33 protein-coding genes, 1 tRNA gene and 2 pseudogenes (2 of these 36 running past the window's edge) are annotated in these 57671 nt (G+C 70.3%); 22 read left to right on the top strand and 14 right to left on the bottom strand.

Translation table 11 applies throughout. The annotated features are described in order from the left end of the window. Positions 1 to 1110, top strand: partial view of an AfsR/SARP family transcriptional regulator gene (locus tag AC3EUV_RS08305; protein ID WP_435602542.1) — the 3' portion only. The gene continues 762 nt to the left of window position 1, outside the view; only the last 1110 of its 1872 coding nucleotides appear in the window; its start codon lies beyond the left edge, outside the window; it ends in the stop codon at positions 1108 to 1110. Positions 1111 to 1181: 71 nt separating this feature from the next. Further along, complete coding sequence (locus AC3EUV_RS08300; RefSeq protein ID WP_432140273.1) at positions 1182 to 1856, top strand: DUF4097 family beta strand repeat-containing protein; 675 nt, start codon at positions 1182 to 1184, stop codon at positions 1854 to 1856. Between the two features lie 93 nt (positions 1857 to 1949). On the opposite strand, the gene sbnB is transcribed toward AC3EUV_RS08300, so the two are convergent. Then, positions 1950 to 2948, bottom strand: coding sequence for a 2,3-diaminopropionate biosynthesis protein SbnB (gene sbnB / locus AC3EUV_RS08295; RefSeq protein ID WP_435602541.1), 999 nt, complete (start codon positions 2946 to 2948; stop codon positions 1950 to 1952). Between the two features lie 169 nt (positions 2949 to 3117). Here sbnB and sbnA point away from each other — a divergent pair, with 169 nt between their 5' ends. From sbnA to AC3EUV_RS08220, 15 genes and pseudogenes are all read left to right on the top strand, one after another. Then, positions 3118 to 4140: a 2,3-diaminopropionate biosynthesis protein SbnA gene (gene sbnA / locus AC3EUV_RS08290; RefSeq protein ID WP_432140275.1), complete on the top strand. Its 1023-nt coding sequence runs from the start codon at positions 3118 to 3120 to the stop codon at positions 4138 to 4140. Between the two features lie 34 nt (positions 4141 to 4174). Next, on the top strand, positions 4175 to 5083 hold the full coding sequence (locus AC3EUV_RS08285; RefSeq protein WP_432140276.1) for a 4'-phosphopantetheinyl transferase family protein: 909 nt from the start codon (positions 4175 to 4177) through the stop codon (positions 5081 to 5083). Next, positions 4993 to 5943 (top strand): ornithine carbamoyltransferase, encoded by a 951-nt coding sequence (locus tag AC3EUV_RS08280; RefSeq protein WP_432140462.1) that lies wholly within the window; start codon positions 4993 to 4995, stop codon positions 5941 to 5943. The genes AC3EUV_RS08285 and AC3EUV_RS08280 overlap by 91 nt, the downstream gene beginning before the upstream one ends. Before the next feature lie 65 nt (positions 5944 to 6008). Continuing rightward, entirely contained in the window at positions 6009 to 7271 is a 1263-nt protein-coding gene (locus AC3EUV_RS08275; RefSeq protein WP_435602540.1) for an MFS transporter, read from the top strand. 84 nt (positions 7272 to 7355) lie between these two features. Then, positions 7356 to 8306: a TauD/TfdA family dioxygenase gene (locus tag AC3EUV_RS08270; protein ID WP_435602539.1), complete on the top strand. Its 951-nt coding sequence runs from the start codon at positions 7356 to 7358 to the stop codon at positions 8304 to 8306. A 48-nt stretch (positions 8307 to 8354) separates the two neighbouring features. Then, complete coding sequence (locus tag AC3EUV_RS08265; RefSeq protein WP_432140279.1) at positions 8355 to 8570, top strand: MbtH family protein; 216 nt, start codon at positions 8355 to 8357, stop codon at positions 8568 to 8570. Positions 8571 to 8627: 57 nt separating this feature from the next. Further along, positions 8628 to 13661 carry an amino acid adenylation domain-containing protein gene (locus tag AC3EUV_RS08260; protein WP_435602538.1) on the top strand — a complete coding sequence of 1678 codons (5034 nt, stop codon included), beginning with the start codon at positions 8628 to 8630 and terminating at the stop codon, positions 13659 to 13661. Beyond that, entirely contained in the window at positions 13658 to 24340 is a 10683-nt protein-coding gene (locus AC3EUV_RS08255; RefSeq protein ID WP_435602537.1) for a non-ribosomal peptide synthetase, read from the top strand. Before AC3EUV_RS08260 ends, AC3EUV_RS08255 begins: the two co-directional genes overlap by 4 nt. 149 nt (positions 24341 to 24489) lie before the next feature. Beyond that, on the top strand, positions 24490 to 24669 hold the full coding sequence (locus AC3EUV_RS08250) for a hypothetical protein (protein WP_435602536.1): 180 nt from the start codon (positions 24490 to 24492) through the stop codon (positions 24667 to 24669). Next, positions 24666 to 25430 carry a thioesterase II family protein gene (locus tag AC3EUV_RS08245; protein WP_435602535.1) on the top strand — a complete coding sequence of 255 codons (765 nt, stop codon included), beginning with the start codon at positions 24666 to 24668 and terminating at the stop codon, positions 25428 to 25430. The genes AC3EUV_RS08250 and AC3EUV_RS08245 overlap by 4 nt, the downstream gene beginning before the upstream one ends. A 29-nt stretch (positions 25431 to 25459) precedes the next feature. Then, the gene (locus AC3EUV_RS08240; protein WP_432140284.1) at positions 25460 to 25684 is read left to right on the top strand and encodes an MbtH family protein; all 225 of its coding nucleotides are present in this window, start codon (positions 25460 to 25462) and stop codon (positions 25682 to 25684) included. Then, positions 25677 to 34832 carry an amino acid adenylation domain-containing protein gene (locus AC3EUV_RS08235; RefSeq protein WP_435602534.1) on the top strand — a complete coding sequence of 3052 codons (9156 nt, stop codon included), beginning with the start codon at positions 25677 to 25679 and terminating at the stop codon, positions 34830 to 34832. The genes AC3EUV_RS08240 and AC3EUV_RS08235 overlap by 8 nt, the downstream gene beginning before the upstream one ends. A gap of 76 nt (positions 34833 to 34908) precedes the next feature. Further along, positions 34909 to 35682, top strand: coding sequence for an ABC transporter ATP-binding protein (locus AC3EUV_RS08230; RefSeq protein WP_435602533.1), 774 nt, complete (start codon positions 34909 to 34911; stop codon positions 35680 to 35682). Next, on the top strand, positions 35682 to 37658 hold the full coding sequence (locus tag AC3EUV_RS08225) for an FtsX-like permease family protein (RefSeq protein WP_432140287.1): 1977 nt from the start codon (positions 35682 to 35684) through the stop codon (positions 37656 to 37658). The genes AC3EUV_RS08230 and AC3EUV_RS08225 overlap by 1 nt, the downstream gene beginning before the upstream one ends. A 41-nt stretch (positions 37659 to 37699) precedes the next feature. Further along, positions 37700 to 38650, top strand: a pseudogene (locus AC3EUV_RS08220) (hydroxyacid dehydrogenase); the annotation flags it as partial. Positions 38651 to 38905: 255 nt separating this feature from the next. On the opposite strand, the gene AC3EUV_RS08215 reads toward AC3EUV_RS08220, so the two are convergent. Then, entirely contained in the window at positions 38906 to 39928 is a 1023-nt protein-coding gene (locus tag AC3EUV_RS08215; RefSeq protein ID WP_432140288.1) for a LuxR C-terminal-related transcriptional regulator, read from the bottom strand. Between the two features lie 285 nt (positions 39929 to 40213). Here AC3EUV_RS08215 and AC3EUV_RS08210 point away from each other — a divergent pair, with 285 nt between their 5' ends. Next, entirely contained in the window at positions 40214 to 40411 is a 198-nt protein-coding gene (locus tag AC3EUV_RS08210; protein ID WP_432140289.1) for a hypothetical protein, read from the top strand. A gap of 777 nt (positions 40412 to 41188) precedes the next feature. On the opposite strand, the gene AC3EUV_RS08205 is transcribed toward AC3EUV_RS08210, so the two are convergent. Further along, a complete protein-coding gene (locus tag AC3EUV_RS08205) occupies positions 41189 to 41563 on the bottom strand; it encodes an ATP-binding protein (RefSeq protein WP_435602532.1) in 375 nt (124 codons plus the stop codon). 412 nt (positions 41564 to 41975) lie between these two features. On the opposite strand from AC3EUV_RS08205, the gene AC3EUV_RS08200 reads away from it, so the two are divergent. Further along, the gene (locus tag AC3EUV_RS08200; protein ID WP_435602530.1) at positions 41976 to 43385 is read left to right on the top strand and encodes an NsdA family TPR-like regulatory protein; all 1410 of its coding nucleotides are present in this window, start codon (positions 41976 to 41978) and stop codon (positions 43383 to 43385) included. A gap of 26 nt (positions 43386 to 43411) precedes the next feature. After that, entirely contained in the window at positions 43412 to 43984 is a 573-nt protein-coding gene (locus AC3EUV_RS08195; protein WP_435602529.1) for a GNAT family N-acetyltransferase, read from the top strand. 128 nt (positions 43985 to 44112) lie between these two features. On the opposite strand, the gene AC3EUV_RS08190 is transcribed toward AC3EUV_RS08195, so the two are convergent. From AC3EUV_RS08190 to AC3EUV_RS08160, 7 genes and pseudogenes are all read right to left on the bottom strand, one after another. Then, the gene (locus AC3EUV_RS08190) at positions 44113 to 45024 is read right to left on the bottom strand and encodes a hypothetical protein (RefSeq protein ID WP_435602528.1); all 912 of its coding nucleotides are present in this window, start codon (positions 45022 to 45024) and stop codon (positions 44113 to 44115) included. After that, complete coding sequence (locus AC3EUV_RS08185) at positions 45021 to 46328, bottom strand: WXG100 family type VII secretion target (protein ID WP_435602527.1); 1308 nt, start codon at positions 46326 to 46328, stop codon at positions 45021 to 45023. Before AC3EUV_RS08185 ends, AC3EUV_RS08190 begins: the two co-directional genes overlap by 4 nt. Next, a complete protein-coding gene (locus AC3EUV_RS08180) occupies positions 46328 to 46645 on the bottom strand; it encodes a WXG100 family type VII secretion target (protein ID WP_361323311.1) in 318 nt (105 codons plus the stop codon). The genes AC3EUV_RS08185 and AC3EUV_RS08180 overlap by 1 nt, the downstream gene beginning before the upstream one ends. A gap of 272 nt (positions 46646 to 46917) precedes the next feature. Continuing rightward, positions 46918 to 48633: a relaxase/mobilization nuclease domain-containing protein gene (locus AC3EUV_RS08175; RefSeq protein ID WP_435602526.1), complete on the bottom strand. Its 1716-nt coding sequence runs from the start codon at positions 48631 to 48633 to the stop codon at positions 46918 to 46920. Next, positions 48630 to 48803 carry a plasmid mobilization relaxosome protein MobC gene (mobC, locus tag AC3EUV_RS08170; protein ID WP_435602589.1) on the bottom strand — a complete coding sequence of 58 codons (174 nt, stop codon included), beginning with the start codon at positions 48801 to 48803 and terminating at the stop codon, positions 48630 to 48632. The genes AC3EUV_RS08175 and mobC overlap by 4 nt, the downstream gene beginning before the upstream one ends. Before the next feature lie 6 nt (positions 48804 to 48809). Then, a pseudogene (locus tag AC3EUV_RS08165) lies at positions 48810 to 49274 on the bottom strand (DUF3631 domain-containing protein); the annotation flags it as partial. Between the two features lie 232 nt (positions 49275 to 49506). Further along, the gene (locus tag AC3EUV_RS08160; protein WP_168480677.1) at positions 49507 to 49737 is read right to left on the bottom strand and encodes a hypothetical protein; all 231 of its coding nucleotides are present in this window, start codon (positions 49735 to 49737) and stop codon (positions 49507 to 49509) included. A 94-nt stretch (positions 49738 to 49831) separates the two neighbouring features. Between AC3EUV_RS08160 and AC3EUV_RS08155 the strand changes: the two genes are divergently transcribed. Together AC3EUV_RS08155 and AC3EUV_RS08150 are read left to right on the top strand one after the other, a co-directional pair. Further along, complete coding sequence (locus AC3EUV_RS08155) at positions 49832 to 50533, top strand: helix-turn-helix domain-containing protein (RefSeq protein ID WP_435602525.1); 702 nt, start codon at positions 49832 to 49834, stop codon at positions 50531 to 50533. Next, positions 50530 to 52188: a tyrosine-type recombinase/integrase gene (locus tag AC3EUV_RS08150; protein ID WP_435602524.1), complete on the top strand. Its 1659-nt coding sequence runs from the start codon at positions 50530 to 50532 to the stop codon at positions 52186 to 52188. Before AC3EUV_RS08155 ends, AC3EUV_RS08150 begins: the two co-directional genes overlap by 4 nt. A gap of 128 nt (positions 52189 to 52316) precedes the next feature. Here AC3EUV_RS08150 and AC3EUV_RS08145 read toward each other — a convergent pair. The 4 genes from AC3EUV_RS08145 to tmk form a co-directional block, all read right to left on the bottom strand. Next, positions 52317 to 52390 (bottom strand) — tRNA-Thr (locus tag AC3EUV_RS08145). A gap of 103 nt (positions 52391 to 52493) precedes the next feature. Then, positions 52494 to 54083, bottom strand: coding sequence for an alpha/beta hydrolase (locus AC3EUV_RS08140; RefSeq protein ID WP_432140290.1), 1590 nt, complete (start codon positions 54081 to 54083; stop codon positions 52494 to 52496). A 357-nt stretch (positions 54084 to 54440) separates the two neighbouring features. Beyond that, on the bottom strand, positions 54441 to 55685 hold the full coding sequence (locus AC3EUV_RS08135; protein WP_432140291.1) for a DNA polymerase III subunit delta': 1245 nt from the start codon (positions 55683 to 55685) through the stop codon (positions 54441 to 54443). Between the two features lie 248 nt (positions 55686 to 55933). Then, positions 55934 to 57671 carry the 3' portion of a dTMP kinase gene (gene tmk / locus AC3EUV_RS08130; RefSeq protein ID WP_435602523.1) on the bottom strand. 1643 nt of this gene lie beyond the right edge of the window, so only the last 1738 of its 3381 coding nucleotides appear in the window; the start codon falls outside the window, past its right edge — the gene reads right to left on this strand; the stop codon is at positions 55934 to 55936.

Raw genomic sequence — 57671 nt, 5'->3', positions numbered from 1 at the left:
CTGGGTTCCGCGCCGGCCCCTTCCCCGGCCCCCGACATGCTGCCGCCGGCCAGCCATGACGTCTGTGGGAGACAGCGGGAGCTGGGTACTCTGCTTGAAGAGCTCCCACCGGGCGGGCCCGGCCTGCCCCGGCGGTTCCTGCTCACCGGAATGGCCGGCGTCGGCAAATCCGCGCTGGCGGTACGGGCCGCGCACATCGCCCGACCGCAATTCCCCGATGGACAGCTCTACGCCGACCTCACCGGCGTGGACGGCTCCCCGAAGGCCCCGCACGACGTCCTGCCGCTGTTCCTGCGGGCACTGGACGACACGGACCTCCGGTCCGGTGAGCCGGACGACCTCGTACGGCGCTACCGGACACTCACCTCGGGAAAGCGGTTGCTGGTGGTGCTGGACAACGCGTGCTCCGATCTGCAGATCGACTCCCTGCTGCCCACAGGGGAGCAGTCGGCTGTGCTCATCACCAGTCGCGCCCACCTCGCCTCTGCCGTGGGCGTCCGGACGACCCTCCTGCGGCCGATGCCGGAGGACGAGTCGCTTGCGCTGCTCGCCGCGGTCGCCGGCCCTGAGCGGATCGCGGCCGAGGAGGAAGCGGCGCGGAAGATCGTGACCTATTGCGCCGGACTGCCGCTGGCGCTGCGGATCGCCGGGGCGAGGCTCGCTGCACGGCCGCACTGGTCGGTGAAGATGCTGTCCCGCAGGCTGGCCCACAGGGAAAACCGTCTGCGTGAGCTGTCCATAGGGGAGCTCTCCGTGGCCGGGAGTCTGCGGCAGTCGCTGGAGCGGCTCTCGCCGCACGGCTGGGCCGCCCTGTATGCGCTGCCCCTGCTCGGTGCGGAGTGCTTCCGGGCGGAGGAGCTCGCAGCGTTGCTCGGGTTGTGCGCAGCGGACGCCGAGGAGGCGCTCGAAGCGCTCGTCGACGCACGGCTGCTGGATCTGCCTGCCGCGGACGACCATGGCAACCCGCTCTACCGCTGCAACGAGCTCGTCCGGCTGTTCGCCGCGTCGCTGCAGCCATCGGAAGGCTGCGCTTCGGCGTCCGACCTGGCTCCGGTCCGGATCCCCGCCCGTTCCGCCCACCCCGTGCTCAGTCGCAGCATCCCGGCGTGAGCACGACCCGGTGCAGCCTCCCGACGTCCATGAGTCCCATGCCATCCGTTGTCAATGAACCAGGAGAAGAGATGACTGCCCCCTTCCGCACCAGCTTGCCCGCCAGGACCGCTCTCTGTGTCGTCACCGCTGTCGTGGGGGGTGTGCTGCTCACGGGTTGCAACAAGGCCGATGACGACGCCTCTTCCTCCTCCTACACGGTCGACGGACAGATCACCTCCCTCAAGGTAAAGAGTGCGGGCGGTGCCATCGACCTCGTCGGTGGCACTGGCAGCGGGATCAAGGTGACCGAGAAAATTCGCTACAACAACGACAAGCCCAAGACCCGGCACACCTCCGCGGGCGGTGTGCTGACGCTGACAGCGCCCAACGACTGCGGGGGCGGGGGCATCGGTGGCAGCACCTGTGAGGTCAGCTACCGCGTGGAGGTCCCGAAGGCGTTGGCGGCCAACCTGCAGAGTGACGGCGGCAATGTCACTGTTGACGGGGGAGCGGCCGGACAGCTCACCGTGCAATCGGACGGGGGCAGTGTCACGGCCGGCAAGTTCCCGGCCGCGCCGGACAGCGTGGACGTCAACTCCTCGGGCGGCAATGTCACTTTACGCATGCCTGCCGGCGCCTATGCGGTCGATACCTCGACCGATGGCGGCAGCCAGAAGGTGGGTGTGAAGACGGACCCCGGCTCCGGCCACAAGATCACCGCGCGGTCGGACGGCGGCGGGGTGTCCGTCCTCTCCGCCGGCTGACCGGCCCGGGCACCAGGGGGACCGGGCCGCGCCGTGCAGCGGCTCGAGTCCCCCTGGTGTCACGTCCGCGGCACAGCTGTGCCGCGGCGTGCGTCAGGCCTCCAGGAAGTCGTCCACCCGCACGCCCAGTCCGTTGCGCTCCGCCCGCTCCCGTACGTATTCCGCGAGGGCGATGTCGAGGACGCCCAGGCCGAACGGGGAGTAGACCACGTGTTGCCCCGGCTTGCGCTCGATGTGCGTGGTGCCGCGCAGCAAGGCGCCGATCTGCGCGGCGACGAAGTCCCGGTTCCCGGTGTGTTGTTGAGCCAGGTCCAGTGAGGTGCGTTCACGGCAGACGTGGTCGGTGTCGTCCACGACGTTGACCGCAGTCAGGATCGTCTCCACCGACAGGTCGCGCAGCGAAACGTGCAGCACGGTCGTGCCCGGAGGGCAGGCCGACAGGTCCAGGTGCGGCTCGGCGGCTGTGGTGGCCAGCGAGAGGAGCGGGTGCCCGGAAAGGGCCGCATCGAGGTTCTTCACTGCCGTTGCCCGCACTCCGGGCACGGCCTCGGTGCAGGTACGTGCGAACGCCTCGGCACGTGCCGGGTCCATGTCGTAGAGCGCGGCGTCCCGGAGTCCGGGAAGTGCAGCCTTCAAGAAGCGCAGGATCTCGAGATTGATCACACCGCAGCCGATGAGCGTCACACCGGTGGGCGGTGCCTGCCCGCTGAGGACGCGGGCGGCCAGCGCAGCGCTGGCCGCGGTGCGCTTGGCCGAGATGACCGAGCCCTCCAGAAAGGCCGACGGACGGCCGTTCTCAAGGGAATTGAGGACGACGGTCGCGCTCGCCCGCTCGAGGCCTGCTGCCACGTTGCCGGGGAAGGAGGCGATCCATTTCATGCCCGCCACAGGTGACGCGCCGCCCCGGTAGGCGGGGAGGCCGATGATGCGGTCGCGACCGTGCTCCTCCTCGGGGAAGCGCAGAAAGGTCGAATGCGGCAGCGCCGTCCTGCCCTCGTCGTGCAGCCGGTACGCCTCGGCGACGAGGTCGATGACCTCCCGTTCCCGGCCTGTCAGGGTCTCCACCACGTCGGATCGCCGAAGGATCAGCATCCTGGTTCGTTCCTCTCCGTAGAGCGGCATCAAGACGACTGGACAGTCGGCAGTCCAGTCCTGCAGCAACCCTGCCTACGACGCCTATAAGGCGTCTCTAATAGAAAGCCCGTAGAGGTGCCCCCAACGCTGAAGGCCGCATCGTCGATCTCGAGCGAAGGGCATCCGCATGAGCCGTCCCGCACTCAAAGGGATTCTGGACGCCATCGGGCACACCCCGCTGGTCGAACTGAGCAAACTTGCACCCGAGTTCGGATTTCGGATCTTCGCCAAGATGGAGAAGTTCAACCCGGGTGGCAGCATCAAGGACAGGTCCGCGCTCAGCATGCTGCTGGAGCAGATCCGCAGCGGCCTGCTCGTGCCCGGCCGTTCGGTGGTCGTCGAGTCGAGCTCCGGGAACCTGGCCATCGGAATTGCCCAGATCTGCCGGTACTTCGGGATCGACTTCATCTGTGTCGTCGATGCGAAGACCACCCGGCAGAACCTGGCCATGCTCTCCGCGTACGGTGCCAGGGTCGAGGTCGTACGGACGCCCCACCCGGAAACGGGGGAGTACCTCGGCGCCCGGCTCGACCGGGTCCGTGAGTTGGTTGCGACGGTTCCCGGTGCGTACTGGCCCAATCAGTACAGCAATCCGCTGAACCCCCGCGCACACAGGGAGACGATGCGGGAGATCGCCGAGGCTCTGGACGGGCGGGTCGACTACCTCTTCTCTCCGGTGAGCACCTTCGGCACCCTGCGGGGCTGCGCCGAATACATCGCGCAGCACTCGCTGGATACCACTGTCGTCGCGGTGGACGCCGTCGGCAGCGCCATCTTCGGGCAGCCACACGCCCGCCGTCTCATTCCCGGCCACGGAGCCTCCGTGCCTCCGGCACTGCTGGACCCGGCCTGTGCCGATGAGGTCGTCCACGTCGACGACCTGGACTGTGTCGTCGCCTGCCGGCGGCTGGTACTCCGCGAGGGGATCCTTGCCGGCGGCTCCTCCGGGGCAGCCGTCGCGGCGCTGTCGAAGATCGCCGGACGGATCCCGGACGGATCTCACTGCGCCGTGGTCTTCCCCGACGGAGGTGACCGGTATGTCGACACGATCTACTCCGATGACTGGGTCGGCAGGCACTTCGGGGAGGTCTCGCACCTGTGGAAGGGCGCCCCGTCAGGTGTTCCGTCCCCCGACGCTGCCGCAGCCTGAGCCGCGGACCAGCAGCAAGGGAGTGGTGGCAGCCATGAGCGCCGATGACCTCGTGGATGTCTTCGACCGCGGTGCGGCCCACGTGTGGTGGGGCACCGCCGCCGACCCGCTCGCCCTGAGCGCCACGGCCGTCCTGTCCGCGGCCGAAGGTGAACGGGCCCGCGCCATGACCGCAGAGGCGGGCCTGCGCTACACGGCTGCGCAGGTCGCAGTCCGCCGCATTCTCGCCCGCTACCTCGGCACGGACCCCGCGCTCGTCCTGCTCGGCAGACTGCGCTGTCCGGAGTGCGCCGGCAATGATCACGGCGCACCGTGCGTGGTCTGGCCGCCCACCGAGCTGAGATACAGCCTGTCCCGGTCGGGGCCGCACTGGATGCTCGGTGTCACGGGCGGCCGGCGCCGCATAGGGATCGACATCGAGGAGACGTCGCCCGTGGACCTCAACACTGTCGCCCCCACGGTGCTCTCCGTGCGGGAGCTCAGCCGGCTGCGCGCGCAGCCGGAGCCCGAGGCACAGCTGGGAGTCTTCCTCCGCTACTGGACCCGCAAGGAAGCGGTGATCAAGGCCAGCGGGGTCGGTCTGATGACCGATCTGCGCACCGTCGACGTGCACGACGCACCGCTCGGCGCCTCCCTCGTCGTGCGCCATGCCGCGGCGACAGGACCGGACTCGTGGGTCGTCGACGACATCGCCATCGGGCCCGGCCGGTACGCGGCCGTCGCCCGTGAGACAGCCGCCACGGGTCCGCTGCGGCTGATCGGGAACACACATCCGGCCCTCGGCCTCCCGGTGCAGGAGCCGGTGCCGGCAGGACGGACGGAAATGCTGGAGACAAGGAGCACGCCGTGGCCATCCGCCACCTCATCTCTCTCGACGACCTCACCGACGCCGATCTGTATTCCATCGTGGCCAGAGGCGCCGGATTCTCCTCGGGCAAACTGACGCCCGCTCGGACGCTGGAAGGGACGGTCGCCGGGATCTACTTCCGCAAGACCTCCACCCGAACCCGTACCGCCTTCTCCTCCAGTGCCCTGCGGCTCGGTGCGCAGATCATCGCGTACAACGGCAGCGATCTGCAGATCAACACCGGGGAGACCAGCGAGGACACCGGTCGGGTCTTCTCGCGGATGCTGGACACGCTGGTGGCCCGGACCTCCGGTGACCCGGCGGAGCTGCGGGCCTGGGCCACCCAGGACCGCATGTCGGTGGTGAACGCGATGAGCGCGGACGAGCACCCCACGCAAGGACTGACCGATCTCACCACGCTGCTGGGGCACTTCGGCCGGATCGCCGGGCTGCGCGTGCTCTACATCGGCGAGGGCAACAACACGGCCGCCGCGCTCGCCCTGGGTCTGACCCGGTTCCCGGGAACCGTGCTGGAACTGCGCACACCGGAGGGTTACGGACTCGGCGAGGACGTGCGGAAGCGGGCCGTGGCCCTGGCCGCCGCATACGGTTCGCTGATCACCGAGCGGCATGACATGACGGACCTGCCCGCCGACGTCGACGCCGTCTACACCTCGCGCTGGCAGACCACCGGCACCAGCAAGGCCGACCCCGGCTGGCGCCGGGTCTTCGCACCGTTCCAGATCACCGAGGCGCTGTGGGAGACCAGCCGCAGGGCCGTCTTCCTGCACGATCTGCCCGCCCACCGTGGCGAGGAGGTCACGGCGGAGGTGCTGGACGGCCCGCGCAGCATCGCCTTCGATCAGGCCGAGAACAAGATGCACAGCGCGATGGCGGTGCTGGAGTGGTGCCGGGTCGGCATCGTCGCGGACGCCGCCGCCGGCGGTTTCGAGTGAGACTGCTCGACCGACCGTCGGGCAGGCATCGTCGCGGACGCCGCCGCCGGCGGCGGCGGTTTCGAGTGAGGCTGCTCGACCGACGTACACCGGACACCGGGCAAGCCGGCCCCAGCCCTTTACGACTCAACCGCGACTTCCTCCTGCTGTGGACCGGCGCCGGTATGTCGCTCCTCGGCCTGCGCGCGAGCACGGCCGCCTACCCGCTGCTCATGCTCTGGTACGGGGACAGCCCCACGGGGGCGGGAATGGTCGGATTCGCTGCACTGCTGCCCCAGTTGGTGGTGCAGCTGCATGCGGGCGCTCTGGTCGACCGGTGGGACCGACGGCGGCTACTGATCTGCTGCGACATCACCGGACTGCTGGCGATGGGCACCGTCGTGGTGATGCTGGCCGCGGGCCGACTGTGGCTGCCGGGACTGATGGTGGCGGCATTCGTCGACGGCGCGGTGGGGTTGTTCCAGCGGCTCGCCGAGCGGGCGGCCGTCGCTCATGTCGTGCCGCCCTCCCAGCTTTCCCAGGCCCTGGGACAGAACGAGGCACGCGGGCAGGCGGCCGGGCTGCTCGGACAGCCGGCGGGCAGCGGACTGTTCACACTCGGGCCATGGGTGCCCTTCGGTTTCGCCGCCGTGTCCCATCTCCTCGCCCTTGGCACCGTGCTGTTCATCCGCAAAGACCTTCAGGGGGAGCGGTCCGCGCCGGCGCGGAAGCTCCGCTCCGAGGTGGTCGAAGGGCTCCGGTGGGTGCGGCGGCAGCGGTTCATGCGGGCTGCCGTCGGGCTGATCGCGGGCAGCAATCTGCTCTTCCAGATACTCGTCCTGACCCTTGCGCTCACCGTCAAGGAACACGATGGATCGGCGCTGACCGTCGGGCTCATCGGCCTGGTGGCCGGGCTCGGCGGCGTGGCGGGGGCGCTGGCCGGGGCACGCGCTGCCGGCCGGCTGAGGCCGTTCAGCGTGCTGGCCGGCTCGTTGGGCGTCTGGACGGTGCTCATGGTGCCGGTCCCCTTCACCAGTGATCCCTGGGCGCTCGGCGTGCTGCTGGCCGGGATGAGCTTCGCCGGGGCGCTGATGAACGTGGTGGCAGGGGTCTACCAGGTGCGGGTCACCCCGGACGCCCTGCAGGGCCGGGTCACCAGTGTCTTTGCGCTTCTGGGCTCCGGCATGGGCTCGGCGGGTGCCCTCGTCGGCGGACTGCTGCTGAGTGCCGTCGGGACGTACCCCACGGCGCTCGGTATCGCCGCGGCGATGGCGCTGCTGGCGCTGGCTGCCGCCGTCGCCCCGGCGCTTCGCGACGACGCCGCCGAAGCCCCCGCAACCCGGCTATAGATCTATTTAGCGAATAAATATAGGACTTCTGGCCAGAGTTTCACGAGCCAGGTCAACAGCCTTGTCAGAAAGGAGAGATGACCGATGAACGACGACGCGGGCGACGCCCTCTGGGCCCCCGCCGAGATCACGCCGGCGGCCACCGGGACCGAGGCGAGCACCCGGGGACTGGTGGAGTACCTAGGGTCCGTGCCGGATCTCGGTGCCCTGCTCACCGCCGAGAAGGCCCTGGTCTTCCGGGGCTTCCGGGTCGACCCGGCCGGGCTGAACGAGGTGATGGACCTGCTGCTGCCCCGTCGGCTCGCCTATGTGCACGGTAATTCTCCGCGCACCAAGGTCGGGGCCAATATCTACACCTCCACCGAGTACCCGGCCGAATACGCCATTTCGATGCACAATGAGATGAGCTACGCCCATCAGTGGCCGGCCCGGCTGCTGTTCTTCTGCGAGACCGCACCACAGAGCGGCGGCGCCACCCCCGTCATCGACGGCGTCCGCTGGCTCGCCTGCCTCGACGCCGAGGTACGTGAGGCCTTCCGGAGCGGTGTGCGGTACACGCAGAACCTGCACGGCGGTCTGGGTCTCGGCAAGAGCTGGCAGTCGACCTTCGAGACCGAGGACCGGGAACGGGTCGAGGCCTTCCTGAGCGACTCGGGCGCCACCTGGCAGTGGCTGCAGGACGGCGGGCTGCGCATCTCCCAAGTGCGCCCGGCCGTCATCCGGCATCCGGTCACCGGCGACGAGGTCTGGTTCAACCAGTCCGACCAGTGGCACCCTGCCGCCCTCGGCGACGACACCTCCGCGGCACTGGCCGCGATCATGCCGCCCGAGGAACTGCCCCAGTCCGTCAGCTTCGCCGACGGCTCGCCCATCCCGGACGCCTACGCCGTCCAGGTGCGCGACCGGGGTCTGGCAAACGCCGTGGACGTCGACTGGTGCGCCGGTGACCTGCTGCTCATCGACAACGTACTGGTCGGCCACGGCCGCCGGCCCTTCACCGGCCCGCGGCGCGTGCTCGTAGCGATGTCGGACTGATCGGCCGCACCCGCCCACCACGCCCTTCACCCATCCCAGGAGAACTTCATGCCCGCTGCTGAGAACAGCGCCCCCGCCTACCGCGTCGTGCTCAACCACGAGGAGCAGTACTCGATCTGGTGGGCCGACCGTGATCTGCCCGTCGGCTGGAGCGCCGAGGGCACCGAGGGCACTCGCGAGGAGTGCCTGGCCCACATCGGCGAGGTGTGGACGGACATGCGCCCGCTGAGCCTGCGACGCCGCATGGACGCCGCCACTACCTGATTCCGCGGACGAGCACGCAACGATCGCCGCCGACCGTCAACGAGGAGCACCAGCCACATGATTCCCGAGTCGCGCACGGGCGCCTCCACCCACGAGCCCCACCTGGCCCACGAACTCGTCGCGCGCCGCGCGGCGATGACTCCGGAGGCTGTAGCCGTCGTAGAAGGCCGTCAGGAGATCACCTACGCCGAGCTCGACACCCGTGCCAACCGCCTCGCCCACCACCTGCAGGACCTGGGCGTAGGCCCCGGTTCGGTGGTCGGTGTCTGCCTGCCCCGCACTGCCGACCTGATCAGCACGCTGCTCGCGGTATGGCGTGCGGGAGCGGGATATCTGCCTCTCGACCCCGCCCAGCCCCCGCAGCGCTCCGCGTGGATGCTCCACGCGGCAGGGGCCGGAGTGGTGGTCACCCACGCGGAGTCGGCCGCAGTGGCCGACGGCTCCGGAGCCGAGCCGCTGGAACTCGATGCCGTCGCCGGTGCATTGGCCCTGCGCCCCGGCCATCTGCCCGAGTGCAGCGCCGGCCCGCAGGACACCGCCTACGTCATCTACACCTCCGGTTCCACCGGCACCCCCAAGGGTGTGGTGATCAGCCACGAGGGCATCGGCAACCGCATCGCCTGGGCCACCGATGCCCATCGTCTGTCCGCCGACGACCGCGTACTGCACAAGACCGCGGTCACCTTCGACGCCCATGTCTGGGAGGTCTTCGCGCCGCTCGTCAGCGGCGGAGCCGTCGTCCTCGCCCCGGCAGGAGCCGAACGCGACGCCGCGCTCATGCTGCGCACCGTCGCCGAACAGCGGGTGACCGTCCTTCAGGTAGTGCCCTCCGTGCTGCAGGCGCTGGCCGAGGAGGACGGCTGGCAGGACTGCACCCGGCTGCGGCTGCTCTTCTCCGCCGGCGAGCCGCTCCAGGCCGAACTGGCCCAGCGCGTGCTGCGCCGCCTCTCCGAGGGAGCCGCTCCCGGCCGCCCGGAACCGGAGATCTGGAACACCTATGGCCCGACCGAGTGCTCCATCGACGTCACCGCCTACCGTTTCGACCCCGCGCAGACCTCCGGCCCGGTGCCGATCGGCCGGCCGATCCCCGGCCTGCGGGTGCTCGTCGCCGACGAGTCCGGCAAGCCGGCCGCCGTCGGCGCCCCCGGCGAGCTCTACGCCGGTGGCCTGGGCGTGGCACGCGGCTACCTCGGCAGCCCGGAGCAGACCGCCGAGCGCTTCGTGCCCGACCCGTACGCCAAGGACGGCTCCCGGCTCTACCGCACAGGGGACAAGGTGCGCTGGCGCGGGGACGGTGTGCTGGAGTACCTGGGCCGCATCGACCACCAGGTGAAGATCAACGGAGTCCGCATCGAGCCGGGCGAGGTGGAGAGCGCGCTGTCCGCGCATCCGGGCATCAGCGGCGCGGTCGTCACCGCATTCACCGGCGCCGACGGCGCCAAGCGGCTGGCGGGGTACGTCACCGCCGGCTCCGATGCCGTCCTCGCCGGGCTGCGCACCTTTCTGCGCGAGCGCCTGCCCGACACCCACGTCCCCGCCGTCTTCCTGCGCCTCGATGCCTTCCCGCTGACCGTCAACGGCAAGGTCGACCGCTCGGCGCTGCCCGCGCCCGAGGCCACCGGCAGCGACTACCGCCCCGCCCACCGGTCCCCACGCACCGCAGCCGAGCGACTGGTCACCCATGCCTGGCAGGAGCTGCTGCAGGCGGAGGACATCGGCCTCGACGACGACTTCTTCCACCTCGGTGGCACCTCGCTGCAGTTGACCCGTCTGGCCCATAAGCTGCGCACCTCCTCCGGGCAGCAGATCCCGCTGCGCGGCCTGTTCACCGCGACCACGGTCGAGGCCCAGGCCCGGCTGCTCGCACCCGAGGAGACCTCCGCAAGTGCCGCCGTCGCCCCCGTTATGCGGGTTCCCCGTGACGGCGGACCGCTGCCGCTCTCTTTCGGCCAGCGCCGCCTGTGGTTCCTGGACCGGATGAACCCGCAGAGCGCCGAGTGGGTGGCCGGCATGTTCCTCAAGGTGCCGGACGGCACCCGGACCATCCATGTCCAGCGCGCGCTCAACACCCTTGTGGAGCGGCACGAGGCGCTACGCACCCGCTTTGCCGTCATCGATGGGGAGTCCGCGCAGTTCATCGCCGATCCGCACCGCGTGGACATGCGCCACCTGCACGCGAGCCGGGAGGAGTTCACGGCGCTTCTCAGGGAGGAGTTCGAGAGGGGATTCGACCTCACGAACGGGCCGCTGCTGCGTGCGGTGTTCGTCCGCATCCACGGCGGCGACCAGATCGTCGTCGTCGCGATGCACCACGTCACCACCGACGGCTGGTCCTCGGCCATCCTTGAGCGCGAGTTCCACCAGCTGCTCAACGCCTACCGTCATGGCCATACGGACGCCGGCCTGCCCGAGGTGACGCTGGGCTATGCCGATTATGCGGTCTGGCAGCGCGAGCAGCTGACCGAAGAGGTGCTGGCCGCCGAACTGGACCACTGGCGCCGCGCCCTGGCGGGCAGCACTCCCCTGGAGCTGCCCACGGACCGGCCGCGTACGGCCGTGCGCGACGGCCGCGGCTCGGTTGTCCATTTCTCGGTGCCTGCGCCGGTCGTGAGCGCCCTCACCGACCTCGGGAAGCGGCACGGGGCCACGCCCTTCGCGACCATGCTGACGGCCTTCGCGACGCTACTCGCCAGGCATGGAAGCCAGTGGGACGTTCCGGTGGGCACTCCGGTGGCCGGGCGCGACCGAGCCGAGACCGAGAACGTCGTCGGCTTCTTCCTCAACAGCCTTGTGCTGCGCTGCGCGCTGGACGGGAAACGGTCCTTCAGCCAGGCGCTGGAGCGCGTCAAGGAAACCACTCGCGAGGCCTTCGCACACCAGACGCTGCCCTTCGAGCGCCTCGTGGAGGAGATGGCCCCGGAGCGCGACCTGTCCCGTACGCCGCTCTACCAGGTGGCGTTCGACCTGCACGACGAGTCGTTCAACGGAGCGGTCGAACAGCCGGAGGACGTCAAGACGCTCCAGGAGATGTGGGGGCTGGCCCACACGGATCTGACCCTCTACATGCGCCGGCACGACGACGGCACGATGTTCGGCAGCCTGGAGTATGCGACCGCGCTGTTCGACGCCGACACCGCCGTGGCGCTCACGCACCGCTTCCAGCGTCTGCTGGAAGCCGTCGCCACCGACCCGGACGTCCTCCTGGAGGACGTGGAGTTGCTTTCCGCCGAGGAGCGGGACCAGCTGCTGGGCGACGCGACCGCCCCCGCAGAGCCGGTGATCGTCGCCGTGCACACGATGTTCGAGCGCCAGGCGCAGGCCACTCCGGACGCGGTGGCCGTCGCCGAGGACGGCTCGCAGGTGACGTATGCCGCGTTGGACGCGCGGGCCAACCAGATTGCGCAGCACCTGCGTTCGCTGGGGGTCGGGCCGGAGACCCGGGTCGGGGTGTTGCTGGACCGGGGCGCGGAGCTGATCGCCACGCTGCTGGCCGTCTGGAAGGCGGGTGGCGCGTACATCCCCATGGACCCGGCCTGGCCGGCGGACAGGGTGGCCGGCATGGCCGCCGACGCCGGGGCCCCGGTCGTGGTGACGACGTCGGCCCACGCAGGGCGTTTCATGACCGGTTACGACGGCAAGCTGGTCGTCACCGACACCGCTGACGCCGCGGCAATCTCGTCCCGCCCCGCGACGGCCCCCGATGTGCCCGCCGACCTGGACCGGCTGGCGTACGTCATCTACACCTCGGGCTCCACCGGCCGCCCCAAGGGCGTGGCCGTGCCGCACCGGGGCCTGGCCAACCACTTGAACTGGGCCGTGTCCGAGCTGGTGTCGCGCGGTACCGGAGGCAGCGCCGTCTTCTCGTCCGTCGCCTTCGACCTGGCGGTGCCGAACGTCTGGGCTCCGCTGCTGGCCGGGCAGCGCGTGGTGGTCCTGCCGCAGGAGGCGGACCTCTCCGAGCTGGGCGCGTGGCTGACCGCAGCCGGTCCGTACAGCTTCCTGAAGCTCACCCCCGGCCACCTGGACATCCTCACCCAGCAGCTCACACCCGAGCAGGCGGCCGCGCTCGCCGGGGTGATCGTGGTGGCGGGCGAGGCGCTGCCCGGTCCGCTCGCCCGGCAGTGGGCGGGCTGGCTGGGTGAAGGCCGCATGCTCAACGAGTACGGACCGACGGAGGCGTCGGTGGGCACCTGCACCTACCCGGTGACGGCTACCGAGCCGGCCGCGGTGGTGCCCATCGGGCGCCCGCTGCCCGGCATGGCGATGTACCTGCTCGACGAGGGCCTGCGGCCGGTGCCGCCCGGTGCCATCGGCGAACTGTATGTCGGCGGCACCGGGGTGGCCCGTGGCTACGCGGGCCGTCCGGAGCTCACGGCGGAGCACTTCGTGCCCAACCCGTTCGGCACTGCGCCCGGTGCCCGCCTGTACCGCACCGGGGACCTGGTGCGCCGGCTGCCCGCAGGGGACGTGGAGTTCCTCGGCCGCACGGACCAGCAGGTGAAGATCCGCGGCTATCGCGTCGAGCCGGGCGAGGCCCAGGCCGTGCTCGCCGCGCACCCAGGTGTCCGGGAGGCCGTGGTGATCGCCCGGACGGACGGTCCCGGCGCCGTGCGCCTGGCCGGCTACGTCGTCCCCGCCGCAGCACCGGTCCCCGCCCACGTCCTGGCCGCGCACTGCGCGGAGCTGCTGCCGGACTACCTCGTGCCCGCGAGCTTCACGACCCTGGACGCCGTACCGCTGAACGCCAACGGCAAGCTCGACCGGGCCGCGCTGCCTCTTCCGGAGTCCATCGCCGAGAAGGAGGCCGATGAGCCCGAGGGTCCCCTGCAGGAGAACATCTCCGCGCTCTGGACCGAGCTGCTCGGCGCCCGTGTCGGGGTCCACGACAACTTCTTCGAGTCCGGCGGCAACTCGATCCTCGCGATCCGGGTGATCGCGGCGATCCAGGCCGAGTACGCGATCGCGCTGCCCGTGCGTGAGGTCTTCGCCCACCCGACCATCGCCGGCCTGGCCCACGCCGTCGAGTGCCGTATCCGAGCCGAAATCGACCAGATGTCGGACGCCGAGCTGATGGAGGAGCAGACCGCATGAGTATCCAGGAGAGCGCCCAGGCCACGGAGGCCGCGGGGAAGGGCGCCGACGCGCTCCGGGCCGAGCTGCTGCGCCGCCGTCTCGCCGGCCGGCGCGACCCGCGGAACGACGGCCGCTCCGACGGTATCCCGTGCGCCGACCGCACCGCGCCCCTGCCGCTGTCCGCCGGACAGCAGCAGATGTGGTTCCTCAGCCGGCTGGAGCCGGACAGCTGCGAGTACCTGGTCCCGATGGTGCTGCGGCTGCGCGGCGCCCTCGACACGGCCGCGATCGAGGCGGCCTGGCGGCGGGTGCTCGGCCGGCACGAGATCCTGCGTACCCGGTACGGGCTGAACGGGCACGAGCCCGTGCAGATCGTGGACGCCCCCGGTGACAACGAACCGGCGGTCCTCCTGGACGACTTGACCGGCGATCCGCCGGCGCACCGCGAGCGGGTCGCCGCCGAGCTGGTCCAGAACGAGGTCACCACGCCCTTCGACCTCGCTGCCGAATGGCCGGTCCGGGCCCGGCTGATCCGGCTCGCGGCGGACGACCACGTGCTGGCCGTCGTCTTCCACCACATCGCCTGCGACGCCTGGTCCACCCGGATCTTCGCCGCCGAACTCAGCCAGGCCTACACCGCGTTCGTGCAGGGCGTGCCCGACGGGCTGGCCCCGCTTGCCCTGCAGTACGCCGACTTCGCCACCTGGCAGCAGCAGCGGCTGGCCGGTCCCGCCGTGGAACGGCAGCTTGCCCACTGGCGCGACACGCTCGCCGGTGCGCTGCTCACCGAGCTTCCCACCGACCGGCCGCGCCCCGCCCTCCGCGACTCCGCCGGCTCCGACGTCCCCGTCCGCTTCCCGGAGGGCCTGTCGGGCCGGGTCCGCCGGCTGGCCGCCGCCCACGGCACCACTCCGTTCGCCGTGCTGCTGACCGCCTTCCAAGTGCTGGTCTCCCGGTATACCGGACAGCCCGACGTGTCGGTCGGCACGGTCGTCTCCGGCCGCCACCGTCCCGAACTCCAGCAGCTCATCGGATATGGCATCAACACCCTCGTGCTGCGCGGCGCATGGGACGGTGATCCCGGCTTCGCCGAGCTGCTGGACCGCACCAGAGACACCGTGCTGGACGCATTCGACCACCAGGAGGTGCCCTTCGCGCGCCTGGTGGACGAGCTGCAGCCCGAGCGCGACATGTCCCGCACGCCGCTGCACCAGGTTGCCTTCACCATGCACGAGCAGCGTCTGGGCGCGTTCGCCCTGCCGGGCCTGACCGTCGAGCCGTACGCACGCAGGGACGAGGTCGCCAAATGCGACCTCACGCTGCAGATCGAGGAGGCCGCCGACGGCTCCTTCGGCGGCGCGCTCAACTACGCCACCGCCCTCTTCGACCATGCGACCGCCCATCGCATGGTCCGTCATCTGCTGCGTCTGCTCGAAGGCGCCACAAAGACGCCGGACCGGCCTGTGTCCCGGCTTCCTCTGCTGGACGACGCCGAGTACGCGGTGGTCACCGGCGCCCTCGACGGGCACCGGCCAGCCGCCCCGGCGGACCGCTGCGTCCACCAGGTCTTCGAGGAGCAGGCGACAGCCACCCCTGACGCCGTCGCCGTCACGGCGGGCAGCACCTCGCTCACCTACCGGGAGGTCAACGAACGGGCCAACCGGCTCGCCCACCACCTGCGCGAGCTCGGCGCGGGGCCGGAGAACCTCGTCGGCCTCTGCCTGGAGCGGGGCATCGAGTTGTTGCCCGCCCTGCTGGGCATCCTCAAGTCCGGCGCCGGATACCTCCCGCTGGACCCGGCCAACCCCGCCGACCGGCTCGGCTACATCATCGCTGACGCCGGGGCCGGGATCGTCGTGGCCTCCACCGCGACGGCCACCGCGCTCGACGGCGCCCACGACGGCGAGCTGGTGCTGCTGGACGGCGAGCAGGACGCCGCCCGGATCGCCGCCCGCCCGGCGTCGGACCCGGCCCCCCTCGCCGGCCCCGACGCCGTCATCTACGTCATCTACACCTCGGGCTCGACCGGCCGCCCCAAGGGCGTCGTCCTCTCGCACCGCAACGTGCTGCGCCTGATGACCACCGCCGACGAGCACTATGGCTTCGGTCCCGACGACGTGTGGACGATGTTCCACTCCTACGCCTTCGACGTATCCGTCTTCGAGATGTGGGGCGCCCTGCTGTACGGCGGTCGGCTCGTGGTCGTCGCACACGAGGTCACCCGTTCCCCGTCGGACTTCATCGATCTGCTGGTCGAGCAGCGGGTAACCGTCCTCTCCCAGACGCCCACCGCCTTCCGCTCCCTGGTGGCGGCTGCGGGCTCCGGAGACCCACGGATCGACGAACTCGCGCTGCGCGCCATCGTCTTCGCCGGCGAGAAGCTGGAGGTGGCCGAGCTGCGCCCCTGGCTGGACCGTGTCGGGCAGCACGGTCCGGACCTGGTCAACATGTACGGGATCACCGAGACCACTGTGCACACCACTTACTACCGCATCGAGGAGGAGGACTTTGCGCCGCTCTCGGGCGATCGGGTGGGCTATCCGCTCAGCGACCTTTCGGTGTATCTCCTGGACGGCGCGGGAAACCCGGTTCCCCTCGGGGTGCCTGGCGAGATCCACGTGGGGGGCCCCGGAGTCGCCCGCGGCTATCTGAACCGGCCCGGCCTGACCGCCGAGCGCTTCGTACCCAACCCCTTCGCCCAGGACGGCTCCCGTCTCTACCGCAGCGGTGACGCCGCGCGGCGCCGGGCGGACGGAAGCCTGGAGTTCATCGGCCGCATCGACAACCAGGTCAAGATCCGCGGCTATCGGATCGAACTCGGCGAGATCGCCCATGCTCTGATCCAGCACTCCGCCCTCGCCGACGCGGTCGTACGGGTCCGTGAGGACGCGCCCGGCGACCGGAAGCTCGTCGGCTACCTCGTCGCGTCCCCGGGCGAAACGGCCCCGCCGGCCGCCGAGTTGCGCTCGCTATTGCGCCGGACGCTGCCGGAATACATGCTGCCGGCCGCCTTCGTCACGCTCGACCGCATCCCGCTCACCGTCAACGGCAAGCTCGACCACCGGGCCCTGCCTGCTCCCGACCTCACGACGCTGCGCGGGAATGGCGCCTGCATCGCCCCCCGCACACCGGCGGAGGGGCGGATGGTGGCCGTGTGGAGCGAGGTGCTCGGTACCGAGCAGGTCAGTGTCGAGGACTCCTTCTTCGACCTCGGCGGCGACTCCATCCGTGCCATCGCCCTGGTGGGCGAGCTGCGTGCCGCTGGATACGACGTGGCAGTCCGTGACGTCTTCGACTTCCGCACGGTCGCCCAGCTCACCGAGGTGGCCACCGGCCGTCCGCCACTCGCCTCCGGCCGGCGCACGGTCGAGCCCTTTGCCCTGCTCGACGAGGAGGACCGGGCTGCGCTGCCGGCCGGTGTCACCGACGCCTACCCCCTGTCCCAGATGCAGCTGGGCATGGTCGTCGAGATGCTCTCCGACACCAGCCGCAACCTCTACCACAACGTTTCCACCTTCCGGCTCCACGACGACAAACCCTTCGCCCCCGAGGCATTCCTGGAGGCTGGCCGGCTCGTCACTTCCCGCCACGAAGTCCTGCGCACGTCCCTGGAGCTGACCGGCTACTCACGGCCCCTGCAACTGGTGCACGCCATGGCCGAGATGCCGATGGGCTGGCAGGACCTCTCCGGGCTGGATGCGGCCGCCGTGGATGCCGCGCTGCGCGAGTACACCGCCGGCGAGCGCGCCGACGTCTTCGACCTGTCCGTGCCCGGACTCATGCGCTTCTTCGCGCACCTGACGGACGACCGCGAGGGCTGGTGGATCTCGGTCACCGAGTGCCACCCCGTCCTGGAGGGCTGGGGCCACCACTCGCTGCTGATGGAACTGGTGCAGTGCTACCGAGCACTGCGGGACGGCCGTGAGCCCGAACTCTTCGACCTCCCCGACGTGCGCTTCGCCGACTTCGTCGCCGGCGAACTCGAGGCGCTGGAATCGGAGGAGGACCGTTCCTACTGGCAGGGCATCGTCGAGGAGCACGCACCGCTCCGGCTGCCCGATGGCTGGGGGGACAGCCCGTCGCTGCCCAGGGAGACCGTGCAGGCGGCGATCGTCTGGACCGACCTGGAGGAGGGACTACGGGCGCTGGCCGCCCGGACGAAGACCTCACTGAAGAGCGTGATGGTTGCCGCCCACCTGACCGTCATGAGCCGGCTCACCGGGGAAGCAGCGTTCCACACCGGTCTGGTCTGTGACGCCCGTCCCGAAATCCTCGGCGCGGACCGGGTACTGGGCATGTACCTCAACACCCTGCCCTTCGCCCACGACCGCTCGGCCCGCACCTGGCGCGAGCTGGTGCAGCAGGTCTTCGACCGCGAGGTCGGCCTGTGGCCGCACCGCCGCTACCCGATGGCCGCAATCCAGCGTGAGTGGGGCGGCTCGCGACGGCTGATCGACGTCTACTTCAACTACCAGGACTTCCGGCAGGTCGATGCCGGACTCGTGGACCACGAAGGCGGCATCGACGACAGCCCGTCGGAGTTCCCGCTCACCGTCTCCTCCCGCGTCGGCCACATCATCGTGACCGCCGACTCCCACCACGTGAACCGGGCCAACGCCGAGCGGATGGTGGCGATGTACCGAGTGGTGCTGGAGTCGATGGCCGCCGACCCCGACGGCGACGCCACGGCCGACCTGCTGTCCGACGGCGAGCGAGCCCTGCTCCTCCACTCGTGGAACGACACGGCCGTGTTGCGCGACCCCGCCCCGGTCCACGCCCTGTTCGAGGCACACGCAGCCGCCACCCCGAACGCGGTCGCCCTCGTACACGGCGACCGCCTGCTGAGCTACGGATGGTTGAGCGAGCGCTCTGACGCGTACGCGGCGCAGCTGCACGCCAGGGGCACGGGCCCAGGGTCCGTGATCGGTCTGCTGCTGGACCGGACGCCGGAGCTCGTCGCCGCGATGCTGGGCGTGTGGAAGGCGGGCGGCTCGTATGTGCCCCTGGATCCGTCCTTCCCCGGCATGCGCATGCGCCATGTTCTCGCCGACGCACAGACGGCTCTGGTCGTCACCGACTCCGTGCACGCGGCCGCGCTGGACGGGGTGTTCGAAGGACCGCTGCTCCTGACAGATGGGCCATGGCGGCACGCCGACGGCACGGGGAAGGCCCCCGCACCCGCCGACGATCTCGCCTACACCCTCTACACCAGCGGTTCCACCGGCCGTCCCAAGGGCGTCGGTGTGGGTCACCGGGCGCTCACCAACCTGCTGTTGTCCATGAAGGAAGAGCTCGGCTCCACCGGATCCGACGTGTGGCTCTCCCTCACCTCGGTCTCCTTCGACATTTCCGGCCTGGAACTGTTCCTGCCCCTGGTCACCGGTGGCCGGCTGGTGCTGGCCGACAGCATGGAGACCAAGGACGGTGCCGCGCTCGCCGGGGTCGTTGCGGCGCACGGCGTCACCCACGTCCAGGCGACACCCTCCGGCTGGAACCTGCTTCTGCGGTCGGGCTTCGAGGGCGGTGCCCGTCTCACCGCTCTGGCCGGCGGCGAAGCGCTGCCTGCCGAGCTGGCCCGCGAACTGCGTTCCGCCGTCGGCCGGCTGGTCAATGTCTACGGTCCCACCGAGACGACGATCTGGTCGATGCTGTGGGAGGTTCCGCAGGGCGCCACGGCCGTCTCGATCGGCAGGCCGATCGCCAACACGACCACCTATGTGCTGGACGACCGGATGCGCCTGGTGCCCGTCGGCGCCCCCGGCGAGCTCTACATCGGCGGTGCGGGCCTGGCCCGCGGTTACCGTGGGATGCCGGGACGGACGGCGGCGCAATTCGTTCCCGACCCGTTCGGCAACACCCCGGGAGCCCGTCTCTACCGCACCGGCGACATCGTGCGCGTCCGCCCCGACGGCAGCTACCTCTACAACGGGCGGGCAGACGACCAGGTCAAGATTCGCGGCGTGCGGATCGAGCCCGGTGAGATCGAGGCCGCGCTGGCCCGGCTGAAGCAGGTCGCGCAGGCCGCCGTGGCCGTCCGCGAGGACGCTCCCGGCGACAAGCGGCTCGTGGCGTACATCGTGCCGGTCGACAGCCCGGCTCCCGAACCCCGCGCGCTCCGTCGCGAACTTGCCGGTGTCCTTCCCGACGCCATGCTGCCGTCCGCGTTCGTCACCCTCGACGCGCTGCCCTTGAACACCGCGGGCAAGGTCGACCGCAACTCCCTGCCCGCCCCCGCCCAGGAAGCACTGGCCACGAGCGGCTACCTCGCCCCCCGCACCCCGGTGGAAGAGGGCATGGCCGCCGTATGGGCGGAGGTGCTGGGCGTGGACAGGGTCGGGGTCGAGGACTCCTTCTTCGACCTCGCCGGCGACTCTCTGCGTGCCATCAACCTGGTCGGAACGCTGCGCGCCGCAGGCTACGACGTCGCCGTTCGCGACGTCTTCGAGCACCGCACGGTGGCCGGGCTCGCGGGGACGGCCGCTGCCCGGCCGGCACTGAGCGGAAGCATCGCCGCTGTCGAGCCCTTCGCCCTCGTCACGGAGGAGGACCGGGCCCTACTGCCGGCCGGGCTCTCCGACGCCTACCCCGCCTCGCAGCTCCAGCTCGGCATGTTGGTGGAGATGCTCGCCGACACCGAGGGCAGCAACTACCACCAAGCCGTCTCCATTCGGGTCCGGGACGACCATCCGTTCTCCGAGGAGGCATTGCGGAAAGCCGTCGACGTGGTCACGGCCCGCCACGATGTGCTGCGCACTTCGTTCGACCTGACCGGCTGCTCCGTACCGATGCAGCTGGTGCACAAGGAGGTCGAGGTGCCGGTCCGGGTCGTCGACCTGCGCGGGCTCACCGAGACAGCGCAGGCCGCCGAGCTGAACGGATTCCTGGCCGCCGAGCGGGCCGACCGCTTCGCCCCCGCCACCGCCCCTCTGCTGCGGGTCGCGGCTCACCTGGAGAGCGACGCCGCATGGCGGGTGACCTTCAGCCAGCCGCACGCGATCACCCAGGGCTGGGGACAGTTCGCGCTGGTCACCGAGCTGGTCGACTGCTACCGGCGGCTGCGTGAGGGCACGCCGTCGGAGCCCTACCAGGCACCGCCGGTCCGGTACGCCGACTTCGTGGCCGGAGAGCTCCAATCGCTCGGAGCGGGCGAAGACGGTGCCTACTGGCGGTCCGTCACCCAGCGGTACGCGCCGCTGTCCCTGCCTGCGGGATGGGGCGAGGAGGGCGAGCAGCGCACCCATGTGGTGTCGGTCAAGCTCACCGACCTGGAAGGGCCGCTACGTGCCTTCGCATCCCGCAGCCGCGTTTCACTCAAGAGCGTGCTGCTGGCCGCCCACCTGAAGGTGATGAGCCAGCTCACCCAGGAAGAGTCCTTCCACACCGGGCTGGTCTGCGACGCGCGCCCTGAAGTGTTGGGCGCGGACCGGGTGCTGGGCATGTACCTCAACACGCTGCCGTTCCCGCACGACCGGACAGCCCGTAGCTGGGACGAGCTGGTGCAGCGGGTGTTCAGCCGGGAGACCGAGCTGTGGCCGCACCGCCGCTATCCGATGGCGGCCATCCAGCGCGACTCCGGAAGCGGCCGCCGCCAGATCGATGTACTGTTCAACTACCATGATCTGCGGGTCTTCGACAGCGAGCGGATCGACGCGGCATCGAGCATCGGCGAGACCACCACCGAGTTCGCGCTGAGCGTGGCCACCGGCGGGGAGGGCCTCAACCTCCGGGCGGACTCCCGGGTGTTGAGCCGGAAGCACACCGAGCGGCTGGCCGGAATGTACCGTGCCGTGCTCGCCGCCATGGCTCGCGACCACCAGGGCGACCCGCGGCCGGCCTACCTCCCGGCGCGTGACCAGGAGCTCCTGGACACCTGGGGGGAGACTCTTCGCGAACCGGAGACCATCGCCGTCGAGGCGGCGTTCGAGCGCAACGCCGCGGGCGGTCCGGACCGTCCGGCGATCGTCGCCGACGGCATGGAGCTGAGCTACGCGCAGGTCAACGAGGCCGCCAACCGGCTCGCGCACTACCTGCGCGCGCTGGATGTCGGACCGGATGCGGTGGTCGGCATCTGTGCCGACCGATCGCCGGCCACTGTCGTGGCCGTGCTGGCCGTGCTCAAGGCGGGCGGCGCCTATCTTCCGCTCGATCCGGGAAATCCGGCCGACCGCCTGGCGTACATGGTGCAGGACGCGGGCGTCACGGTGCTGCTGACCGAACAGGCCCGGTGGGAATCCCTGCGGGAGGCGGAGCCGGGCATACGTGCGGAGTTGGTGCAGCTCGACCGGCCCGAGCTGTGGGCCGACCGGCCGGCCACTGACCCCGTGCCGGTCGCGGCACCGGAGAACCTTGCCTACGTCATCTACACCTCTGGCTCCACCGGCCGTCCGAAGGGCGTGCTGGTCAATCGGCGGGGCATGGGCAACCACCTGCTCGCCAAGATCGAGGACCTGGGGATCACCGAGTCCGATGCGGTGGTGCAGAACGCCTCCTTGGCCTTCGACATCTCCGTCTGGCAGATGCTCTCCGCCCTCGCCGTCGGCGGCCGGGTCCGGGTGGTCTCCGCCGAAGACGCGGTCGAGCCGGCAGCGCTCTTCGGGCGTACCGCCCAGGAGGGACTGACCGTCCTGGAGGTCGTCCCCTCGCTGCTCCGAGCGTCCCTGGACGCCTGGGACGCGGGCACATTGCCCCGCGAACTGCCCGCTCTCCGCCATCTGGTGGTGACTGGCGAGGCGTTGCCGCCGGACCTGTGCCGGCGCTGGTTCGCCCGCTTCCCGCACATCCCGATGGTCAACGCCTACGGGCCGACCGAGTGCTCGGACGATGTCACGCACGCCGTGATCCGCGCCGGCGACCCGATCGGCGAAGCACGGGTGTCGATCGGCCGTACGGTCCGCAACACCCGCCTGCACATCCTCGACGAGAACATGGCGCCCGTCCCGGTGGGCGTCCCCGGCGAGCTGTACGTGGGCGGCTCAGGCGTCTCCCGCGGATACGGCGGGCGGCCCGCGCTGACCGCCGAGCGGTTCCTTCCGGACCCCTTCGGCCCGGCGGGTGCACGGCTGTACCGCACCGGCGACGTCACCACCTGGAACGAGGACGGCAGTATCGAGTTCCTCGGCCGCGTCGACCACCAGGTCAAGCTGCGCGGCGTCCGCATCGAGCTCGGCGAGATCGAGGCGGCCCTGACCGCACTGAACGAGGTCGCGGACGCGTCGGTGGCCGTCAAGCGGGGCCCGACGGGCCGGGAGAGCCTGGTCGGCTATGTGGTTCCGGCCGACGGCGGGGAACCGGGTGCGGCTGCGCTGCGCACCCTGCTGGCCCGCTCGCTACCCGAGAGCATGATTCCGTCCGTGTACGTGCCGCTGGAGGCCCTGCCCCTGACTGCCAACGGCAAGGTCGACCGCAAGGCGCTGCCCGACCCGGACAGCTGGGACGGTCCGGACCGGCCGTACACCGCACCCGCGACACCCACCGAGACAGCGATCGCCGGCATCTGGACACAGGTCCTCGGGATCGGCCGAGTGGGCCGCGACGACGGCTTCTTCCGGCTCGGCGGGGACTCGATCCTGGTGATTCAGGTGATCGCGGCCGCCCGCAGGGCGGGGCTGCCGCTGTCTCTCTTCCTGCTCTACCAGCACGAGACGCTCGCCGAGGTGGCCGCAGCGGTCGACACCAAGCTCGCCTCCGCAGCGAGCGCACCGTCCGGTGTGGCTGCCGGGGCGGTCGACGTCCGCGCGATGCTCGACGCGCTCGCCGAATGCGGCGTGCCCGGCGCGAGCCTGGCGGTGACGGAGGGCGGTGAACTGGTCGCTCTGGAGGGGATCGGCACCCTCGCCGCCGGCTCCACGGAGAGCGTCACCCAGCGGACCGTCTTCCAGGCCGGCTCCTGGGGCAAGCACGTCACTGCCGTCGCGGTCCTACGGCTGGTGGACGAGGGGCTGATCGACCTGGATGCGGACGCCGGCTCTTATCTGCGGTCCTGGCGGGTGCCCGAGTCCGCCGACGGTCCGGTCACGGTACGGCAACTGCTCAGCCACCTCGCCGGGTTCGCCGAGACGCCACGCCAGGGCGTCCGGCGGGGCGAGCCCGTGCCGCACCTGCTCGGCCTGCTGCGGGAGACCGCGGTGCGCGAGAGTGCGCCGGGTCAGCGGTTCCACAAGTCCAACGCCCACTTCTCGGTGCTCGAGCAGGTCCTGACGGATCTGACCGGCGAGTCCTTCGAGGCCCTGATGCGGCGTCTGGTGTTCGACCCGCTGGGCATGGACGGCAGCAGCTTCGACCAGTCCTTCCCGGAGACCTGCGACCGCCCGGTGGCGCTCGGCCACGACGCAGAGGGCCGCACGGCCGAGGGCGGCTGGCTGATCCACCCGGAGCTGGCCGCCGCCGGGCTGTGGAGCACGGCCGCCGATATGGCACGGCTGGAACTGGAGATCCGCCGTAGTGCCCTGGGACGCCCGCTGGCACTGCTGTCCCAGCAGAGCGCCCAGCAGCTGCTCACGCCGCACAGCGCCAGCTTCTACGGCCTGGGCACGATCGTGGACGCCAGCGGCCAGGACGTGGAATACGGCCACGGCGGCTCGCCGGGCGGATACCAGGCGGTCTCCATGTCGTCGCTGCACCGCGGCAGCGGGGTGGTGGTGCTCACCAACGGTGAGTTCAGCGCTCAGGTGCTGAAGGCGGTCGGTATCGACCGCTGAGCCTCTGCCGCACCGTATGGACGAAATATAGCCCCCGGCCGGAGAGTGATCCGGCCGGGGGTTTTCCTTTCCGTTTCCCCGACGGGTCGGGCCGGACCCATGAATTCCCTTAATATTCCGCGTTGCTTCGCCCGAGAAAGGCAGGTCCGATGACCGCAGAGAATCCCGACGCCGGGCGCACCAGCTGGACCATCAAGGGCAATGTCCATGCCTCCACGGATTATCCAGCGGAGAAGGAGATATTCCTGCGCAACGAGAATTCCTACCGGGCCGCCACCATGCGCTGGGACGCCCCTTCCGCCGCCCCGACAGCGGCGGCCGCCGCATGAACACCACCGCTTCGTCCCGCCCGTCCTGGTTCCGGACGTTCGTGCCCCGCCCTGCAGCAGAGAGCCGCCTTTTCTGCTTCCCCCATGCCGGTGGGGCCGCCAGTGCCTTCCGCGGCTGGGCGACCGGGCTGCCGGCCTCGGTGGAGGTCACCGCCATCCAGTACCCGGGGCGGCAGGACCGCTACGACGAGAACCCCGCGCCCGACATGGCCACTCTCGTCAAGGAGATCAGCGAGGCGATCGGCCCGCTCGTCGACCGCCCGGTGGCCTTCTTCGGCCACAGCATGGGCGGTACGGTCGCCTACGAGGTCGCCCGCGCCCTGCCCCGTGAGCTGCGCCCTGCTCTTGTGCGGCTCTTCGTCTCGGCCCGCAGGACACCGGACAAGTGCCGGCCGCTGGCACCCGAGTGGCAGAGCGACGACGGACTGCTCCGCTACATCCGCGGACTCGGCGGTACCGGTGCCGCCCTGCTCGCCGAACCGGAACTTCTACCGGTCGCCCTCCCCGTGCTGCGCGGCGACTTCCAGCTCATCGACACCTACTCCCACGTGCCAGGCGCACCGCTGATGTGCCCCGTCACTGCCCTCGTCGGCGCGGACGACATCCACAACACGCCTGCCGACGCCGAGGGTTGGTCGCGGTACACGACCTCCGGCTTCGAGGTCTGCGTCCTGCCCGGCGGCCACTTCTACACCGAGACCGCGACCGAGGAGCTGCTCGAGTTGCTGGCCGACCGACTCGTCCCCGCCCACCGACCATAAGTCCTGTCGCTTTTCCTAGGAGCCCACCCATGGCGAACAACCCCTTCGACGACCAGGAGGGCACCTTCCTCGTCCTGGTCAACGGCGAGGAGCAGTACTCCCTCTGGCCCGCGTTCGCCGAGGTGCCTCAGGGCTGGACCGTGGCGCTGGAGGAGAGCGTGCGTCCCGAGTGCGTGGAGTTCATCAACAGCAGTTGGACGGACATGCGGCCCCGCAGCCTGCGTGAGGCGACGGAGGCGCAGAGCAATGTCTGAGAGCACCCGGCTTCCTCTGTCGGCGGCCCAGGCAGGCATCTGGTTCGCCCACGACCTGGACCCCACGGGCCGCCGCTACAACATCGGCGAGTACAAGGAGATCCTCGGCCGCGTCGACCCGGAGCGGATGGCCGCCGCCTGGTATCAGCTCGCGCGTGAGACCGACGTGCTGCGCATCAGCCGAATCGATCGCGACGAGGACGGCCTGTGGCAGTTCCTTGACGCCGAACCCGGCACCCGTGCACTGGAGTTCGTCGATGTCTCGGGCGCGAGCGACCCCGCGGCCGAGGCTCGCGCCTGGATGGCCTCGGACCTGCGGGCCCCGATGGACCTGACCGCAGGGGGACTGAGCCACTCCGCCCTGCTCAAACTGGCCGACGACCACTTCTTCTACTACCAGCGCTACCACCACATCGTCATCGACGGCTTCAGCCTCGCCCTGCTGGACTCCCGGATCTCCGAGCTGTACGAGCAGTCGGCCGCCGGGTTCTCCGCAGGGCCGAGCCCCTTCGGGACCCTGTCCGAGGTGATCACCGAGGACGCGGACTACCGGACGTCACAGGCGGCCGCGGCCGACCGGGCGTACTGGGCGGAGCATCTGGCCGGACTGCCCGAAACCCCCCGGCTGGCCGAACTCCCCCGTCCGGGACGGCCCGATCCGGACGGCGAGGCGTTCATCCGGCGCAGCGTCATGCTGCCCGCGGCCGACGCCGACCGGCTGCGGACGGCCGCACGCGGGGCCCGCACCCGCTGGTCCATGGTGCTCATCGCGCTGATCGCGGCCTATCTGCACCGCGCGACCGGACGTGACGAGCTGGTGCTCGGCCTGCCGGTGACCGGCCGCCCCACGGCCTCGTCCCGCCGTACCCCCAGCATGTCCTCCAACATCCTGCCGCTGCGCATCCGCGTACGTCCGGGAACCGGGCTCGGCGACCTCATCGCCTCGGTCGTCCGGGAGGTGCGGGGGGCGCTCAAGCACCAGCTACCGCGCTACGAGGACCTCTGCCGCGACCTGGGAGCCGACGGCACCGCACGGCGGATCGCCGCACCGATGGTCAACATCATGGCCTTCGACCCCGGACTGCGGTTCTGCGGCCACTTCACTCTGCAGCACAACCTCAGCAACGGGCCCGTGGACGACCTGTCCATCGGCGTCTACGACCTCGGCGAGGAACAAGGCCTGCGCATCACCTTCGACGCCGCACCCGAGCAGTGCGACCTCGACGCCGTCGCCGCGCACCAGGACCGGTTCCTGCGATTCGTCGCCGGGGCGCTGGACGACCTGGAGCAGCCCGTCGGCCGTCTGGAACTGCTATCGGCCGAGGAGCGACGACAGCTCGTAGGCGACCGCAACGCGCCCGGCGCCGGCGCCGATGACCGCACCCTTGCCGCCCGCTTCGAGGAGCAGGCATCCCTGCGCCCCGATGCGGTCGCCCTGACCGACGGCACCGTGCCAATGACCTATGCCGGGCTGGAGGCACGTGCCAACCGCCTCGCCCGGCTCCTGGCCGCCCGCGGCGCCGGACCCGAGCGCTGTGTGGCTGTGGCTCTGGAACGGTCGAACGACCTGATCGTCGCCTTGCTCGCGACCGTCAAGGCGGGTGCCGCGTACGTCCCCCTGGACCCGCGCTATCCGGCGGACCGGCTCGCCTACATGCTGGCGGACGCGCGGCCCGAGCTCGTCGTCACCACCAGCGCGACCGCTGCCGCGGTCCCGGCCACCGATGTCCCCGTCCTCGTCCTCGACGCCCCGGAGACCGTCGCCGCGCTCGCGGACGCCGCACCGGACGCCCTGACCGACTCTGACCGCATCGCACCGCTGTCTCCGGACCACCCCGCGTACGTCATCTACACCTCCGGTTCCACCGGCCGCCCCAAGGGCGTCACCGTCCCGCATCGCAATGTGGTGCGCCTGTTCACCGCTACGGAGCCCTGGTTCGGCTTCGGGCCCGACGATGTGTGGACGCTCTTCCACTCCTACGCGTTCGATTTCTCGGTATGGGAGCTGTGGGGGCCGCTGGTGCACGGCGGCCGCCTGGTCGTGGTGCCGCACACGGTCAGCCGTTCGCCGGAGGACTTCCTCGCCCTGCTGGCGCGGGAGAAGGTCACCGTCCTCAACCAGACGCCGTCGGCCTTCTACCAGTTGCTGCGGGCGGACGAACAGGCTCCGGCCGGCCGGCTCGCGCTGCGCTGCGTCGTCTTCGGCGGCGAGGCACTCGACCTAGCCCGGCTGACGCACTGGTACGAGCGGCACCCGGACGCCGCGCTGGTGAACATGTACGGCATCACCGAGACCACCGTGCACGTCAGCCATATCGCCCTGGCCCCCTCCGTGCTCGCCGGCCAGACCCGCAGCCTGGTCGGCTCTCCCCTCCCCGACCTGAGGATCTACGTCCTCGACACGAGCCTGCAGCCCGTCCCGGTGGGTGAGCAGGGCGAGATGTACGTCGCCGGAGCCGGGCTCGCCCGCGGATACCTGGGCCGTCCCGACCTGTCGGCGGACCGCTTCGTGGCGGACCCCTTCGGTGAACCGGGCAGCCGTATGTACCGGACCGGCGACCTTGCACGGTGGCTGCCCGAAGGCGGCCTGGAATACCTGGGACGCGCCGATCACCAGGTGAAGATCCGCGGCTTCCGCATCGAACTCGGCGAGATCGAGGCCTCGTTGCTGGCCCAGTCCGGCGTGGCGGACGGCGCAGTCGTGGTCCGCGAGGACCGCCCGGGCGACAAGCGCCTGATCGCCTACGTCGTTCCGGCGCCCGGCGCCGCCCCGGACGCAGAAACGCTGCGCGCCGGCCTTGCTGCGGGGCTGCCCGGCCACATGGTGCCGTCGGGCTTCGTCACCCTCGACGCGCTGCCGCTGACCGCGAACGGAAAGCTGGACACCAAGGCGCTGCCGGCGCCGGAGTTCACGGGCTCCGCCGCCACCGGGCGCGCTGCCCGCAACGAGCGCGAGGTCACGCTGTGCCGCCTGTTCACCGAGGTCCTGGGTGCCGGGCGGGTCGGGGTGGAGGACTCCTTCTTCGACCTGGGCGGCGACAGCATCATGTCCATCCAGCTCGTCTCGGCGGCACGCCGGGCGGGTCTGGGCCTCAGCCCGCGCGACGTCTTCCGGCTCAGGACTCCGGCTGCGCTGGCCGAGGCCGCGACCGCCGTCGGGTCGGGCGGACAACGTTCGGCGGAGCCCGCGGACGCGGGCACCGGCACCCTGCCGCTGACACCCGTCATGCGTTGGGCCCTGGAGTGCGGCGGTCCGCTCGACGGTTACAACCAGTCGATGGTGCTGCGGGTACCGGGCGCGCTGACCGGGCAGCACCTGACGGCTGCGCTTCAGACGCTGCTCGATCACCACGACGCCTTGCGCGCCCGGCTTGTCAACGGCGCCCTGCACATCGGTCCGGCAGGTTCGGCAGATGCCGCCTCGCTCGTCCGCCGCGTCGATGCGACCGGTCTGGACGAGGCGGAACTCGACGTGCTCGTAGGAGAGGAGGGCCAGGCGGCGCTCGGCCGGCTGGCGCCGCGTGACGGGGTCGTCCTACAAGCCGTGTGGTGCGACCGTGGGCCGGAGCTGTCCGGCCGGCTGCTGCTCGTCATTCATCATCTGGTGATCGACGGTGTCTCCTGGCGCGTGCTGGCGCCCGACCTGGCCGAGGCATGGAAGGCCATGGCCGGGGGCCGTACGCCCCGTCTTGAGCCCGTGGGCACCTCGCTGCGCACATGGGCCCGGCACCTGCCCGAGACGGCGGCGGAACGCATCGGCGAACTCCCCTACTGGCAGGGAGTCCTGAACGAGGCGGAGCCGTTGCTCGGCTCACGTCCCCTCGACCCGGCCCGTGATGTTGTCGGGACAGCCGGACAGCTGACCCTGCGGTTGCCGGCCGAAGTGACCAAGGCGCTGCTGACCACGGTGCCCACGGCCTTCCATGCCGAGGTCAACGACGTACTGCTGACCGCCTTCGCGCTCGCGTACGGGCACTGGCGGGACGGTCCGGTCCTCGTCGACCTGGAGGGCCACGGCCGCGAGGAGGAGGCTGTGCCGGGCAGCGACCTGTCCCGTACGGTCGGCTGGTTCACCAGCATCCACCCGGTCCGACTGGACCCGGGCCACCGCGACGTCTCCGACGGAGCGGCGGTGGGCAGCGCCCTCAAGCGCGTCAAGGAACAGCTGCGGGCCGTGCCCGGCAAAGGCATCGGCTACGGGCTACTGCGCCACCTCGACGCGGAGGCAGCCGCGCGACTCGCCGGACTCACGGACCCGCAGATCGGCTTCAATTATCTGGGTCGCTTCGCAGCGCCGTCCGGTCAGGACGCCGACTGGACGGCCATCCCTCAGGTCGAGGGCGGCATCCCCGGCGGTGGCCCCCGCATGCCGCTCGGGCACCCGCTGGAGCTCAACGCCCTGACCCAGGACGGCCCGGAAGGTCCCGAGCTCGTGGCGAGCTGGACGTGGGCGACCGGCCTACTCGATGCGGTAGACGTCGAAGGTCTCGCCGCCGCCTGGTTCACCGCGCTGCGCACGATCGCCACCCACGGATCCCAGCCTGATGCGGGTGGCCGCACGCCCACGGACGTCGCCCTGGCCGGGCTCACCCAGCAGGAGATCGAGCTGCTGGAGGGGCACAGGCCCGATCTCGCAGACATCCTGCCGCTCTCCCCCCTCCAGCAGGGCCTGCTCTTCCACGGCCTCTACGACGGGCGGACAGCGGACGTCTACACCGCTCAGGTCCAGCTCGATCTGGAAGGCCCACTGGACACGACCGTTCTGCGCTCCGCCGCCCAGACCCTGCTGGACCGGCACCCGGGTCTGCGCGCCGAGTTCCACCACACCGGACTGTCCCACCCCGTACAGGTGATTCCCGGCCACGCCGTGCTCCCCTGGACGGAAACCGATCTGGCCGGCCTGGAGGGTGACGCCCTGGAGGAGCGGGCCGAGGCGCTCGCCGCTGCCGAACGCGCCCGCGGCTTCGCGCTCGACCGTGCGCCGCTGCTGCGCTGCACTTTGCTACGCCTGGCGGCCGACCGCCACCGACTGGTGCTCACCAACCACCATCTGCTGCTGGACGGCTGGTCCACGCCGATCGTGATCCGGGAACTGCTGACGCTGTATGCGGCGGCGGCTGATGCCGGCGCACTGCCCCGCGTCCGCCCCTACCGGGACTTCCTGGAGCACTTGGCCGACGCCGACCGGGAGGCGGCGCGCAGCGCATGGGCCGAGGCACTGGCAGGGCTGGAGGAGCCCACCAGGGTCCGGGAGGGCGCGCCCGGCCGTACCCCGCTGGTGCCCGGGAAGCTGGAGTTCAGCCTGCCCGCGCCGACATCGGCGGCACTGGCGGAATGGGCCAGGTCGACCGGGCTGACCATGAACACCGTGCTCCAGGGCGCCTGGGCACTGGTGCTGGCCCGGCTGACCGGCAGGGACGACGTGATCTTCGGAGCCACGGTCTCCGGCCGTCCCCCGGAGCTCGCGGGTATCGAGGAGATGGTGGGGCTGTTCATCAACACCCTGCCCGTGCGCGTGCGGCTGAACGCCGCCGAAACGCCCGCCGCGTTGTTCGCCCGGATACAGAGCGAGCAGTCGGCCCTGCTCGGCCACCAGCACCTGGGCCTCGCCGAACTCCATCAACTGGCCGGTGTCGGCGAGCTGTTCGACACTGCGATGGTCTTCGAAAACTACCCGCTCGATCTGGACGCCCTGGGCCGCTCCACGGCCGGCACGGGCGTCCGTCTGGCCGGGCTGCGAGGGCACGACGCCGTCCACTACACCCTCGGCCTGGTAGCGCAGCCCGGTGACGGGCTGGACTTCCGGCTCGACTATCAACCCGACCTGCTCGACCGGGAACAGGCACGCGCTGTCGCCGACCGGCTGCTGACCGTCCTGACGGCGGTCGTGGACCGGCCCGGCGCACCGGTCGGCCGGCTCGACCTTCTCCCGTCCGCCGAACGCGAGCAACTGCTCACCCGTTGGAACGCCAGTGGTGTGCCGTCGGCGTCCCCGGAGTCGACGCTTGCGGGACTCTTCGAGACCCAGGTCGCGAGCACCCCGCACGCACCGGCTCTGGTGCACGGCAGCACGACGCTGACGTACGAGGAGCTCAACGCCCGCGCCAACCGACTGGCCCGGCTGCTGGCCGAGCACGGCGCCGCTCCCGAGCGGTTCGTGGCCGTCGCGCTGGAGCGCTCGGTGGACCTCGTAGTGGCCCAGCTGGCCGTCGTCAAGACCGGTGCCGCCTTCGTGCCGCTTGACCCCGGCTACCCGGCCGACCGGCTCGCCTACATGCTGGCCGACGCGAACCCTGTGCTGGTCGTCACCAACAGCGCGGTCGCAGCGGGGCCGCTGCCGGACACGGTCGCGCCCCGGGTGCTGGTGGACCGTACCGACACCTCCGGCTTCGCGGGGACGGACCTCACGAACGCCGAGTGTGCCGCGCCCCGGCGAGCCGCTCACCCGGCCTATCTCATCTACACCTCCGGCTCGACCGGGCGTCCCAAGGGCGTCGTGGTCACCCACACCGGGATCGCCAGCATGGTCGCCGGGCAGGTCGAAGGGCTGGCCGTGGTGCCCGGCAGCCGGGTGTTGCTCTTCGCCTCGCCGAGCTTCGATGCCGCGGTGTGGGAGCTGTGCATGGCACTGCTGACCGGCTCCTGCGCGATCCTGGCGGACGCCGATCTGCTGCTGCCCGGCCCGTCGCTGGCCGCACTGATCGCCGAGCACCGCATCACACACCTGACCCTGCCGCCGTCAGCGCTGCCCGTGATGCCCGAGGGCAGCCTGCCGGCCGGCAGCACCCTGGTGGTGGCAGGCGAGGCCACTGCTCCGGACCTTGTCGAAACCTGGTCTCGAGGGCGCCGGATGGTCAACGCCTACGGTCCGACGGAGTCCACAGTGTGCGCGAGCATGAGCGCCCCGTTGTCGGGCGCGGTGGTGGCCCCCATCGGCCGGCCGATCGCCAACACCTGCCTGTACGTCCTGGACTCCCATCTGCAGCCGGTGCCGGCCGGCGTGGCGGGAGAGCTGTACCTGGCCGGTGCCGGCCTGGCCCGTGGCTACCTGAACCGGCCCGACCTGTCGGCGGACCGCTTCGTCGCCAACCCCTTCGGCGAGCCCGGCTCCCGGATGTACCGCACGGGCGACCTGGCACGCTGGCGGCCCGACGGCAATCTCCAGTACCTGGGCCGTACCGACCACCAGGTGAAGGTCCGCGGCTTCCGCATCGAGTCCGGGGAGGTCGAAGCGGCCCTGGCCGCGCACCCGGAGGTGGTCCAGGCGGTGGTCATGGTCAGGGAGGACCGGCCCGGGCCCAAACGGCTGGTGGCCTATGTCGTGGGTACCGCGGACGGGGCTGCGCTGCGGCCCTTCCTCGCGGAATCACTGCCGGACCACATGGTTCCGTCGGCGTTCGTCACTCTCGCTGCACTCCCCCTGACGGCCAACGGCAAGGTGGACCGCAAGGCACTGCCCGCGCCCGGCTTCGGCGGTAGGGAAGCGGGCCGGGCGGCAGCGACAGCCCACGAGCAGGTCCTGTGCGGCCTGTTTGCAGAGGTGCTCGGAGTGGAGCGGGCGGGTGCCGACGACTCCTTCTTCGACCTCGGCGGCGACAGCATCATGGCGATCCAACTGGTCGCCCGGGCACGCGATGCGGGCCTGACCTTCACCGTCCGGGAGGTCTTCCGGCATCGTACGGTGGCGGCTCTTGCAGCGGTCGCCGCGGTGACGGAGGGCGGCGCCGCGACCGCCCTCGACGGCCCCTTCCCGGGCCTACAGGAGGAGACGCAGCTGCTGCTGGACGCAGAGCCGGAGCTGACGGACGTCCTTCCGCTGACCCCACTACAGGAAGGCTTCCTCTTCCATGCGTTGCTGACCGGGGACGAAGTGGACGTCTACACCACGCAGATCGCGCTCGATCTGGAAGGGGAGCTGGACCCCGACGCCCTGCGTGCTGCCGCCGAGCGGCTGCTGGCCCGTCACCCCGCCCTGCGGGTCGCGTTCCGGCACGATGTGGCGGAGCGTCCGGTGCAGGTGGTGCACCGCACGGTGGAGCTGCCCTGGCTGCACGTGGACCTCGCCGCGGAAGCGGGACCGGACCTGCCGGCCACGGTGGCCCGGCTCGCCGACGAGCAGCGGCTGCGCGGGTTCGACCTGACGAGCCCCCCGCTGCTGCGACTGCTGCTGGTCTCACTGCCGGGCGGCCGGTATCGGATCGTCCTGACCGGGCATCACATCCTGTGGGACGGCTGGTCGGTTCCGGTCCTCCTGAAGGAGCTGTTCGCGCTCTACGCACGGGGCGGTGATGCCTCGCTGCCGGCGCCACCCCCACTGCGCTCGTATCTGGCCTGGCTCGCCGAGCAGGACCGGGAGGAGTCGCTGCGCGTATGGGCGTCGGCGCTCGCGGGCCTGGTGGCACCCACCTTGGTGGCACCGCAGGCTGCACAAGGCGACCCGGTTGCCCAGAAATCCGTGCGCACCGAGCTGTCGGCGGAGTTCACCGCACGCCTGGAGGACCGACTGCGGCAGCACGGAATCACGCTCAACACCGCCGTCCAAGCCGCCTGGGGCGTGCTGCTGTCCCGGCTGACCGGCAGGGACGACGTGGTCTTCGGCGCCACGGTCTCCGGCCGGCCGGCGGAACTCCCCGGCATCGAGCGGATGATCGGCATGTTCATCAACACGCTGCCGGTACGCGTCCGGATGTGCGGTGACGAGACGCTGCTGGCACTGCTGCAGCGGCTCCAGGAAGAGCAGTCACGGCTGATGGCTCATCACCATGTCGGCCTGAGTGACGTCCAGCAACTGGCTGGCGGAGGCGCACTCTTCGACACCACGACGGTAGTGAAGAACACGCCGCTGGACGCCGGGACCCTGCTCGGCCCGCTCGACGGACTGCGGCTGACCGGAGGCGACAGCGAGGACGCCAACCACTATCCGCTGGGCATGCAGGCCGTTCCCGGTCTGGACGCATCCACCCTGGGCCTGCACCTGGGCTACCGGCCGGATGCGTACGAACAGTTCGAGGCACAGCGGCTGTTGGACCAGATGGTCCGGATACTGGAGGCTCTGACCGACGATCCGGAGATCCCGGTCGATCAGCTCGATCTGCTCTCGGCGGACGAGGGCCAGCAGGAGCTGCTGGCTGAGTGGGGAGGGTACTGAGTCATGTCGTGCATGGGTCGGCCCCCTTCCGCTCCGCGCTCCGCACCACACCACACGATTCGATAGGCGTTGACCCATGCAAAACGATCAAGTAGTCCGGCTCGACCAGGTCACCAGGTCCTACGCGTCCGGCTCCACGGCGGCGGTGCGCGCGCTCGACGGCGTCTCCATCGACTTCGGTCGCACCACCTTCACCGCGATCATGGGGCCCTCCGGCTCGGGCAAGAGCACCCTGCTGCAGTGTGCGGCCGGACTCGACCGCCCGGACGGCGGGAAGGTGTTCGTGGACGGTGTCGAGCTGGGCCCGCTGAGCGAGAAGGCACTGACCGAACTGCGCCGCAACCGCATCGGCTTCATCTTCCAGTCCTTCAACCTGCTCGGTGCGCTGACGGCCGAGCAGAACGTGGGGCTGCCGCTGAGACTGGCCGGCAACCGGCCGGACTCCGCCGCGGTCCGGACCGCGCTCGCCCAGGTCGGACTGGGCGAGCGCGGCGGGCACCTGCCCTCGCAGATGTCCGGCGGTCAGCAGCAGCGGGTGGCCATCGCCCGTGCCCTGATCACTCGGCCACAGGTGCTCTTCGCCGACGAACCGACCGGCGCTCTGGACAGCAGCAGCAGCCGGAACGTCCTGGAGTTATTACGCACCCTGGCCGACGAGCAGGGCCAGACCACGATCATGGTCACCCACGACCCGGTGGCCGCCTCCTACGCGGACCGGGTGGTCTTCCTCGCCGACGGGCGCCTCATGGACGAACTGGCCCGGCCCGGTGCCCAGCTGATCGCCGAACGCATGACCCGGCTGGAGGCCGACACCTCGCGGGCGGCGTCACACATGGGCGGTGCCGCGTAATGGGCGCACTCGTCACTCTCCTGCCCGTAGCCGTCGCCACTCTACGCAAACGGTGGCTCGGCTTCATCGGCTCCTTCATCGCCCTCGCCCTGGGCGTCGCCCTGATTTCCGCCTCGGGCCTGCTGGTCGGCACGACCATGGACATCGACAACGCCGACCCGACGGCACCCTCACTGAAGAAGCTGCTGTCCTTCATGGCAGGCATGTCAGGCTTTGTCTCGGTCTTCGTCGTCGCCTCCACCTTCGCCTTCGCGGTGGCCGGCCGACGCCGCGAGACGGCCGTGCTACGGGCCGTCGGCGCCACTCCCCGGCAGGTCAGGCTGCTGGTTCTGGGCGAGGCGCTGGTCGTCTCCGTCGTCGCCGCCGTCTGCGGCGCACTGCTGGGGCTGGCCATCGCCCCCTTCATCGCACGGTGGCTGGTCTCGCGCGGTGTGGCTCCGCAGGGCTTCGGTATCCATCCGGCGGCGGACCCGCTGCTGATCGCCGCCGGCATCGGCGTGGCGGTGGCTCTGCTGGGTGCCTACGCCGCGGCCCGCCGGGCCGGGCGGGTACGCCCCGTCGAAGCGCTGAGCGATGCCGTGGTGGACCAGAAGGTCATGACGCTGGGCCGCTGGCTGTGGGCCCTCGGCTATCTCGCCGTATTCGCCACGATCCTGGCCCTCTTCGCCACCATGCCGGAGGCACTGCAGCGCGACCCTCAGATCCGTGACCCGCACAACATGCCCGTCTGGTCGCTGCTCATCGACATCCTCGCAATCCTTGCCGTCGCGCTCTTCGCCCCCCTGCTCGTTCCCCCGTTGGTACGGCTGCTGACCCTTCCCGTACCACTGGCCTCCGGCGCGGTGGGTCTGCTGGCCCGTCAGAACGCCCTGACCGCGGTGCGCCGGACGGTCTCCACCGCCACCCCCTTGTTCCTGGTGGTCGGGCTGACCGGAAGCGTGGTCGGCTCCACCGCTGCTTTCGGCGACGCCAGGGAGGCCCAGACCCGAGCCGCGCTGCGTGCCCAGTACGTGGTGGAGCCCGGGGGCTCCACCGGTCTCTCGCCCAAGACCCTCCGCCACGTACGGGAGCTGCCCGGTGTCAGCGCCACCGCCCTCGCGTCCACCATGGTGTCCGATCTGGGCGGTGGTACCGCATCCGGCAACGCCCAGGACGCGGCCACGACGTCCGCGGCCGTCGTCGACGGCGATCTGACGAAGACCTGGAAGGTACCGACCGAGGCCGGTTCGCTCGCGGAGCTCAAGGGCCGGGCCGTCGCCGTCTCCGCCGATCTGGCCAAGGCCAACGGCTGGCAGACCGGCGACAGGCTGTCCGCCGGACTGGCGGACGGAACGACGGTCACCCTGCGCCTGGTGGCGGTCTTCCAACCCCCGCTCACCTTGTCCGAAGTCCTGCTGCCCTACAACACGGTGGCCGCCCACCTCACCGACCGTGCCCCCGCCACGGTCTATGTCACCACCCAGCCCGGCGCGCCAGCCCCCGTACTCCCGGCCGCCGACCGGGCGACCGTCACCCCGACCGCCGAGTGGGGGGCCTCGGGCAACGACCCCCGGGCCCGCTACGACTGGATCTCCGTGATCGCCATCCTCGGGCCGGCCGTGCTCTACGCCCTGATCGCCATCGTCAACACCATGATGATGTCCACGGGCGACCGGCTGCGGGACTTCGCCACCCTGCGGCTGACCGGAGGAAACGACCGTCAAGTGCTCTCCATGGTCGGCGTCGAGGCCCTGCTGACCGCGGCCACCGCGACCGCACTGGCCCTGCTGGTCACCGCCGGGACCCAGTTCACCACGATGACGCTCATCAACCACCGGTTGCTGGACGGCGGGGCCGCCCTGCCCTTCCGGCTCCCCTGGTCCGCCCTCGCCGGAAGCGCCGCCATCGGACTCATCCTTGCGCTGGCCGCCAGCCTGCTACCGGCCCGGCTCGCCCTGCGAGCCCGCGCTCTGGACCTGGCCGGCACCAGGCAGTAGTGCCGGCCCAGCTGTTCGTTCCCTTCGAGAAAAGGACGACCATGACCACCGAATCGGCGCGCCCCGTTGTGCTGCTGACCGAAGCACTCTCTCCGTCCACCGCCGAAGCCCTGGGCGCAGATGTCGAGGTCCGCCGCTGTGACGGCACCGACCGGCCCGCGCTCCTGGCCGCGCTCGCCGAGGCCGACGCGGTGCTGATCCGGAGCGCTACCACCATGGACGCCGAGGCCATAGCGGCAGGGAAGCGGCTCAAGGTGATCGCCCGGGCCGGCATCGGGCTGGACAACGTCGATGTGGACGCGGCCACCGCTGCCTCGGTTCTCGTCGTCAACGCCCCGGCCTCCAATGCCGTCAGCGCCGCCGAGCACGCCACGGCGCTGCTCCTGGCAGTGGCCCGGAACGTCCCTGCGGCGGACACCTCGCTGCGCTCGGGCCAGTGGCAGCGGGCCCGCTTCACCGGGGTGGAACTGTCCGGCAAGGTCCTGGGGGTGGTGGGCCTGGGCCGGATAGGGGCACTTGTCGCGCGCCGGATGGCTGCTTTCGACATGCGGGTGGTCGCCTACGACCCGTATGTCGGGGCCACGGACGCGGTCCGCGCCGGCGCCGAGCCGGTCTCCCTGGACCGGCTGTTGGAGTGCGCCGACTTCATCACCGTGCATCTGCCGAGGACGCCCGAGACCCTGGGTCTGATCGGTGCCGGGGAGTTCGCCCGGATGAAGGCCGGGGTGCGGATCGTCAACGCGGCCCGGGGCGGCATCGTCGACGAGGACGCGCTGTACGCCGCCCTGAAAGAGGGCCAGGTGGCCGGTGCGGGACTCGACGTGTTCGCGGCCGAACCCTGCACCGATTCACCGTTGTTCGGGCTCGACGGTGTCGTCGTCACCCCACACCTCGGCGCCAGTACCCACGAGGCACAGGAAAAGGCGGGCACGGCGGCGGCTGCTTCCGTGCGGCTCGCCCTCGCGGGTGAGCCGGTGCCAGATGCGGTCAACAAGGTCGCCCTCCGTGCCGCGTTGGCCGCCTGAAGAGTGGGGCAAAACCTGCCGCCTGGTCATGTTCTCTGCGCGGGCGGGGTGTTGCGGGCTGATCCGTTGGAGGTGGAGACGTTCACCGGACTGCGGATGAGGTAGTTCGAGCAACCGTTGAAGGCGGTGCGGGAGCGGGGCGCGAACGGCCCGGTGGGGGGCCGTGGTGCCATGGGGCCGGGCCGACAGTGCGGGCAACGGCCTCCACCACGCCGGGTGGGCCTACAGACCGGCGGACGGCTCCACCATCGGCGTCAGCCACCCCCGCGCCGTCGCCACCGCTCCCGCCTGGAAGCGGCTGCGGGCCCGCAGCCGCTTCATCAACTCTGCAGTGATCCGGCGCCCGGTCCGCACGGAGATGCCGAGCTTGCGCGCCACCACCTCGTCCGTGTGCCCGGCCACCAGCAGTTCCAGGACGGCCCGTTCCTGACTGGTGAGGCCGTCGCCGTCAGAGCAGGGGCGCCTGGTGTGGCCGCCCAGCGGCTTCGCCTGCTCCCAAATTTGCTCGAAGAGGGTGGACAAGGCGATCACCACTCCTGTGCCATTGAGGATCAGCACCCCCTTGGCCGCCGCCTCCGGATCGATCGGCACGATGGCCGTCCGGCCGTCGTAAATGATCATTCTGAGCGGGAGCTGAGGCATTGTGCGCACCTGACCGCCGTTCTCGTCCAGCCACTGGGCGTAGGACAGAGTGGGAGGGTCGTTGCGCAGGCTCTCCAGGTAGACATAGCGCAAGCGGACCCCCCGCGAGAGAGCCGCCCGATCCAGTGGCCGAGCCGCCTCCAGCGCCTCCTCGGTTTGAGCGCCGCGCGGGGCGAAGACCGACACCTCGCTGGTGCAGCTGTGGCCGTAGCGCTCGATCTGCGAGCCGATGGCATCCATGCCCATGAACTGCCGGGCTCCGGGCGGCTCGGAGCCGGAGTCGTCCTCTCCGTACTCGGCCAGCATGCGGGTGATCGACAGCCGGGTGGCCGCCATCGCCTCCTGGCGTTCCAGCAACTCACGCTCCTGGCGCAACAGCAGGGCTTCCAGGCCCAGTTCCGGATTGACCAACCGCATCTGGCGGGGGTCTTCGGTGGAGGGCCGGATGAGTTCCATCCGCTCCAGCTCCTTTACGACCACAGCCATCCGGTCGGGGGGCCACCCCAGTTCGGCGGTGAGCTCCTCGACCGAGATCCGGGGCCTTCCGAGCATCATTCGATAGACCAACTCCCCGTTGTAGTCAAGCCCCAGTCCCTCAAGCATGCGCCCTCCCCCCATTGCCCAGAAACGCGCACTTTCTGGGCAGACTCCCCCTGAGTCCCTCGTGATTGTCCCCCGCTCGAATGGGCGAGGACAACGCGAAAATGGACGTTGTCCGATGAAGTAGATGCAGTCGGCACGTACTGGCAACGTCGTGCCACCGCAGGACCCTGACACCCAGTGTTGCTGAAGTGTCCAGTGCTAAGCATAAAAACTCGAGTGACGGCCGGGAGCGCACCATCGCCTGGCCCAACTCACCGCACCACAAACCTATTTGGAGGCTTCACCATGCACGAGTTCATCGCCACGTCCGCCGTCACCCGCCGGAGCACCGCAGTCGCCGGAATCACGACCGCCGGCTTGGCCGTCGCCACGGCGACCTGCGCACATGGCGGTTCGTCGGTCGGCGTCCTGGCGGGCAACACCTGGGGCAAGGCATCGTTAGGCACCGCACCCGGCGCCGACGAGAACACCTGGGGCAACTGAGACGGGATCTGACAGGACCGAAACGGGGCCCGTTGCGTCCCCTCGGAGTCGCTCCTCACATCCTGGGCTCCACGCCGGCCGCGAACGGCCCGGGCCGATCGCCGACCGCGCTGGGCCTCGTCGAGCAGCAGGCAGTTCGCTCTGACGGCGGGTTCGGCCAGTGGCCGGATTTTCAGGTAGTGGTCGTGGCCGAAGCGGACGACACCTGCAGGGGGATTTCGCAGATCGCCCCACCGCCTTGGTCACATGCGGCAGGACGAAGCCGACGAGCTGATCGCGCAGCTCTTCGGCTTCGGCCCCGCGCCGATGCGGGCCGTGATGGCGCTCGACGGCACTACCCACGGACCGACAAAAGCAGGTGACGGTCCGCACCACGGCACACGAAAGCGCCTCGGCGGTGACATCCCGCTCGTCGATGCGGATACGCATGTTGACGGCGATGCCGGAGAAGGCGCCGAGACCTGCCAGCCGGGGACAGATTGTCTTGGCGGGGGGCGAAGGCCGGCGAGGACGCCTGGCTTGATGCCGACGCCGTCACAGATCTCCCGGGTCATGCCACCCGCCCAGACCGGTGGCCCAGCGGTACATCGCCTGACCACCCTGTCGACGGAGAGGCGAGCTCGCCTCGGAGTGCGACCTCAGACCTACGCATCCGCAGTCCGCAGGGGCCGGCACCGAGGATGACGATCCGGTCGGGTAAGGGATGTTGGGCTTTGAGCATGGATTCCTCTTTTCTGTATGGGCGTTCGTGATCGGTGTGAACAGGTCCCATCCCCGTCAGATCTCGCCTTTGGGCGTGCGAGGCTTGGGGGCAGTGATCTTGAAGGTGATCCAGACGGTCTTGCCGATGCCGTGCTGCTCGTCCACGCCCCACCCATCGGACAGTTCGTCCACCAGGAGCAGGCCCCGACCCGAGGTGTCATCAAGGCGCGGACGCTGCCGATGCGGCCGGTCCGCATCCTGATCGTGAACCTCCAGCCGAACCACCGATCCGCTGATGGCCAGCCGTGCCCGGAATCCGAAGCTGGGCGGACCTGCATGTACGAGCGCGTTGGTAGCGACCTCTGACAGGCACAGACACACGTCATCGAGGCGGTCCCGGACTCCCCAGGACGACAGAGCCTCGACGGCGAACTTGCGTGCCTCACTCACGGACGAGCCGTGTGGAGAGAAGGTCCGCTCGCGCCGCAGGGCCGGGCCGCTGTCGCTCCAAACGGCCTCCGCGCTCCGAATCGCGGTACGGGGCTCTGCCTGTCGCCGCATCGCGCTGTCTCCTGCTGCTGGCATTGCCGGAACACCACCTCGTCGCTCGCGTTCAGGGCGGGCATCGAGCCTGACGGCCAAGCGGCACGCCTCACCACGACATGAGTGCCGACGTCTGATTCGGGCTTGGCGAAGTGGACGACATGGGTACCGTCACGTTGCCGCCGTCTCCACCGTCATCTCCTCGCACACGGCAGCTCTTACTCCCGTATGGCGGCATTGCGGGGCTACCGTCGAACCGACGAGCCGACCGGAACCCATCGGGGGATTGATGGCTCAAAGGCCCACTCTTCTACGGACATTGATCACCAGGCGCCACTGGCAGGTGTTCGAAACCTTCCAGCTTCACTTCGAGCGCACTGCCAACGAACTCGCCGAACAGGACCGTGATCCGACGCTTGTCGGCCTGACGGTGTCGAAGCGGCAGTTTGAGCGGTGGTACGGGGGCGAGGTGAAGACCCGCCCCTACCCGGCCTTGTGCCGGGTACTGGAGGCAATGTTCCGATACCCCGTCGACGTCCTGCTCGGTCCAGCGGACGAGGGCGGTGCCGCAGTCGATGCCGCTCCGCAGCTTCGGCTCGTCATGCCGACACGGCCGCCGTCGCCCTCGCTCGAACCCAGCGAAGGAGACAGCGGCTTCGACGGCATCGAGTTCACCAGCAGACCCGTTCCAGGCGACAACGCCGGCCGGGACACGTTAGAGAGGCAGGTCGCCATGGCAGCTCGCCGTGCATTCCGCTTCAGCGCGATGGCAGAAGGCAGCAACGTAGGTCCCGAGACCCTGGACGAGCTCCACCAGGAGGTACGTCGTCTAGCCGCCGCCTACCCGCAGCTGCCGCTGGCCCCCCTCCTCGGCGACCTCGTCGAAGTCCAAGACCTCTCCTTCCGCTTCCTCGAACACGGCCATGTCCGCCCCGGCCAGGCCCGCGAGTTGTACCTGCTCTCCGCCATCACCTCCGGCATGCTCGCCAAGGCCAGCCACGACCTCGGCGACCCGCGATCGGCGATGACACAGGCCCGGACCGCCTACGTCTGCGCGGACAACGCCGACCACCACGGCATGCGCGCCTGGGTCCGCGGCCTGCAGTCCCTGATCGCCTACTGGGACGGCCGACACCAGGAAGCCTCCAAATACGCTGCCCTCGGCATCTCCCAGGTGGGGGGCGTGACCGGCACCAGCGCCGTATGGCTGTCTTGCTTGCAAGCCCGTGCCGGCGCCGCACTCGGCGATGTGGCGGCTGTACGGGAGTCCCTCGCTGAGGCTGAACAGGCTCGCGATGCGGTGTCCCCCGACGACCTGGACGAGTTCGGCGGCATCATGACCTTCCCCGTACCGCGCCAGCTCTACTACGCCGCCGACGCCACCGCCTGGCTGCCGAACGCCCCCGAGGCGGAGCATCAGGCTGAAGCGGCCGTCGCCGCCTACCGCCAAGCAGAACCCGAAGACTGGGCATTCGGTGACCAGGCCGGCGCCCACACCGACCTTGCCCTCGCCCGCATCCACGCCGGAAGCCTCGACGGTGTCGACGAGGCCATGCGGCCCGTTCTCGATCTGTCCGCCGGTCAGCGCATCAACGGCATCGTCGCCTCGGTACGGCAGGTCCACACCGCGCTGCGTGATCCCCGGTGGCTCACCGCACCCGAGGCTCGCACGACACGGGAGGAAATCGAGGCGTTCACCGCGGCCCCTGTCGCCGCCCTGCCCAGGTAACACCGCCTGCGAGTAGGGTCCCGACCATGCATCCGGTCGACATCACAGGCCCCCGGCTTCAGTTGCGCGAACTCACCAGCGACGACGTGGACGCCGTACACGCCATCTACGGCGACGCCGAGGCCACCCGCCACCTGAGCTTCGAGCCCCGAACCCATGAACAGGCCGGGGAGATCGTCGCCCGCTCCATCGCCTCCTCCGGCGAGCAACCCCGCATCGAATACGCCCTCGGTGTGGTCCGCCAGGAGGAAAGGGACCTGGTGGGCTTCGCCCGCCTGGCGCTCGACCCGCACGCCCAGAAAGCCGCCACTATCGGCTTTGCCCTGCGCCCCCACACATGGGGCGCGGGCCTGGGCACCGAAACCGTTCACCTCATGTGCGCCCTCGGCTTCAACCACCTTGGCCTGCACCGCATCTGGGCCGCTCGTGCACCGCTGAACTCTGCCTCCGCCAAGACCCTGCTACGCGCCGGCATGACGGAGGAAGGCCGCATCCGGGAGCACGTGTTCGTACGGGGAGCGTGGAGGGACTCGATCACGTACTCAGTCCTCGATCACGAATGGCGGGAGTCAGATGGATTCGCGGCGGCCAACTGCTGACTCCCGCCACACAGCGACCAAGCACAGAACGCCCACCAGCCATGACCGAGGCGTGCGGTCATGGCCGATGCATCAGCACTGCGTTCGGTCCTACCCCTATCTGGTCGGATCCGCGGAAGCGCTCGGCTTCATCCCCTGGACCAGGGCATGGGCTCGGGGCGGCGGTACCACCACCACGCCTTCTGCGCCGAACCATCAGTCGGCTGATCCCAGCCATCAACGACAACGTGTTCTTCGTCGTCGACTGTCAGCTCCTGATAGAGGCTGTCGACCTTGTCGAGGTAGCGCTTGTACAGCGTGGCCACGTTCCCCGGGAGTCGGCGCAGATGCCCCTCGATGTCATCGCGGTATCCGAGCACTTCCCGGTAGAACTCCACGGGGTACCAACCAGATGGCTCCCAGCTGCTCTCTGCGCGTCGAGATAGCTTTTCCCACGCCCCCAGGTATGACTTGGCAATCCGCGCCACCTCGGCAACGTCAGCGGTGATGGTCGAACCATCCGCCTCGTTGCCGTCCCCCTTCAACAACTGGAGGGATTCCGCAAAAGAATCGGCCAGAGGTGTTGCAATCTTCTGCTCGCGCACCACTTCCGGAAGGTGCATCACAGGAACATCTGGCAAGCGATCCACGAATGCCTCAACGGCTGTAACTGTGAACGTTAGCTCGTCACCGTCCGACTCGCTCAGCCGGGCCCGCGTCGTCAGCCCTTCTGGGGTAACCAACCAGTGGGCGCTCATGGCGCTCTCCTGAGGAGGGTACAAGACTGGCGTGCCAAGCCGGCCCGCAAATGCTGCGGAGAATTCGGATTCTGGAGGCTGCTGCCCCACCGAGTCCTGAGCGTAAATGTCCAGGGACAGCGACACATTTCCCGGGACGTGCGAGTATTCACAGGAGACCAGGGCCTCCCAGTTGCGGTCGTCTTGGTCGCCGTCAGCGTCGGCAACGTCCACTTCTCTCACCGGAACCCGGAAGACCGCCGCGAGTGCTTCAGCCATGACACCCGGGTCACAGCTATCGACGAGGAAAAGATTGTACGTCATGGTGTGTAAGTCCCGTTGTAAATGGCCAGAGCCTTTTCGACGACTTCTGGATTGTTCACGAAGCGAGGGTTCCGTGTCAGTTGCGGAGCCGCCGAGAGATCCCCCTTAGCCTTTACGATCTGCGATAGCGCCGCATACTCATTCCGGTCCATTTCCACAAATCCTGGGCCCTTGGCAGGGTATACAGTCCCGTTCTCGTGGACGCCGTACGTGCGACCATTGATTTCATAGCGCTCACCGTCCGGAAGCCAGGTAGCCTTACCTTCTGCGATGCCAGCAATATCCTTCTCGACCTCCTGAGAATATCCCGGGAGGATGATTGTGTTCTCTTCCTTGATGTTCTTTCCTGCTCGACCTGCGCCACCAATGGTATGCCGGTCGTTTGGCCGCTTGAGTGTTTTCCCGGCCCCAGGGCCCTTTAGATTGCTTGAGGCTTCCCAGCCACTGGCCTTTGGGGTCCCGGAGGCTCCGCCGCCGCTCCCCTCTGCGTTGCGCATCAAGGGGCGCCCGGTCGGGCCAACAGGACCGACCGGCCCCTCGCCGGCCATCGCAAGGCGTGGGCCACCCGCATCCAGCCTTATCTTGCCGAAGGCGTTTTTGAAGCCGCCGGCGTCGCCTACAGCCTTCGCTGCGCGGCCCGCACCGCCCAGGGCGCCCCCCAGCAAGACCCCAGTGGCTCCGGCCTCCTTGATCTCATCCAGGTTGATGCCCTTCTGGTCCCCCAGAAGGTTGCGGCCGCCCTGGGCGACGACCACGTCGACGGTGATGGCTTCGATGCCGCCGATGGCGGCGGTGGCCAGGACCGTTCCGGCGATCTCGGTGACGGTGGCAGAAACGGCGATGCCCGCAGTACTCGCTGCGGCGACGATCGCCTCGGTGGCGCCGACTGCCGCGAGCTCGGTGATGCCGCCAGTGAAGACAGCCAGGGCCGTACCGACGACCAGTACCGCGCCGGCGATCTCCAGCTCGTGCTCGATCTTCTTCTTCGCCTCGGCGACCTGGTCCGCGTACTTGTCCAGGGCCTTCGCCATGTCGCGGGCGGCGCTGGCCACGTCGTCGAGGTAGCCCTTGCCGCCGCCGTGGTACTTGCGCCAGAACTCGCCGAACGCTTCGATCGACTTGCCCTTGTTGTTGTCGATGACGTCCTGGGCCTTCTTATGGCAGGCGGCCGTGCAGTCCTCGACGTCGTCGGCGAAGGTGCGCCAAGCGCGGGCGGCCTCCCGGAGTTCGTCCTCGTCGCCCTCCGGCCACCACATGCCGGTGAGGTCCTGGACGATCTCCTTGGCTTTGTCGCCAGCGCCCATCACTTACCACCCTCAAAGCCGGACTTGGCCGAGTGGTCAGCGTCTTCGTGGTTGGCTGCCATGTCGTTCATGGCCTTGGTGATGCTGGACAGGCCCTTGACCAGGGCCGCGGCCGCCTTCTCGATCTGCGCCCGGTGCGGGGCGTAGGCGTGCTCGAACTTCTTGCCCTGCTCGTCGCCGCCCCACGGCTCCCCCAGCCCGCCGAGCGTGTGGCGAAGCTTGGTCGCCGCCCGCTCCAAGGCGACAGACTCTCGGTGGAATGTTGGAGCAGCGGACTTGAGTTGGTCGGTGTCTATGTCAAAGCCGTCGCCAGCCATGCCGTGCCTCCCCCTTGGCCGTGTACTCGTAACGCGTCGCGAGCCGCTGACAACGCTTCGGCTCACAGATGGCGACCCTCGCATACAGCACTGACAATCGCCCTGGTGGGAGCGCATTTCAGCCACGGTGCAGCACCGCCCGGCTAGGGGCCCAGGGCAAGGCTGCCCCCTACCAGCCGGATTGCGGCAGGGGGCGATTCACCAAGCGCACGTCCGGCCTCTCGCTGCACGACCGCAGCGGAGCCACGGTCGTGCAGCGGCGTGTTGGGCAGTTACCGGCGCGGGCTGCGGTGCTGCTCGGCCGGTGCCGTATTTGCCGCCGTTGGCTGGGTGAAGTCAGGCCCGAGGGGCGGGTGCGGGGCCGCGGTGGTGGTGCGGAGGCGGGCTGCTGCGGCGAGGCGGTTGGGGATGGGGTTGCGTCCGGTGTGCTGGATGCGGGTGATCAGGACGCAGGCGGGTCGGCGGGCGGTGGCCAGTTCGCGTTGGGCGGCTGCTTCCTTGAGGAGTTGGTGGGGTTTGTGGCCTCGGGCTTCGGCGTCGGCGAGGGCGGTAGCGAGGGCCGGCCAGCCAGTGTCGGTGAGGATCCGCTCGGCGTGCTCGGGGATGGCAGCGCGTACGTCGCTGGCCAGGGTGCGGCGGGTCTCCTCCTTCGGCTGGCGTTGCACGAGATCTGTGAGTTCCGGGGTGAGGGCGTGGTCGGCGGCGTTCTGAAGGTGCTGGAGGGCTTGGTGGGCGGCGTCGGCTTGGTGGGCGTGGCCCTTGGCCTCGTGCCAGCGTCCTGCGACGATTGCGGCCCAGACGAGGGCTGCGACCAGGGCGGCGAGGGCGCTGCCGTCGGGGCCGGTGGCGGTGTGGGCGATGTCGCGGGCCGCGTTGCGCAGAGTGTGGGCGGCTCGGTCTTCTGCCCGGATCTGGGAGCGCTGGGCGCGTGCGAACGCCTTCGCGGCGGCTTGGAGTTCAGCGCGCAGGTCGGTGGGCGCTGTCTGGGCGGTGGCTTCGATGAGTTCACCGAGGGCGGTGATGTGGGCCTGGGCTCGTGCGTCGTCGGCAAGGTCGGTGTGGAGACTGTCGAGGGCGTCAGTTCCTCGGCGCCAGGGGGTGCTGGGCTGGGTGCGGCGGGCGGTGGGGTGCTCTTCGGGCTGGCTGGATTCGAGGCGGGCCTTGATCTTGGGAAGGGAGAGGTCAGAGGCGATCTTTCCGCCGGGGTGGAAGATCTGTTCGTCGTCCTTGTTGAGATCGCCGGGGCGGCCGACGGCGTAGCCGAGGAGGTCGCCGGACGGTCCCCGCTTGGCCTTGACTCGGATGCCCTCGGCTTCGAGGTAGGCGAGGAGTTCCTCGGCGCTTGTGGCGTGGGGGATGGCGGCGCGGATGCGGTCCTGGAGCCACTCCTTGCTGGTCTGTTCCCAGCCAAGGCGCTGGGCTTTGTGCATCTCGGCCTGGGTGGGACGTCGGGTGCCGGTGCGGTCGCCCTTCTTCAGCCGGCGCAGACCGTAGTCCTTCTCGATCTCGCGGCATTCGTCGCCGACGCGGATGCTGCTGTCGTGGAGTTTGGGGCGTCGGCCGTCTTCGCGGACGGTGGTGGCGAGGATGTGGATGTGGTCGTCGGCGTGGCGTACAGCGATCCAACGGCAGGCCAGGTCATCACCGGCAGGGGCTATGCCGGCCGCGGCGACGATGCGCTGGGCGATCTCGCCCCATTCGGCATCAGAGAGGTAGCGGTCTTCGGGTGCGGCACGGACGGGGCAGTGCCAGACGTGGTCAGTGACTGGCTTGCCGAACTCGCTGTTGCGCAGGTGTACGGGCTCGTCGAGGTGGCGGGCGAGTTCGGTGAGGGTGGCCATCTCGTCGCGGCCGGGGTCGGGCATGCCGAGCATCGCGAAGCCGGCCACGATGTGCGGGTCGAAGTGTTCGTCGTGGGTTCCTCGGCCGTAGAGGTAGGCAAGCAGGCCACGGGTGTTGGCGCCGGGCGCCTTGATGGCGGCGATCATGCGGCGAGATCCTCCTGCGGGTCGGCGGGCTGGCGCAGGGCCTGGGCGATGAGTTCCAGCAGGTGGTGGAGTTCGTCGAGGCGGAGGCGGATGTCGGGTGGGGTGAGGTCGCTGTTGAGGGCGCGGGCGATCTGGTTGATGTTGACGCCGATGCGGTTGAGCTGGCGCAGGACCTGGGCGCGGAAGATGGCCGCCGGTGTGGTGTTGATGGTCAGCATCGGCTCGTGGACCGTCTCAGTCAGCACGTCCAGCAGCCGCGACTTGCCGCAGCGCTTCGCCGGGCCCACCACCGCCAGGCGCGGGGCGTGCTGCCACGCGGGCTGGAGATGAGTCGCCGCCACCCACAGAGTGATCGCGTCCAGCGCCTCCGACGAGGGCGGGATCACGAACTGGGCTACCTGGGAGCGCAGTTCATCCAGTAGCTTCGAGCCGGACGTCGGCTCCGCATCGGGTATGGCCTCCAGCCTGCTCGCCGCGTCCGCCTCGTTGGCGCTGCTATCGGCAGTACCGTCGCTCGGGTCTGCCGCAGCGCTGTCGGCCTGCGCTGTGCGCAGGTGGGCGCCTGGCTGGCCGGGGATGGCCGTGGCGGGCCAGGCCGCTCGGGCGGGGTCGGAATAGGACTCGGGGTTCTCGGGTTGCACTGGGCGGCTCCTGGTCTGGCGGTGTCGGCTTGCACGCCCCTACTGCCGGATCGGTTCTCATGGGATTGCTGGGGAGCCTTGGGGCCTCCGGCGTTGCACCGCCGGAGGCTCTCCCCGTTCTCGCGGGCGCCTCGGTATCGCGAGCGACCACGGACAGTACGTCCACGCCACGCCACCGTCCAGCGTTTCTGTGTCAGCTCAGCGCAGAAGTGCCTGCTACGCACCAGCTGCCTCACGCTGCCAGTCCCAGCAGGGCCAACAGGTCCGCCGTCACCACCCGGTAAGCGTTGCCGAGTCGCAGCACCTTGCACGGGTACTGATCACGCTTGGCGAGCTCGTACCCCTTGCTCCGCCCCAGCCCCAACGCCCGGTTGCCCGTCTCCAGGTCAACGGCGGCTGGAAGCTCCAGAAGCTCCTCGCGACTCATCCCCTTCGCTCGCCCGCCAGCTTCGTTCTCGCGCATGCGCGCTCCATCCACTACTGAGCCCTCGGCGAACGCGACCATCGCGCCCGTCTCCAGGCCGCGAAATCAACGCTAGGCGAGCTAATGTGTCTGCATGACACAACATCGTCGCGACCATGGATACGAGAAGGCCGACGAGGAGGACGACGTCCTTGAGTGGGTGGACCAGGTCATGGCCACCGTGGCCGGCGAGGTCCGCAGACGACGAAAGGAACTGGGTTGGAGCGCACAGGACTTGGCCGACAAGTGCGAGGAGATCGGCCACCCGATCCCCCGCAACGTGATCGCCAACATGGAGTCCGGGCGCCGTTCCAACCTGCCACTGGTCGACGTCATGGCCCTGGCCAAGGCACTGAACACCCCGCCCATCTGCCTCATCTATCCCGTCGGCTACGTCGACGACGTGCAGCGGCTCCCGCTTCAGCACCCCACCTCCACCCTGAACGCCCTGCACTGGTTCACCGGGGAGGACACCGAACTCGGCGCGGACGACGACATGCTCCGCTACTTCCGCGCCCACCACGCTGCCGAGGAGCAACTGCAGAGCGCACGACGCGATGGGGAGTACGCGCGCTACCACGCCGAGACCGCCCCGAACGCCGATCGGAAGGCCGAGGCCCTCCGCGCTCAGGCCCGTGCCGCCGAGGCAGCCGACGACGCCGAGAGCCGCCTGCGCAGGATCCGCGCCTTCATCCGGGAAGAGGGCGTCACGCCTCCCTTCCTGTGGCCCGACCTTGCCGCCGCAATCGACTCACCCGGAACCGACCCTGACACCACCGAGGAGAATGATCTTTGAAGGGCTCCACCTACCGCCGCTGCTCCTGCCGGGACCCCAAGACCGGCAAGGAACTCGGCAGCTCCTGCCCCAGGCGCAACAGCAGGAACCACTGCACCTACTCCATACGCCAGGAGCTCTCGCCCCGTGAGGACGGCAGCCGACGTTCGTTCGCCCGTGGCGGGTACAGCAGCCTCAAGTCGGCCCAGGCCGACCTCGACCACGTACGCGCTCTCCTCGGGCTGGCCGAGTCGGATGACCCCGAGGGCACAGAACTCATCGCCGAGATGCTGGCGGAGGTCAGCCGCGAGCGTTCGCCTCTGCCTGACGTCGAGGAGACGAGGCGGCGCCTGAACGCCGGCCAGGACCTCATCGGCAGCCTGACAGTGAGCGAGTGGCTCGACCGGTGGCTGGCCGGTAAGCGCATACGCAAGTCCGGCCTCAACCGCTACGAGACCGATATTCGCGTGCACTTGAAGCCGCGCATCGGAAACCGGCGGCTGGACCGGCTGCGCGTCAGCCACCTCAGCGAGATGTTCACGGACATCCGCGACGCCAACGCCCAGGTTTTGGAGGACAACGCCCAGCGGCGAGCCGCGATCGACGAGCTGGCGGCCGTACCGTGGAAGGGTGTGGAGAACCGTGCTCGTCGCAAGGCGATGAAGGCCGCGATCGACGAGATGCCGCGCTTCCGTCGCATCACCGGCCCCGCCACGCGTCAGCACGTCAAGGCCACTCTTCGCGCGGCCCTGAACGACGCGATCGGGCAGCAGATCATCACGTTCAACCCGGCCGCCCACGTCGAGATCGACCCCGCACGCAAGCCCAAGGCGCTCGTGTGGACGGACGAGCGGGTTGCCAAGTGGGAGCAGACGGGCGAGAAGCCGTCGCCGGTGATGGTCTGGACGCCCCAGCAGACCGGCACCTTCCTCGACTTCGTCGCCGAGAACCGCCTGTACGCGATGTGGCACCTGATCGCCTTCCGCGGCCTACGCCGTGGCGAGGCGTGCGGGCAGCCGTGGTCGGAGACGAACCTCGACACCCACTACCTCGCCGTCTCCTCCCAACTCGTACAGAACGGATGGGAGATCGAGGCATCCGATCCCAAGACGGACAGCGGCTATCGCGTGGTCGCACTCGACGACGACACCGTCAACGTCCTCAAGCGGCACCGCGAGCGGCAGGAAGCGGACCGCGCGGAGTGGGGCTCGGCCTGGGTCGAGACCGGCCACGTCTTCACTCAGGAAGACGGCTCCTGGCTCCACCCGGGCAAGGTGACCGACCTCTTCGAGCGCCTCGTCGCCGCCTCCGGCCTCCCGCCGATCCGGCTGCATGACCTGCGCCACGGCGCAGCAACGCTCATGCTGGCCGCCGACATCGACATCAAGATCGTGTCGGACACCCTCGGGCACAGTGACACCCGCATCACGCGGGACATCTACCAGAGCGTCCTGCCCCAGGTCGGCAAGAGCGCCGCCGAGGCGACGGCGAAGCTGGTCCCGCTTCAGCGCAAGACCGAGGCGGAGAAGGCGGCCCGCAAGGCCGCGAAGAAGGAGAAGGCCAAGAAGGCCGCGGCGAAGAACGCCGGCAAGGGCAAGGGCGGCAAGCCGAAGAACCAGGCGAAAACCCAGCCCAAGGCCGACAAGAAGGCCAAGCGGAGGAAGCCCGAGAAGTAGGCCGCCGAGTCGCTCCGCTCACGCATCGCTCACGCAAGCTCTTCCACGGCGTTCCGGTCGTGCGGCTCGGCATGCCCTGGGCATGAAAAAACCCCAGGTCACGGCGAGTGAGTCCTGGGGTTAATCCGAGCCGCCTTCGGGATTCGAACCCGAGACCTACGCATTACGAGTGCGTTGCTCTGGCCAACTGAGCTAAGGCGGCGTGGTGCGCGGCCCAGTCTACACATCGTGGAGGGGTGCTCAGTAACGCGTTCATGAGCTGGTCAGAGGGCGGTGGGGGGAGAGGGGGACGGGTGTGGTGCGGGTCACTTGCAGCGTGTGCCCTTCGGGGGGACGGTGCCCTTGAGGAGGTAGTTGTTGATCGCGGTGTCGATGCACTTGCTGCCACGGCCGTAGGCGGTGTGGCCGTCGCCCTCGTAGGTGAGGAGGGTGGCGCTGGAGAGCTGGGCGGCGAGGGCCTTGGCCCAGATGTAGGGGGTGGCCGGGTCGCGGGTGGTGCCGACGACGAGGATCGGGGCGGCGCCCTTGGCCTCGATGCGGTGGGCCGTGCCGGTGGGCTTGACCGGCCAGTACGCGCAGTTCAGGGCGGCCCAGGCGAAGTTTTCGCCGAAGACCGGGGAGGCCTTGCGGAAACTGGGCAGGGCGGCGCGGACCTGGGCGGGGCCGGTGAAGGCGGGGGCGAGGTCGAGGCAGTTGACGGCGGGGTTGGCGTACATCTGGTTGGCGTAGGTGCCGTTCGGGTCGCGCTCGTAGTAGCTGTCGGAGAGCGTGAGCAGTCCGCGGCCGTTGCCGTCCGTGGTCTGGGCGAGGTATTCGCGCAGGAGCGGCCAGGCGCGCTGGTCGTACATGGCCGCGACGACGCCCGTGGTCGCGAGGGATTCGGTGAGCTTGCGCTCCTCGCCCGTGGCCACCGGATGGGCGTCCAGCTTTTTGAAGAGGGCGGAGAGCTGCCGGCCGGCGTCGTCGACGCTCTCGGTGCCGAGCGGGCAGTCCTTGTGTTTGATGCAGTCCGCGGCGAACGCCCTGAAGGCGGTGTCGAAGCCGGCGGTCTGGTTGAGGTTGACGGTGCGGGAGGCGAGCGCCGGGTTCATCGCGCCGTCCAGGACCATCCGGCCGACGCGGGAGGGGTAGAGGCCGGCGTAGGTCGCGCCGAGGAAGGTGCCGTAGGAGGCGCCCACGTAGGTGAGCTTCTTGTCGCCCAGGACGGCGCGCAGCACGTCCATGTCGCGGGCGGCCTCAATGGTGGAGACATGGCGGAGCCGTTGGCCGGCGCGGGAGGCGCAGCCCTTGGCGAAGCTGCGGTAGGCGCTGGTGAGCTTGTTGACCTCGGCCGGTGAGTCCGGGGTCACATCGAGCTGGGTGTAGCGGTCCATCTGCTTGTCGGTCAGGCACTCGACCGGTTCGCTGCGGGCCACGCCGCGGGGGTCCATCGCCACCATGTCGTAGCGCGCACGAACCGCGGCGGGCTGGGGCGCGAACTGCTGGAGGTACTCGATCGCCGAAGCGCCGGGGCCACCGGGATTGACCTGGAGGGAGCCGATCTTGCCACCGGGGCCGGTGGCTTTCTTACGGGCCACCGCGAGCTTGAGGTCGGTGTCCGCGCTGGGCTTGGAGTAGTCGAGGGGCGCCTTCATCGTGGCGCACTCGAAGCCCGCCACCCCACAGGGATGCCAGCTCAGCTTCTGGTCGTAATACGGGCGAAGGGCGGCCGGGGTGGCGGCCGGAAGGGGCGCGAGGGAGGCGGCCTCGGCGGGGCGCTGGGCGCCGGCCGTCGTTCCGCGGCCCGGGGACGCGTCACTGTCGGGGGACGAACTCCCCGAGGAGCAGCCGGAGATCAGCAGAGCGGTGGCCGCGAGGGCGGCGGCAGAGGTGCGGAGCAGGCGGCTGGTGGCCATTGGGCGGTCCCTTGGTCTCGGTCCCTGGAGCGTGTGGGTGTGGGGTGTGGAGTGCGGTGTCGGTCCTTGGGGTGTGGGGTGCGGTGGAGCCCGTACGTACTGGTGGTGCCGTATGTCGTGGTGCGGCGTGCAGGGGCGGCGTCAGCGGATGGCGGTGGCGGGTGGCGGTGGCGGGTGGCAGGTGGTCGGCGGCGCTCTCGCACGGAGAGTATCCGGCCGAGGACGTGGAGTGTGCAGCTCTTGGCGTGAAGGGTCGGACGGCCGGCGGGGCCTGGGGGTGGGTGTCGGACGGCCGGCGGGGCCGGCGCGCTGGATGGAGGTCGGACAGCCGACAGGAGCCGGCGCGGCGGCTGGCGCTCACCCCGCCCGAAGAGCCACCGTCATCGCCTCCACCGCGAGGAGCGGGGCCACATTGCGGTCCAGGGCCTCCCGGCAGGCGATGACGGCTTCTATCCGGCGGAGGGTGCGTTCGGGGGTCGAGGCGGTGGCGATGCGCTGGAGGCTGTCGCGGACCTCGTCGTTGGCGAGGGGGACCGGGGCGCCCATCTGGAGGGCGAGGACGTCGCGGTAGAAGCCGGTGAGATCGACCAGGGCCAGGTCGAGGCTGTCGCGCTGGGTACGGGTCGAGCGGCGCTTCTGCTTGTCCTGGAGTTCCTTCATGGCGCCGGCCGTGCCGCGCGGGAGCCGTCCGTTGGTGCCGGCCGCGGCGCCGAGCGCGGCGCGCAGTTCTTCGGTCTCCTTGGTGTCGACCTCCTCCGCGACCTGCTTGGCGTCCTCCCCCGCGGCGTCGATCAGCTCCTGGGCGGCCTTGAGGCAGCCGCCGATGTCGTCGACGCGGAGCGGGAGTTTGAGTACGGCCGCCCGGCGGGCGCGGGCGCGCTCGTCGGTGGCGAGGCGGCGGGCCCGGCCGATGTGCCCCTGGGTGGCGCGGGCGGCCCGGCCGGCGGCGTCCGGCTCGATGCCGTCCCGGCGGACCAGGACGTCGGCGACCGCGTCGACCGGGGGCGTACGCAGCGAGAGCAGGCGGCAGCGCGAGCGGATGGTGGGGAGGACGTCCTCCACGGAGGGGGCGCAGAGCAGCCAGACCGTACGGGGCGCGGGCTCCTCGACGGCCTTGAGGAGGACATTGCCGGCGCCTTCGGTGAGGCGGTCGGCGTCCTCCAGGACGATCACCTGCCAGCGGCCGCCGGCCGGGGAGAGCGAGGACCGGCGGACCAGGTCGCGGGTCTCCTTGACGCCGATGGACAGCAGGTCCGTACGGACGATCTCGACATCGGCGTGGGTGCCGATCAGGGCCGTGTGGCAGCCGTCGCAGAAGCCGCAGCCGGGGGCGCCGCCGAGGGCGCGGTCCGGGCTGACGCACTGAAGGGCGGCGGCGAAGGCGCGGGCCGCGGTGGAACGGCCGGAGCCGGGCGGGCCCGTGAACAGCCAGGCGTGCGTCATCTGGGAGGCGCCGCCGGGCTCAGCGGACGGCGGCTGCTCGCCGCGCGCCGACTGCGCGCCCGCCTGCTCCGCGGTGACCAGCGCGTCCGCATCGCGCGCGGCCGCGGCCAGCTGCGCCGTCACCCGGTCCTGGCCGACCACGTCGTCCCATACCGCCATCGCTGTCCGCCGTTCCTGTGCCGTTCCGTCCTGCCCGTGCCGCGCGGAGGGCGGGTGTGCCCGGCCCCGCACACCGCGCAGTGCTCCGCGCCCGACCCATTGTGGTGCAACCCACTGACAAACGAATCCGGAAGCCGGCGCCGGGCGGCCGGACGGCGCTCTCCGGAAGCGGAAAACTGCGGAAAACGGCCGTGGGCGCAGCGGGGAAGCTGCGGCCACGGCCATTCGTACGGGGGCGTCCCGGCCGGCTAGCCGCGCCGTCCCTGGCCGCCGCGACGGCCGTTCTCGCCCCTGCCGTCGTCCGCGTCCTCGTCCCCGCGCGGGCCCAGCAGCTCGTCGGCGAGCGTGGGCAGATCATCCAGCGGGGTCTCCTCCGCCCATTCGGGGCGGCGGCGGGCGCGCTGCGGGATCTCGACGGGGTGGCCCGTCGCCGGGTCGATCTGCGGGAGTTCGCGGGTGCGCTCGGCGCGCGACTCCGCGGGGGCGGACGCCGCGCCGTTCCTCCCGGCCGCCGCGTCCGGCGCCTCCTTGCGGAACATCCACGGCGGCACCCGGTCGGCGGGGTCACCGCTCCGCCCATGCTCGCCGCGCGCCTCGTCGTCCCGAACGGGCGGCAGTACGGCGGTCTCCTCGGCGTCCCGTACGGGCGGCAGCACGGAGGTCTCCTCCGCATCGCGTACGGGCGGCAGTACGGAGGTCTGCTCCGCGTCCCCGCCGGTGTCCAGGCCGTGCCAGGGGTTCTGGGTGTCCCGCACCGAGGGCAGCACCGCCGTCTCGTCCGCCGCACGGGAGGGCGCGTCGCCCGGCGTTCCGGGCCGCGGCAGGGACTCCTCGGTCCGCTCGCTGTCCGAGCCGGAACCGGACGCGGAGCCCTCGTCGGGCGTGCCCCCCAGCCGCTTCCGCAGGTCCGCGACGTAGGTCTCCGCCGTGGGCGCGTCGGCCGCCTCCGCCGCCTCGGCCGCGGCCCTGGCCTCCGCCGCCGCAGCCGCCTCGGCGGCCGCCTTCCGCGCCTCCTCGGCACGCACCAGGGCCGCCTCGGCCTTGCGCTGCTTCTCCAGGCGGCGCTCCTCGGCCTCCTTGCGCAGCCGCGCCTCTTCCTCGTGCTGCTTGCGCAGCCGCTCCTGCTCGGCCTGGCGGGCCCGTTCCTCCGCCTCGCGGCGCGCCCGCTCCGCCTCCGCGGCCTGCCGGGCCTCCTCGGCGCGCTGACGGGCCTCCTCGGCCTGGCGGGCCTCCTCGCGCGCCCGGGCCTCCTCGGCCTCGCTGCGCTTGCGCTCTTCCTCCTCGGCGCGCAGCTTGGCCAGCTGCTCCTGGCGCTCGCGCTCCAGGCGCTGCTCCTCCGCCTTGCGCGCCGCTTCCTCCTCGGCCTTGCGGCGGGCCGCTTCCTCGGCGGCCTTACGGGCCTCGGCCTGCGCCTGGAGCTCGGTCTCGGACAGCGGGAGCACCTGGTCGAGGCGGTGCCGTACGACGGTGGTGACGGCTTCCGGCTCCTGGCCGGCGTCGACGACCAGGTAGCGCGCGGGGTCGGCGGCGGCCAGTGTGAGGAAGCCGGACCGTACCCGCTCGTGGAAGGCGGCGGGCTCGGACTCCAGCCGGTCCGGTGCCTCGGTGAAGCGTTCCCGCGCGGTCTCCGGGGAGATGTCGAGCAGCACCGTCAGATGCGGCACCAGGCCGTCGGTGGCCCAGCGCGAGATCCGGGCGATCTCCGTGGGGGCGAGGTTGCGCCCGGCGCCCTGGTAGGCGACGGAGGAGTCGATGTACCGGTCGGTGATGACGACCGCACCGCGCTCCAGGGCCGGCCGGATGACGCTGTTGACGTGCTCGGCCCGGTCGGCGGCGAACATCAGCGCCTCGGCACGGTCCGAGAGCCCGGACGTCGAGACGTCCAGGATGATCGAGCGCAGCCGCTTGCCGATGGCGGTGGCGCCCGGCTCGCGGGTCACCACGACCTCGTGGCCCTTGCCGCGGATCCACTCCGCGAGCGCCTCG

Source organism: Streptomyces sp. bgisy130 (assembly GCF_057708345.1).
The sequence above is the reverse complement of the archived record's forward strand: the minus strand, read 5'-3'. Positions and strand labels throughout refer to the sequence as shown.

What these genes read in the sequence shown, in the direction of transcription:
- sbnB (WP_435602541.1), bottom strand. Translation starts at nt 2,948, where the DNA reads ATGCTGATCCTTCGGCGATCCGACGTGGTGGAGACCCTGACAGGCCGG.
- AC3EUV_RS08180 (WP_361323311.1), bottom strand. Translation starts at nt 46,645, where the DNA reads ATGGCTGGCGACGGCTTTGACATAGACACCGACCAACTCAAGTCCGCT.
- AC3EUV_RS08300 (WP_432140273.1), top strand. Translation starts at nt 1,182, where the DNA reads ATGACTGCCCCCTTCCGCACCAGCTTGCCCGCCAGGACCGCTCTCTGT.
- AC3EUV_RS08140 (WP_432140290.1), bottom strand. Translation starts at nt 54,083, where the DNA reads ATGGCCACCAGCCGCCTGCTCCGCACCTCTGCCGCCGCCCTCGCGGCC.
- AC3EUV_RS08260 (WP_435602538.1), top strand. Translation starts at nt 8,628, where the DNA reads ATGATTCCCGAGTCGCGCACGGGCGCCTCCACCCACGAGCCCCACCTG.
- AC3EUV_RS08155 (WP_435602525.1), top strand. Translation starts at nt 49,832, where the DNA reads ATGACACAACATCGTCGCGACCATGGATACGAGAAGGCCGACGAGGAG.
- AC3EUV_RS08235 (WP_435602534.1), top strand. Translation starts at nt 25,677, where the DNA reads ATGTCTGAGAGCACCCGGCTTCCTCTGTCGGCGGCCCAGGCAGGCATC.
- AC3EUV_RS08240 (WP_432140284.1), top strand. Translation starts at nt 25,460, where the DNA reads ATGGCGAACAACCCCTTCGACGACCAGGAGGGCACCTTCCTCGTCCTG.
- AC3EUV_RS08210 (WP_432140289.1), top strand. Translation starts at nt 40,214, where the DNA reads ATGCACGAGTTCATCGCCACGTCCGCCGTCACCCGCCGGAGCACCGCA.
- AC3EUV_RS08270 (WP_435602539.1), top strand. Translation starts at nt 7,356, where the DNA reads ATGAACGACGACGCGGGCGACGCCCTCTGGGCCCCCGCCGAGATCACG.
- AC3EUV_RS08190 (WP_435602528.1), bottom strand. Translation starts at nt 45,024, where the DNA reads ATGACGTACAATCTTTTCCTCGTCGATAGCTGTGACCCGGGTGTCATG.
- AC3EUV_RS08255 (WP_435602537.1), top strand. Translation starts at nt 13,658, where the DNA reads ATGAGTATCCAGGAGAGCGCCCAGGCCACGGAGGCCGCGGGGAAGGGC.
- AC3EUV_RS08250 (WP_435602536.1), top strand. Translation starts at nt 24,490, where the DNA reads ATGACCGCAGAGAATCCCGACGCCGGGCGCACCAGCTGGACCATCAAG.
- AC3EUV_RS08215 (WP_432140288.1), bottom strand. Translation starts at nt 39,928, where the DNA reads ATGCTTGAGGGACTGGGGCTTGACTACAACGGGGAGTTGGTCTATCGA.
- AC3EUV_RS08135 (WP_432140291.1), bottom strand. Translation starts at nt 55,685, where the DNA reads ATGGCGGTATGGGACGACGTGGTCGGCCAGGACCGGGTGACGGCGCAG.
- AC3EUV_RS08230 (WP_435602533.1), top strand. Translation starts at nt 34,909, where the DNA reads ATGCAAAACGATCAAGTAGTCCGGCTCGACCAGGTCACCAGGTCCTAC.
- AC3EUV_RS08175 (WP_435602526.1), bottom strand. Translation starts at nt 48,633, where the DNA reads ATGATCGCCGCCATCAAGGCGCCCGGCGCCAACACCCGTGGCCTGCTT.
- sbnA (WP_432140275.1), top strand. Translation starts at nt 3,118, where the DNA reads ATGAGCCGTCCCGCACTCAAAGGGATTCTGGACGCCATCGGGCACACC.
- AC3EUV_RS08265 (WP_432140279.1), top strand. Translation starts at nt 8,355, where the DNA reads ATGCCCGCTGCTGAGAACAGCGCCCCCGCCTACCGCGTCGTGCTCAAC.
- AC3EUV_RS08245 (WP_435602535.1), top strand. Translation starts at nt 24,666, where the DNA reads ATGAACACCACCGCTTCGTCCCGCCCGTCCTGGTTCCGGACGTTCGTG.
- AC3EUV_RS08185 (WP_435602527.1), bottom strand. Translation starts at nt 46,328, where the DNA reads ATGGGCGCTGGCGACAAAGCCAAGGAGATCGTCCAGGACCTCACCGGC.
- AC3EUV_RS08160 (WP_168480677.1), bottom strand. Translation starts at nt 49,737, where the DNA reads ATGCGCGAGAACGAAGCTGGCGGGCGAGCGAAGGGGATGAGTCGCGAG.
- AC3EUV_RS08285 (WP_432140276.1), top strand. Translation starts at nt 4,175, where the DNA reads ATGAGCGCCGATGACCTCGTGGATGTCTTCGACCGCGGTGCGGCCCAC.
- AC3EUV_RS08225 (WP_432140287.1), top strand. Translation starts at nt 35,682, where the DNA reads ATGGGCGCACTCGTCACTCTCCTGCCCGTAGCCGTCGCCACTCTACGC.
- AC3EUV_RS08195 (WP_435602529.1), top strand. Translation starts at nt 43,412, where the DNA reads ATGCATCCGGTCGACATCACAGGCCCCCGGCTTCAGTTGCGCGAACTC.